This is a genomic window from Halomonas denitrificans (assembly GCA_019800895.1).
Taxonomy (GTDB): Bacteria; Pseudomonadota; Gammaproteobacteria; order Xanthomonadales; family Wenzhouxiangellaceae.
Genome location: JAHVKF010000003.1, coordinates 915,345 through 971,097, shown reverse-complemented (window position 1 = coordinate 971,097; position 55,753 = coordinate 915,345). Strand labels below are relative to the sequence as shown.

The 55,753-nt window shown below is 68.9% G+C and carries 56 protein-coding genes (2 of these 56 only partly in view); 10 read left to right on the top strand and 46 right to left on the bottom strand.

The window, feature by feature from the left end:
• The 10 genes from KUV67_12935 to KUV67_12890 form a co-directional block, all read right to left on the bottom strand.
• On the bottom strand, positions 1–201 hold the 5' end (the start) of the coding sequence (locus KUV67_12935; GenBank protein ID MBY6205790.1) for a DUF2520 domain-containing protein. The gene continues 699 nt to the left of window position 1, outside the view; only the first 201 of its 900 coding nucleotides appear in the window; its start codon is at positions 199–201; the stop codon falls past the left edge of the window.
• Positions 202–236: 35 nt separating this feature from the next.
• Entirely contained in the window at positions 237–962 is a 726-nt protein-coding gene (locus tag KUV67_12930) for a rhomboid family intramembrane serine protease (protein ID MBY6205789.1), read from the bottom strand.
• Positions 952–1,854, bottom strand: coding sequence for a 1-acyl-sn-glycerol-3-phosphate acyltransferase (locus KUV67_12925; GenBank protein ID MBY6205788.1), 903 nt, complete (start codon positions 1,852–1,854; stop codon positions 952–954). Before KUV67_12925 ends, KUV67_12930 begins: the two co-directional genes overlap by 11 nt.
• A 95-nt stretch (positions 1,855–1,949) precedes the next feature.
• Positions 1,950–2,321 carry a hypothetical protein gene (locus KUV67_12920; GenBank protein MBY6205787.1) on the bottom strand — a complete coding sequence of 124 codons (372 nt, stop codon included), beginning with the start codon at positions 2,319–2,321 and terminating at the stop codon, positions 1,950–1,952.
• Between the two features lie 12 nt (positions 2,322–2,333).
• Positions 2,334–2,654, bottom strand: coding sequence for a succinate dehydrogenase assembly factor 2 (locus KUV67_12915; protein ID MBY6205786.1), 321 nt, complete (start codon positions 2,652–2,654; stop codon positions 2,334–2,336).
• Positions 2,655–2,785: 131 nt separating this feature from the next.
• Positions 2,786–3,571 carry a succinate dehydrogenase iron-sulfur subunit gene (locus KUV67_12910; GenBank protein MBY6205785.1) on the bottom strand — a complete coding sequence of 262 codons (786 nt, stop codon included), beginning with the start codon at positions 3,569–3,571 and terminating at the stop codon, positions 2,786–2,788.
• A gap of 52 nt (positions 3,572–3,623) precedes the next feature.
• Positions 3,624–5,414 carry a succinate dehydrogenase flavoprotein subunit gene (sdhA, locus tag KUV67_12905; protein MBY6205784.1) on the bottom strand — a complete coding sequence of 597 codons (1,791 nt, stop codon included), beginning with the start codon at positions 5,412–5,414 and terminating at the stop codon, positions 3,624–3,626.
• Between the two features lie 26 nt (positions 5,415–5,440).
• Entirely contained in the window at positions 5,441–5,824 is a 384-nt protein-coding gene (sdhD, locus tag KUV67_12900) for a succinate dehydrogenase, hydrophobic membrane anchor protein (protein ID MBY6205783.1), read from the bottom strand.
• Positions 5,821–6,246, bottom strand: coding sequence for a succinate dehydrogenase, cytochrome b556 subunit (gene sdhC, locus KUV67_12895; GenBank protein MBY6205782.1), 426 nt, complete (start codon positions 6,244–6,246; stop codon positions 5,821–5,823). Before sdhC ends, sdhD begins: the two co-directional genes overlap by 4 nt.
• 123 nt (positions 6,247–6,369) lie before the next feature.
• The gene (locus KUV67_12890; protein MBY6205781.1) at positions 6,370–6,594 is read right to left on the bottom strand and encodes a DUF1674 domain-containing protein; all 225 of its coding nucleotides are present in this window, start codon (positions 6,592–6,594) and stop codon (positions 6,370–6,372) included.
• A gap of 88 nt (positions 6,595–6,682) precedes the next feature.
• On the opposite strand from KUV67_12890, the gene KUV67_12885 reads away from it, so the two are divergent.
• The gene (locus KUV67_12885) at positions 6,683–7,477 is read left to right on the top strand and encodes a hypothetical protein (protein ID MBY6205780.1); all 795 of its coding nucleotides are present in this window, start codon (positions 6,683–6,685) and stop codon (positions 7,475–7,477) included.
• A gap of 163 nt (positions 7,478–7,640) precedes the next feature.
• Positions 7,641–8,615 carry a phosphate/phosphite/phosphonate ABC transporter substrate-binding protein gene (locus KUV67_12880; protein MBY6205779.1) on the top strand — a complete coding sequence of 325 codons (975 nt, stop codon included), beginning with the start codon at positions 7,641–7,643 and terminating at the stop codon, positions 8,613–8,615.
• Positions 8,616–8,716: 101 nt separating this feature from the next.
• On the opposite strand, the gene KUV67_12875 is transcribed toward KUV67_12880, so the two are convergent.
• The 13 genes from KUV67_12875 to KUV67_12815 all read right to left on the bottom strand — a co-directional run bounded on the left by KUV67_12875 (position 8,717) and on the right by KUV67_12815 (position 22,890).
• A complete protein-coding gene (locus KUV67_12875; protein ID MBY6205778.1) occupies positions 8,717–9,535 on the bottom strand; it encodes a class I SAM-dependent methyltransferase in 819 nt (272 codons plus the stop codon).
• Positions 9,536–9,846: 311 nt separating this feature from the next.
• Positions 9,847–10,404, bottom strand: a complete 558-nt coding sequence (pgsA, locus tag KUV67_12870) for a CDP-diacylglycerol--glycerol-3-phosphate 3-phosphatidyltransferase (GenBank protein ID MBY6205777.1) — start codon at positions 10,402–10,404, stop codon at positions 9,847–9,849.
• Positions 10,405–10,478: 74 nt separating this feature from the next.
• Positions 10,479–12,308 carry an excinuclease ABC subunit UvrC gene (gene uvrC / locus KUV67_12865; protein ID MBY6205776.1) on the bottom strand — a complete coding sequence of 610 codons (1,830 nt, stop codon included), beginning with the start codon at positions 12,306–12,308 and terminating at the stop codon, positions 10,479–10,481.
• Positions 12,305–12,802, bottom strand: a complete 498-nt coding sequence (locus KUV67_12860; GenBank protein MBY6205775.1) for a low molecular weight phosphotyrosine protein phosphatase — start codon at positions 12,800–12,802, stop codon at positions 12,305–12,307. Before KUV67_12860 ends, uvrC begins: the two co-directional genes overlap by 4 nt.
• Positions 12,799–13,566 carry a 3-deoxy-manno-octulosonate cytidylyltransferase gene (gene kdsB, locus KUV67_12855; protein MBY6205774.1) on the bottom strand — a complete coding sequence of 256 codons (768 nt, stop codon included), beginning with the start codon at positions 13,564–13,566 and terminating at the stop codon, positions 12,799–12,801. The genes KUV67_12860 and kdsB overlap by 4 nt, the downstream gene beginning before the upstream one ends.
• On the bottom strand, positions 13,559–14,533 hold the full coding sequence (gene lpxK / locus KUV67_12850; protein ID MBY6205773.1) for a tetraacyldisaccharide 4'-kinase: 975 nt from the start codon (positions 14,531–14,533) through the stop codon (positions 13,559–13,561). The genes kdsB and lpxK overlap by 8 nt, the downstream gene beginning before the upstream one ends.
• Entirely contained in the window at positions 14,530–16,326 is a 1,797-nt protein-coding gene (gene msbA, locus KUV67_12845) for a lipid A export permease/ATP-binding protein MsbA (protein MBY6205772.1), read from the bottom strand. The genes lpxK and msbA overlap by 4 nt, the downstream gene beginning before the upstream one ends.
• Positions 16,323–16,748 (bottom strand): biopolymer transporter ExbD, encoded by a 426-nt coding sequence (locus KUV67_12840; GenBank protein ID MBY6205771.1) that lies wholly within the window; start codon positions 16,746–16,748, stop codon positions 16,323–16,325. The genes msbA and KUV67_12840 overlap by 4 nt, the downstream gene beginning before the upstream one ends.
• A 31-nt stretch (positions 16,749–16,779) precedes the next feature.
• Positions 16,780–17,418 carry a MotA/TolQ/ExbB proton channel family protein gene (locus KUV67_12835; protein ID MBY6205770.1) on the bottom strand — a complete coding sequence of 213 codons (639 nt, stop codon included), beginning with the start codon at positions 17,416–17,418 and terminating at the stop codon, positions 16,780–16,782.
• A 35-nt stretch (positions 17,419–17,453) separates the two neighbouring features.
• The gene (locus KUV67_12830) at positions 17,454–19,991 is read right to left on the bottom strand and encodes a DNA internalization-related competence protein ComEC/Rec2 (GenBank protein MBY6205769.1); all 2,538 of its coding nucleotides are present in this window, start codon (positions 19,989–19,991) and stop codon (positions 17,454–17,456) included.
• Between the two features lie 20 nt (positions 19,992–20,011).
• Positions 20,012–20,695: a lipoprotein-releasing ABC transporter ATP-binding protein LolD gene (gene lolD / locus KUV67_12825; GenBank protein ID MBY6205768.1), complete on the bottom strand. Its 684-nt coding sequence runs from the start codon at positions 20,693–20,695 to the stop codon at positions 20,012–20,014.
• Complete coding sequence (locus tag KUV67_12820; GenBank protein MBY6205767.1) at positions 20,688–21,932, bottom strand: lipoprotein-releasing ABC transporter permease subunit; 1,245 nt, start codon at positions 21,930–21,932, stop codon at positions 20,688–20,690. The genes lolD and KUV67_12820 overlap by 8 nt, the downstream gene beginning before the upstream one ends.
• A gap of 55 nt (positions 21,933–21,987) precedes the next feature.
• Complete coding sequence (locus tag KUV67_12815) at positions 21,988–22,890, bottom strand: RluA family pseudouridine synthase (GenBank protein ID MBY6205766.1); 903 nt, start codon at positions 22,888–22,890, stop codon at positions 21,988–21,990.
• A 505-nt stretch (positions 22,891–23,395) separates the two neighbouring features.
• On the opposite strand from KUV67_12815, the gene KUV67_12810 reads away from it, so the two are divergent.
• Positions 23,396–26,104, top strand: coding sequence for an Rne/Rng family ribonuclease (locus KUV67_12810; GenBank protein ID MBY6205765.1), 2,709 nt, complete (start codon positions 23,396–23,398; stop codon positions 26,102–26,104).
• A gap of 218 nt (positions 26,105–26,322) precedes the next feature.
• On the opposite strand, the gene KUV67_12805 is transcribed toward KUV67_12810, so the two are convergent.
• From KUV67_12805 to alaS, 3 genes are all read right to left on the bottom strand, one after another.
• Positions 26,323–26,964 carry a response regulator gene (locus KUV67_12805; GenBank protein MBY6205764.1) on the bottom strand — a complete coding sequence of 214 codons (642 nt, stop codon included), beginning with the start codon at positions 26,962–26,964 and terminating at the stop codon, positions 26,323–26,325.
• 115 nt (positions 26,965–27,079) lie between these two features.
• Positions 27,080–27,751 (bottom strand): DUF1043 family protein, encoded by a 672-nt coding sequence (locus KUV67_12800; protein ID MBY6205763.1) that lies wholly within the window; start codon positions 27,749–27,751, stop codon positions 27,080–27,082.
• A gap of 72 nt (positions 27,752–27,823) precedes the next feature.
• Positions 27,824–30,439: an alanine--tRNA ligase gene (alaS, locus tag KUV67_12795; protein ID MBY6205762.1), complete on the bottom strand. Its 2,616-nt coding sequence runs from the start codon at positions 30,437–30,439 to the stop codon at positions 27,824–27,826.
• Between the two features lie 257 nt (positions 30,440–30,696).
• Between alaS and KUV67_12790 the strand changes: the two genes are divergently transcribed.
• Complete coding sequence (locus tag KUV67_12790; protein MBY6205761.1) at positions 30,697–31,662, top strand: GGDEF domain-containing protein; 966 nt, start codon at positions 30,697–30,699, stop codon at positions 31,660–31,662.
• Between the two features lie 12 nt (positions 31,663–31,674).
• On the opposite strand, the gene KUV67_12785 is transcribed toward KUV67_12790, so the two are convergent.
• The 4 genes from KUV67_12785 to KUV67_12770 form a co-directional block, all read right to left on the bottom strand.
• Complete coding sequence (locus KUV67_12785; GenBank protein MBY6205760.1) at positions 31,675–32,166, bottom strand: recombination regulator RecX; 492 nt, start codon at positions 32,164–32,166, stop codon at positions 31,675–31,677.
• Between the two features lie 5 nt (positions 32,167–32,171).
• The gene (gene recA, locus KUV67_12780; protein MBY6205759.1) at positions 32,172–33,239 is read right to left on the bottom strand and encodes a recombinase RecA; all 1,068 of its coding nucleotides are present in this window, start codon (positions 33,237–33,239) and stop codon (positions 32,172–32,174) included.
• Between the two features lie 183 nt (positions 33,240–33,422).
• Positions 33,423–33,974: an RNA 2',3'-cyclic phosphodiesterase gene (gene thpR, locus KUV67_12775; GenBank protein ID MBY6205758.1), complete on the bottom strand. Its 552-nt coding sequence runs from the start codon at positions 33,972–33,974 to the stop codon at positions 33,423–33,425.
• Positions 33,971–34,468, bottom strand: coding sequence for a nicotinamide-nucleotide amidohydrolase family protein (locus KUV67_12770; protein ID MBY6205757.1), 498 nt, complete (start codon positions 34,466–34,468; stop codon positions 33,971–33,973). Before KUV67_12770 ends, thpR begins: the two co-directional genes overlap by 4 nt.
• Positions 34,469–34,550: 82 nt before the next feature.
• On the opposite strand from KUV67_12770, the gene mutS reads away from it, so the two are divergent.
• Positions 34,551–37,175, top strand: coding sequence for a DNA mismatch repair protein MutS (gene mutS / locus KUV67_12765; GenBank protein ID MBY6205756.1), 2,625 nt, complete (start codon positions 34,551–34,553; stop codon positions 37,173–37,175).
• A 140-nt stretch (positions 37,176–37,315) separates the two neighbouring features.
• Here the strand turns inward: mutS and queE are convergent, their stop codons facing one another.
• The 12 genes from queE to KUV67_12705 form a co-directional block, all read right to left on the bottom strand.
• Positions 37,316–37,987 (bottom strand): 7-carboxy-7-deazaguanine synthase QueE, encoded by a 672-nt coding sequence (queE, locus tag KUV67_12760; GenBank protein MBY6205755.1) that lies wholly within the window; start codon positions 37,985–37,987, stop codon positions 37,316–37,318.
• Between the two features lie 122 nt (positions 37,988–38,109).
• Complete coding sequence (ybgF, locus tag KUV67_12755; protein ID MBY6205754.1) at positions 38,110–39,063, bottom strand: tol-pal system protein YbgF; 954 nt, start codon at positions 39,061–39,063, stop codon at positions 38,110–38,112.
• Between the two features lie 11 nt (positions 39,064–39,074).
• A complete protein-coding gene (gene pal, locus KUV67_12750) occupies positions 39,075–39,608 on the bottom strand; it encodes a peptidoglycan-associated lipoprotein Pal (GenBank protein MBY6205753.1) in 534 nt (177 codons plus the stop codon).
• A 214-nt stretch (positions 39,609–39,822) separates the two neighbouring features.
• Complete coding sequence (gene tolB / locus KUV67_12745) at positions 39,823–41,166, bottom strand: Tol-Pal system beta propeller repeat protein TolB (protein ID MBY6205752.1); 1,344 nt, start codon at positions 41,164–41,166, stop codon at positions 39,823–39,825.
• Positions 41,156–42,109, bottom strand: a complete 954-nt coding sequence (gene tolA, locus KUV67_12740) for a cell envelope integrity protein TolA (GenBank protein ID MBY6205751.1) — start codon at positions 42,107–42,109, stop codon at positions 41,156–41,158. The genes tolB and tolA overlap by 11 nt, the downstream gene beginning before the upstream one ends.
• Positions 42,106–42,534: an ExbD/TolR family protein gene (locus tag KUV67_12735; GenBank protein MBY6205750.1), complete on the bottom strand. Its 429-nt coding sequence runs from the start codon at positions 42,532–42,534 to the stop codon at positions 42,106–42,108. Before KUV67_12735 ends, tolA begins: the two co-directional genes overlap by 4 nt.
• A 1-nt stretch (position 42,535) precedes the next feature.
• Positions 42,536–43,210 (bottom strand): protein TolQ, encoded by a 675-nt coding sequence (gene tolQ / locus KUV67_12730; GenBank protein ID MBY6205749.1) that lies wholly within the window; start codon positions 43,208–43,210, stop codon positions 42,536–42,538.
• A gap of 162 nt (positions 43,211–43,372) precedes the next feature.
• Complete coding sequence (gene ybgC / locus KUV67_12725; GenBank protein ID MBY6205748.1) at positions 43,373–43,834, bottom strand: tol-pal system-associated acyl-CoA thioesterase; 462 nt, start codon at positions 43,832–43,834, stop codon at positions 43,373–43,375.
• Entirely contained in the window at positions 43,831–44,913 is a 1,083-nt protein-coding gene (ruvB, locus tag KUV67_12720) for a Holliday junction branch migration DNA helicase RuvB (GenBank protein ID MBY6205747.1), read from the bottom strand. The genes ybgC and ruvB overlap by 4 nt, the downstream gene beginning before the upstream one ends.
• A gap of 76 nt (positions 44,914–44,989) precedes the next feature.
• A complete protein-coding gene (gene ruvA, locus KUV67_12715; protein MBY6205746.1) occupies positions 44,990–45,586 on the bottom strand; it encodes a Holliday junction branch migration protein RuvA in 597 nt (198 codons plus the stop codon).
• Between the two features lie 52 nt (positions 45,587–45,638).
• Positions 45,639–46,127, bottom strand: a complete 489-nt coding sequence (ruvC, locus tag KUV67_12710) for a crossover junction endodeoxyribonuclease RuvC (protein MBY6205745.1) — start codon at positions 46,125–46,127, stop codon at positions 45,639–45,641.
• 61 nt (positions 46,128–46,188) lie between these two features.
• Entirely contained in the window at positions 46,189–46,929 is a 741-nt protein-coding gene (locus tag KUV67_12705; protein ID MBY6205744.1) for a YebC/PmpR family DNA-binding transcriptional regulator, read from the bottom strand.
• Positions 46,930–47,135: 206 nt separating this feature from the next.
• On the opposite strand from KUV67_12705, the gene KUV67_12700 reads away from it, so the two are divergent.
• Positions 47,136–48,182: a hypothetical protein gene (locus KUV67_12700; protein ID MBY6205743.1), complete on the top strand. Its 1,047-nt coding sequence runs from the start codon at positions 47,136–47,138 to the stop codon at positions 48,180–48,182.
• 56 nt (positions 48,183–48,238) lie between these two features.
• Here KUV67_12700 and KUV67_12695 read toward each other — a convergent pair whose 3' ends face one another.
• On the bottom strand, positions 48,239–48,436 hold the full coding sequence (locus KUV67_12695) for a hypothetical protein (GenBank protein ID MBY6205742.1): 198 nt from the start codon (positions 48,434–48,436) through the stop codon (positions 48,239–48,241).
• A gap of 109 nt (positions 48,437–48,545) precedes the next feature.
• On the opposite strand from KUV67_12695, the gene KUV67_12690 reads away from it, so the two are divergent.
• The gene (locus KUV67_12690; GenBank protein MBY6205741.1) at positions 48,546–50,699 is read left to right on the top strand and encodes an FAD-dependent oxidoreductase; all 2,154 of its coding nucleotides are present in this window, start codon (positions 48,546–48,548) and stop codon (positions 50,697–50,699) included.
• Between the two features lie 7 nt (positions 50,700–50,706).
• On the opposite strand, the gene KUV67_12685 is transcribed toward KUV67_12690, so the two are convergent.
• Entirely contained in the window at positions 50,707–51,303 is a 597-nt protein-coding gene (locus KUV67_12685; GenBank protein MBY6205740.1) for a lipocalin family protein, read from the bottom strand.
• A gap of 75 nt (positions 51,304–51,378) precedes the next feature.
• Here KUV67_12685 and KUV67_12680 point away from each other — a divergent pair, with 75 nt between their 5' ends.
• Genes KUV67_12680 through KUV67_12670 form a run of 3 tightly spaced genes read left to right on the top strand, consistent with a single transcriptional unit; the run spans position 51,379 to position 53,626 of the window.
• Positions 51,379–52,125, top strand: a complete 747-nt coding sequence (locus tag KUV67_12680) for a hypothetical protein (GenBank protein MBY6205739.1) — start codon at positions 51,379–51,381, stop codon at positions 52,123–52,125.
• Positions 52,122–52,811, top strand: a complete 690-nt coding sequence (locus KUV67_12675) for a DUF2064 domain-containing protein (GenBank protein ID MBY6205738.1) — start codon at positions 52,122–52,124, stop codon at positions 52,809–52,811. Before KUV67_12680 ends, KUV67_12675 begins: the two co-directional genes overlap by 4 nt.
• Entirely contained in the window at positions 52,808–53,626 is an 819-nt protein-coding gene (locus tag KUV67_12670; GenBank protein ID MBY6205737.1) for a sterol desaturase family protein, read from the top strand. Before KUV67_12675 ends, KUV67_12670 begins: the two co-directional genes overlap by 4 nt.
• Positions 53,627–53,945: 319 nt before the next feature.
• On the opposite strand, the gene KUV67_12665 is transcribed toward KUV67_12670, so the two are convergent.
• Positions 53,946–54,719 (bottom strand): NAD kinase, encoded by a 774-nt coding sequence (locus tag KUV67_12665; GenBank protein ID MBY6205736.1) that lies wholly within the window; start codon positions 54,717–54,719, stop codon positions 53,946–53,948.
• Positions 54,720–54,723: 4 nt separating this feature from the next.
• A protein-coding gene (locus tag KUV67_12660; GenBank protein MBY6205735.1) for an NAD-glutamate dehydrogenase crosses the window boundary here: on the bottom strand, positions 54,724–55,753 show its 3' portion. It continues 3,962 nt past the right edge of the window; only the last 1,030 of its 4,992 coding nucleotides appear in the window; its start codon lies off the right edge, out of view; the stop codon is at positions 54,724–54,726.

Genomic DNA, 55,753 nt, shown 5'->3' with positions numbered 1-55,753 from the left:
GCCGATCATCAGCCAGTCGCCCCGCTCCAGCGCTTCGAAGCGCTCGGTGGCGGTTCCCTCGCCGATCCAGTCGACCGCGGCACGGGCCCGCTCCGGTCGACGGTTGCAGACCTGCCCGACCGACCAGACTCCGGCCTCGCGGCCCAAGCGAGCGAGCGTCCGCGCCGTACGACCGGCGCCGAGCACGTGAAGCGTCGGCACCGACGGCCGGGCTCCGGCGGTTCGGCCCGATCCACTCACGAACGCGGACCCCACGGGTGCTCCTCGTCGGTCTCGGGCCGCATCCGCCAGGGCGCGGTCGCGTCGTCGTCGAAGCCGTCGGTCTGCTCGTCGTCCTCGTCTTCCCACGCGTAGCGCTTCATCGGCGGACGGTCCCAGCCGCGGAACAGGAGCGCGCAGAGCACCCCGAGAACGAGGCCCGAAGCATGCAGTTCCCAGCTCGTCCCCGCGCCCGAAGGCAGCACGCCCCAGAGCATCGATCCGTAAAGGAACCACACCATCAGCGCCGCCCCGACGGAGCGGAGATCGCGCCGGATCAGGCCCGACACGAAGACGAAGGCGAGCAGGCCGTAGATCAGACCGCTGGCACCGATGTGGGTGTTCGACCGGGCGAACAGCCAGGCCAGCGCGCTGGTGCCTACGAACAGCACCGGCAGCACCCGGATCGATGCGTTCGGAAACAGGTAGAGCATCAACGTACCGCCGATCAACAGGGGCACCGAATTGGCCATGAGGTGTGCAAGGTCGAAGTGCAGCAACGGTGTGGTGGCCAGGCCGATCAGACCGGCCCCGTCGCGCGGCCGGAGCCCGAATCGGATCAGGTTCAGGTCCAGTGCCTGATCGAACACGAACACGGACCAGACCACCACGAGAAAACCGAACACGAGCTTCAGCGCGAGGACGAAGTTGCCGGCGGCCCGGGGCGACGAAGTGTAATCGGGGTCGGGAATCTCAAGGCGCATCTTGCTTCCTCTCGTCGCGAGCGACGGCCGGACCCGGGTCTCCGGACCGACCTGACGCCGGCCCCAGCGCGGAGGCGATCGCGACGCGCGCCCGGTCGCTGAGCCGCTGGGTTGCCGGATCGGGAAGGGCTTCCTTGCGTCGACCCCTTCCCCCACCGCTGCCGCGGACGGCTCGGCCACGCGGCGCCACTCCGGGCTCGGGCTCGATCGGCGGATGGATGACCAGTCGGGCCCGGCCCGGTCTTACGCGGAAGCTGCCCGGCTCGAGGATGTCGCGCGTTCCCGTCACGGTCATCGGCAACACCGGGAGCCCCCGGTCGATCGCGACGCGGAACGCGCCCTTTCGAAATCGGAGCAACTCGCCGCTGCGGCTGCGGGTTCCCTCGGGAAAGAACAAAACGCCGGTGCCGTCCGGCAGGTCCGCCACGGCCCGATTGATCGCCGCGCGCGCCTGCTCCGGGTCGGAGCGATCGATGAAGATGTGGCCGATCGCCCTACAGCCCTGGGCGACGAACGGAATCCGGCCGATCTCCGCCTTCATCACCCAGCGCAGGTCGAGACCGCAGTACCCGTAGATCACCGGGATGTCGTACTGGCTCTGGTGATTGGCGACGACCACGTAGGAACGCCCCGGCTCGACGTTTTCCATACCCTCGATCTCGACCCGGACCGGCGTCAGTCGGGCGATCAGCCGGGCCCACAGCGCCGCGATCCGGAGATTGGCGAAGCGCTGTCCCCCGAACAGGCAAACGAGGATCGCGACCGGAGCGGCGATGATGGTGAACAGCACGACCGCCGGCAACAGGATCAGCCACATCCAGAGCGGATAGAGGCGATCCAGCCAGGTCGGGAAAAGCGGGGATTCCGCGTGGGTCGACGACGCTTCGGTCATGGCCGGATTCTAACCGCTGGTCGAAGGGGGCACGAGTCCCGCGCCCCGCGCGGTGGCGGAGCCCGAGCCTGCGTGGACGGGCCCGGCCGGGCGCCTCATGCCCCGCGCAGCACCACCTGCAGCCTACGCCAGGCGTCGGGATCGAGTTCATCGCGAAACAGGCCGAACACGCGCGAACCCCGGGCCGGATCGGTCACCCGGAACGCGCAGTAGAATCCGCTGGTGTAGAGCGGCTCGAAGCGCCCCTGCCAGCGGCCGGTCCGCGCTTCCGTGTCGACGACCACCAGGCCGGGCTGCGGATATCGGATCCGTAGCCGCTTCGAGCCGCCGTACAGCGCGCGAGCACCGAGAGCCAGCACGACAAGTCCGCTCGGCAGGGCCATCCAGGCCGCCAGGGACGATCGAACGACCGCGACAAGGGCGAGAAGCGTGGCCAGACCGACCAGCAGGCGCCGGAGCCTCGGCATCGGCCTCGCCGGTCAGGGCCGGCGCTCGACGACCCGCTGCACCTGTTCGGCCAGCGCGTCGTCGTCCGGGCGCCCCCGCCCCGTCACCCAGTCCCACAACCGGTCGTCCTCGGCGTCGAGCAGTTCGAGGAACCGGGCCCGTGACGAACGATCGGCGACCGGCCAGCACTGCTCGACCCATGCGGTCAGCAACGTGTCCAGCTCCCGCATGCCCCGCCGGCACCGCCAGCGCAGCTGCGATGCCGTCGGCTCGGTGTCCTCCGCGGCGCCGGTCACGTCAGCGGCCCCGCTGGAGCAGGAGAACGGAACGTGTAGAACGACCGGCAGGTGCAACGGACGCGTTCGCGAATCCGGAACCCCGGCCGCCGGAGCGCAGGAAGCGCAGCGGGCATGAGCATCCATGAGGATGCCGAGCACCGCCGGACGCTCTCAGCCATGCGCGCAGTCGGCCTCAGGCCTCACGATCAGACACCACGGCGTTCGAGCATGAGCTTCTTGATCTCCGCAATCGCCTTGGCGGGATTCAGCCCCTTGGGACAGGTCTTCGCGCAGTTCATGATCGTGTGACAGCGGTACAGCTTGAACGGATCTTCGAGGGCGTCCAGGCGCTCGCCGGTCGCCTCGTCACGCGAATCGGCCAGCCAACGATAGGCCTGGAGCAGGATCGCCGGCCCGAGGTAGCGATCGCCGTTCCACCAGTAGCTCGGGCAGGACGTCGAACAGCACGCGCACAGGATGCACTCGTAGAGTCCGTCGAGCTCGGCGCGATCCTCGCGGGACTGCAGGCGCTCCTTGTCGGGCGGCGGCGGACTCTGGGTCCGAATCCACGGCCGGATCGACGCGTACTGGGCGTAGAAGTGCGTCAGGTCCGGGACCAGGTCCTTGACCACGGGCATGTGCGGAAGCGGGTAGATCTTGACGTCTCCGCGAACCTCGTCGATGCCCTTGGTGCAAGCCAGCGTGTTCGTGCCGTCGATGTTGAACGCGCACGAGCCGCAGATCCCTTCGCGGCACGACCGCCGGAAGGTCAAGGTCGGGTCGTACTCGTTCTTGATCTTGATCAGCGCATCCAGCACCATCGGCCCGCACTTGTCGAGGTCGATCTCGTAGCGGTCGATACGCGGGTTGTCGCCCGAATCCGGATCCCAGCGATAGATGCGGAACGTCTTCGTGCGTTTCGCTCCGTCGGGCGCAGGAAAGTGCTTTCCGTCGCGGATCCGGGAATTCTTCGGAAGTCGGAATTGGGCCATGGGATCGGTTCCGTTTCGTTCGGTATCGCCGGCAGATCGCCGCCGGCTCGAGTCAGTAGGTGCGCTTCTTCGGCGGGATCACATCGACGTCGTCGGACAGCGTGTACATATGCACCGGCCGATAGTCGATCTTCGACTCGCCCTTGTCGTCCAGCCAGATCAGCGAGTGCTTCATCCAGTTCTCGTCGTCGCGATCCGGATGGTCTTCCTGGGCGTGGGCTCCCCGGCTCTCCTTGCGGTTCTCGGCCGAGGCGATCGTGCTGACCGCGTTGCCCAGCAGATTGCGAAGCTCCAGCGTTTCGACCAGGTCCGAGTTCCAGATCATCCCGCGGTCGCTGACCTTCACGTCGTCGAAGGACGCGTTGATCGCCCGGATCTTTTCCAGGCCCTCGGCCAGCGTCTTGTCGGTCCGGAACACCGCGGCGTCGTCCTGCATCGTGCGCTGCATGCGGTCGCGGATTTCCGCCGTGGACGAACTGCCGTCGGCGTGCCGGATTCTGTCGAACTCGCCGATGAGACCGTCGACGATGTCCTTGGACAGGGTCTTGTGCGGCTGGTCGGGCTTCATGGTCGCCGCGCAGCGCTTGGCCACGGCTCGCCCGAACACGATCAGGTCCAGCAGCGAGTTCGAGCCCAGTCGGTTCGCGCCGTGGACGGAAACGCATCCGGCTTCGCCGATCGCGAACAGGCCCGGGACGACCGCATCGGGGTCGCCGTCCTTCAGAGTGACCACTTCGCCGTGGTAGTTGGTCGGGATGCCGCCCATGTTGTAGTGCACCGTCGGGAGAACCGGAATCGGCTCCTTGGTCACGTCGACCCCGGCAAAGATGCGGGCGGTCTCCGCGATCCCAGGCAGGCGCTCGTTGATGACCTCCGGACCGAGATGCTGCAGGTTGAGGTGGATATGGTCCTTGTTCTCGCCGACGCCTCGACCTTCGCGGATCTCGATCGTCATGGACCGGGACACCACGTCGCGCGAGGCGAGGTCCTTGGCGTTCGGCGCGTAGCGCTCCATGAACCTTTCGCCCTCGGAATTGGTCAGGTAGCCCCCCTCGCCCCGGACGCCCTCGGTGATCAGGCAGCCCGCACCGTAGACCCCGGTGGGATGGAACTGGACGAACTCCATGTCCTGGAGCGGCAGCCCGGCTCGCAGCACCATGCCGTTGCCGTCACCGGTGCAGGTGTGCGCCGAGGTTGCCGACAGGTAGGCGCGGCCGTAGCCGCCGGTCGCGAGGATCACCGAGTGCGCGCGGAACACGTGGAGCTTGCCGGTGGCAAGGTCCCAGGCAAGCACGCCCCGGCAAGCGCCCTCTTCATCCATGATCAGGTCGATCGCGAAGTACTCGATGAAGAACTGCGCGTCATGCTTCAGGGACTGCTGGTACAACGTGTGCAGGATGGCGTGCCCCGTCCGGTCGGCCGCAGCGCAGGTCCGCTGCGCGGTGCCTTCGCCGAAGTGCGTCGTCATGCCGCCGAAGGGCCGCTGGTAGATCTTTCCTTCCTCGGTCCGCGAGAACGGCACGCCGAAGTGCTCCAGCTCGATCACGGAAGGAATGGCCTCGCGGCACATGTACTCGATCGCGTCCTGGTCGCCGAGCCAGTCCGACCCCTTGATGGTGTCGTACATGTGCCAGCGCCAGTCGTCTTCGCCCATGTTCCCCAGCGCGGCGCTCATGCCGCCCTGGGCCGCAACCGTGTGCGACCGGGTCGGAAACACCTTGGTCACGCAGGCCGTGTTCAACCCGGTCGCGGCCAGCCCCATGGTGGCCCTCAGGCCTGCACCGCCGGCGCCGACGACGACCACGTCGTACTCGTGCGTTTCGATCTCGTAGTTGGTAGACATCTGGTTTCGGGAAATCCTTGTTCGTATCAGCTGGCGAACGCGATGTTCAGCAGCGCGATGATCGACAACAGGCCGCCGACGATCGCGCCGATCGACACCGACAGGTGGAGCACCATTTCGGTTGGTCGGTGATGCACGTAGTCCTCGATGACGACCTGCAGTCCGAGCCGGCCGTGATAGAACGATGCGACGACGAACAGGATCGCCATCGCCGTGTTCCAGGGCGCGGCGAGCCACTCGCGGGCCGCTTCGAAATCGGAACCGGAGAGCACGGACAGCGCCCAGACGAGCCAGAGGGTCAGAGGCACCAGCAGAATCGCGCTGAAGCGCTGCGACCACCAGTGATCGACGCCCTCACCGGCGGCGCCATGGTTGTGCGCGTTGGCAAGCGGGTTTCGCAGGGACTTCATTGCACACCCCCGGGGGCTGCCGCCGCGGTCGCGATCATCGGCACCAGCCAGACGACCGCGGTCAGGACCAGGGCGGTCACGGCGACCGCGATCGCCGACGCCCGGGCCGGCCCGAGATCGAGCATCATGCCGGCGTCCCAGAACAGGTGGCGGATGCCGTTGAGCAGGTGATAGAACAGCGCAAGAGTCCATCCGACCAGCAACGCGATGGCGACCGGTGTCGCGAGCACGCCCTGCACCCGACCGAAGGCGTCCGGCCCTGCGGCCAGGGCAACCAGCCAGACGGTCACCAGCACCATGCCGGCGGAAAGGAGAAGCCCGGAAATCCGGTGGAGGATCGAGCCCGCCATGGTCCACTCCCAACGGTAGATCTGGAGGTGCGGTGAAAGCGGTCGTTGATCGTCGGAGGTGCGTGTGCTCATGCTGGCCTGCCGTGGTTGATATTTGGTTGGATGGTCACCGTTCCGGAACCGGCCGGTGACGCGAATCGCGAACGAGTGTACCGACGCCGGGGCGGAATCGTGGTGACGCGCCGGTCGTAGCGGTCAGAAGTCGATGCAACGACCGTTCTTTTCCCAGTCGCCGTAGCGCACCGGGTCCGGTCCCTTGCGCCCGCCGATCTCCGTCGGCCCAGGTTCGGGTTGTCCATGAGACACATCGCCGGCCGGGTGACCCGTTCGCTCCAAAGAGCCCTGAACGGATTCGCCCCCGGCAACGGAATCGTCGGCCCGCGGGCTCGCCCCGCCGACGTCGGCCTCCCCTGCCGGCATCGGTTCGCTTCGGTCGCGACGGCGTGAAACTCTTGCGTGATTGGACATGTCTGTATTCTAACTTCAACACGTGATTGGATGTCGTCAGATGCACCGCGAACGGAAGCCCAGCAGCAGCGATTCGATCGACCGATCGAGGGACCCCGAGCCCGCCCAGGCAGCCGGTGACCCGAGAGCGACGGACGCGCCCTTCGCGCTGCGCAGCATTGCGCTGGGCGGGGTCGATGCCGTCGACTTCGCGCAGGCCCAGTTCACCCTCGATGTCGACACGTTGAACCCCCGATTGTGGACACCCGCCGCGTGGTGCGACGCCAAGGGAAGGACGCTGACGCTGATGTTGCTCGCGATCGACGATGCGGGCGTGCAGATCGCCGTTCCCGATCGCCTGGCCGACGACGTGGTCCGGCGGCTTCGGATGTATCAGATCGGTCGCAATGTGACGATTTCCGACGCAGGTCCGATCGACTCGAGCCACGCCGACGGCTGGCCGCTGTCGTTCGACGCGACGCGTTCGCTGATTCCCGGGACTGCGAGCACCCCGCCGGACTGGGCGGCCTGGCTGGCCGAGGATATCCGGCACGGGATCGCGTGGATCCTGCCGGCGACGGCCGGCCGCTTCCTGCCCCAGATGCTGAAGCTCGAGGAGCTCGGCGGCCTGTCCTATCGCAAGGGTTGCTGGCCCGGCCAGGAAGTCGTCGCACGGGTGCGCTATCGGGGTCGCGTCACGCGGACCGTCGCCGCCTTCCGTGGTCCGGGCGATCCGCCAGAACCGGGAGCCACGGTCGCGGTCGAAGAGCTCGAAGGCACGGTGCTGTACGCGGTGGCCGATCCGGAGGCCCCGACCGAGCATACGGGCCTTGCCGTCGTGCCGTTCGCGGCCTGATCGGCCTGTCGTCGAGAGACGCCCCACAAGGACGTTCACCGAGGTTGAAATACATCACACTATGCTACTATCTGGTCCATAAATTGCATTTTCAATCAGCACGCTGGAGCCACCTGCTCGACTGAAAACTGCGAAAAAAGAATCTGCGCTGGGGTAGACACCAATGAACCATCCGACCAACGGAACGCTGCGCTCCGCGCCGGCCTCGACGACCGACGCGCCCATCGACTCCCGATTCCAAGCAACCGCGGATTCCGCGCCGAGCCCGCTTGCCCGGGCCTGGCTGCTGCTCTGCCTGCTCGTGCTGGCGCTGGCCGCCGGGCCTGCGGCGGCCCAGGAGGACGGTAGCGCCGCCAACACCGACGAAAGCGGAGGCGCCGAGGACGTGACCGTGCAGGAAATGACAGGACCGATCGAGATCCTGGTCAACCCCGTCTACCTGCCCGACCAGGCCGAGCTGGTCTACCAGCCGCTGGTCGACTACCTCCGGGCCGAAACGGGTCTGGATCTCCGGCTGACCACGGTACGCAATTTCCACCGCTACTGGCTGGAGGCCCGCCGCAACGACGCGGCCCCGCTCGTGCTGGAAGATGCCCACATGGCGGCATTCCGAAGGAACAACTTCGGCTACGTGCCGCTGGTCACGACTTCTCGCCCGGTCTCTTTCTCCTTGCTGGCCAGCAACGCAAGCATGGAACCGACTCTGGCGGAGTTCGTCGGCAAGCGCGTTTCGACGCTGCCGTCGCCGAGCCTCGGGTTCCTGATCCTGACCGACTGGTACGAGAACCCGCTGCAACAGCCGGTGGTGCTGTCCAACGCGACCTCCTGGCTGGATGCGGTGGAAATCGTGTTTTCGATGGAGGCCGATGCGGCCATCGTGCCGCAGTCGATCGCCGAAAAGTATCCGAACCTGATCACGATCGCGACCTCGGAAGAGATTCCCGGCCTGACGCTCTCGGCCGCCCCCTCGGTTCCCGAGAGCGTTCGCGATGCGGTAACGCAGGCGATGATCTCGCTGCACGAGAATTCGGACTACCATGCCGCGCTGTTCGAGCTCGACGTCGACCAGTTCGTCGAAGCCGATCCGGCCGACTATCGCGACCTCGACGCCTGGCTCGACAACATCTTCTCGCTGTAGAAGCGCAGCGCCGGATCTCGATCAAGAGAACGGAACACGACAGACGCAAGACGGCGGCCCGATCGGCCGCCGTTTGCAATTCCTGCCGCGATGACCTGCCGTCAGCGGCGGGCGACGAGATAGGCGATCCAGCCCGCGTCCGCATCGCCCTGTTCGCTGGCGGTGTAGATGCCGTCGCCCTCTCCGGTCTCTTCGTCGGTCCCTTCCCAGTACACCTCGGCGGAAGAGAATCCGGCCTCCAGCAGCAACTCGCGGACCTCCGGCAGCGTCCAGAGCCGCCAGTGGTACACGAAGGCGTCGTGAAGTTCCGAGCCGTCGGGAAACTCGAAATGGATCCGGCAGGTCATGTGCTGGTCGATCGGGTTGAATGCGGCCTGGTCCCAGACGTAGGTGAACTCGTCGTGCTCCGTGCGCTCCTCGAGTTCCTGGTGGGCCTCGTAGCCGCCGAAGGCGTCGAGAAAGAGGATGCCGTCGTCGGTCAGCGCCGCGCGTGCGCGCTCGAAGTAGGTCCGGAGCCGCTCGCGGGTCGTGAACAGGTAGTAGCTGAAGTTCATCGCCAGTACCGCATCGACCGGCGGCGTATCGACTTCGAGCACGTCGGCCTCGACCAGTTCGATGCGCGCGCGCTGCGCGTCGTCGAGTCTCGCCAGGTGGCGAGCCCTCCCCCAGTCGAGCGTCGGCCGGTCGAGGTCGACACCGATCGCCCGGTGATCCTCCCCCTGGCCGACCCAGTAGGCCGACGTGTTCGCCGTACCGCAGAAGTCCTCCCGGATGACCTTCAGCGGCCGCCCGGTCAGCGTCTCGAAGGTCTCGGAGACGAACTCCATCTCCGATTCCGGGTCCTGCACGCTGGCTTCGTACAGCGCGTGCCGATCGGCCTGCTCCGCCATCGTCCGCCTGCTCTTCTTCGCTTTCGCCATGTCTGTGCCTTATCGGATTGCGGGAACAACAGCGCCGATCAATTCGACAAATTGCTGCTCGAGAATTCGTCGCGAGCGGCCCCGGGCCGCCCCGGATCGGGGCCCGGGGAAGGCTTCACGCAGGAGCCCGCGGCGCACTCCAGGTTCGTGAGGAACCCGAGTACCGCCGAGCCGCCACGTTCCTACGATGCCGTCACAAACCGAGCGTCCGTGAGCGCGTTCGTGTCGGTGGCCGCCGGAACGCAGGAGTCCGGAGCGCACTGCAGGTGCGTGAGGAACCCGAGTACCGCCGGACGCCGACACGAACGCGCTCACGGGCGCTCGGACGTGATGGCCGGCCATGCCGATCGGAGGTAGATCACCATCGACCAGATCGTCAACACCGCCGCGATCACCAGCAGCACACGGCCAATGTCCATCACCGGCAGGCCGAGCAGCGGCTCGCCGTACAGGAGAAATCCGATCGCGACCATCTGGAAGATCGTCTTGGACTTTCCGACGCCGGAGACCTTCACCTTCGCCCGCTGGCCGATTTCCGCCATCCACTCGCGGAGCGCGGAAATCGTGATCTCCCGACCGAGGATGATGGCCGCTCCGAGCGCCAGCAGGGTTTCCGGATGGCGCTGAACGATGAGGACCAGCGCCACGGCCACCAGCAACTTGTCGGCCACCGGATCGAGGAAGGCTCCGAAGGGACTGGTCAGGCGGTAGCGACGCGCGATCCAGCCGTCGGCCCAGTCGGTGATGCCGGCGGCGATGAACAGTCCGACAACGACTTCGTTCGACCAGCCCTGCGGGAGGTAGAAGAACAGGACCAGCACCGGGATCACCACGATGCGAAGCAGTGTCAGGACGGTGGGAAGGTTCAGGGTCAAGGTCGCGGCCGCCGGATCGAACGTCAGGACTCGTATGGTACGCGCTTCAAGCGCGCAGATGCCGTGGATCAGCCGCGCAGGTGGCGATAGATCGATTCGGCCAGCTGTGCGTTGATGCCGTCGACCCGCATCAGTTCCTCCACGCCGGCGGCCCGAACGCCCTTCAACCCGCCGAAGTGATTGAGCAATTGCTGGCGGCGCTTCGGTCCGATGCCGGGAATCGCTTCCAGCGGCGAAGCCTGGGCCCGTTTCTGACGGCGCCGGCGATGGCCCTTGACCGCGAAGCGGTGCGCCTCGTCGCGAATCCGCTGGGCAAGCAGCGATGCGGGGTGATGCGGCCCGGGCGCCACTTCGCGGCCGGCCAGCACCCAGGTCTCGTAGCCCGAGCGACGTGCGGGCCCCTTGGCGATACCGACCACGGGTACCGCGTCCAGGCCCAGGTCGGCCAGGACCGCCCTGGCCCGGTCCGACTGACCGCGCCCACCGTCGATCAGGACCAGTTCGGGAATGCGGTCGGGCTCGTCGTCCAGGACCCTGCGGTAGCGGCGGGTCAGGACCTGGTCCATGGCCGCGTAGTCGTCGCCGGGCGTGATGCCCTCGATGTTGAAGGACCGGTAGAGCTTCTTCTGCAGCCCCTGGTCCGTATGGACCACGCAGGACGCCACGGTCTCGGTCCCGGAAATGTGGCTGATGTCGAAGCACTCGATGCGTGCGGGCGGCTGGTCGAGCTGCAGCAGATCGGCCAGCGCGGCCAGCTCTCGTCCGACCTGGTCGCGCTCGTTGCGGCGCCGGCGAAGCGCATCACGCGCGTTCGACTCGGCCAGCTGCAGCCATTGCCGTCGTTCGCCGCGCACCCGGTGGGCGATCCGCAGCGGACGTTCCCGGCGCGTGCGCAGCGCTTCGGTCAGCACGTCCACGCCTTCGGGCAGCGCCGAGACAAGGATCTCGGCCGGCGGCTGGCGCTCGGCGTAGTACTGGCCCAGAAACGCGGCCATGATCTCCGGCTCGTGCGCCTCGGCATCGATATTGCCCGGAAAGAAGGTCTTGCCGCCGACGTTGCGCCCTCCACGGAATTCGACCACCTGCACGGCCACCGTACCGCCCTCGGCGGCAAGCCCGATCACGTCGAGCTCCTCGGCCCCGTCGGTGACGAACTGGCTGGACTGGATCTTCCGGATCGCCTGGATCCGGTCGCGCAGCAAGGCGGCCGTCTCGAAATCCAGTTCCTGCGAGGCCTGCTGCATGCGTTCGCCGAGATGCCCGACGACACTCTCGTTCTCGCCCTTCAGGAACGCTCGCGCCGCCTGGACGTCGGCGGCGTAGTCCTCGTCGGAGATCAAACCGACGCAAGGCGCGGTGCAGCGCTTGATCTGGTACTGGAGGCACGGCCGCGAACGGTTGCGGAAGACGCTGTCGCGGCACTGGCGGACGCCGAACAGGCGATAGACCTGGTTCAGCGCCTCGCGCACGGCGCCTGCGCTCGAGAACGGTCCGAAATACTCGCCCGGTCGAGACCGCCCGCCCCGGTAGAAGCCGATCCGCGGATGCTTCTGGTGGCTGGTCAACCGGATCCAGGGATAGCTCTTGTCGTCGCGCAGATTGATGTTGTAGCGCGGCCGCAGGGCCTTGATCCATTCGTTCTCCAGCAGCAGCGCCTCGGCCTCGGTCCGCGTGATGCTGACCTCGATCGACCGGATCTTCGACACCATTAGCCCGATGCGCGCGCCCTTGTCCCGGCGGTCGAAGTAGCTCGAGACGCGCTTGCGCAGGTTGCGGGCCTTGCCGACATAGAGCGGCCGCCCCTGCCCGTCCCGCATCAGGTAGACGCCCGGTGCCTGGGCGAGGTCGCGCGCGACCGCCCGGCCGTCGAAGTCCGCGCCCTCCGACCGCTTGCTCATTCCGTCCCGGCGTCTCCGCGATGGCCGCCCGCCTCCGCGTCCCGAAGTTCCGACACCAGCGCGAGTGCGGCCGCCTCGAGCATGTCGATCACCCGCACGAAGCCTTCGTCGCCGCCGTAGTACGGGTCCGGCACCTCATCGACGCCGTAGTCCGGCACCAGGTCCATCACCAGGCGCAGCTCGGCGCGCGCATCGGCGGGCCGAAGGCGCTGCAACGCAGCGTGGTTCGCGCGATCCATGACGTAGATCCGGTGGAAGGCATGAAAATCCTCGACGGCGACCTGGCGGGCGACGTCGTCGGCGATGTCGATGCCGGCGTCCAGCGCCGCGCGAACGGCGCGCGGATCGGGAGCGCGTCCGACGTGGTAGTCGTGGGTGCCCGCCGATTCGCTGACGAACTCGATGCCGGCCTCGCGCAGGGTCCGGTCGAACACGCCCTTGGCGGTCGGGCTGCGACAGATGTTGCCCATGCAGACGTAGAGGATCCTGATCATGACGGTCGCTTCCGTTCCGGTCGATCGCGGCGGAACCGCGCGCGCATCGCGTCCAGGTCTTCGGGCGTGTCCACGCCCGGCGGCATCGCTTCCACCCCTTCGGCGACCACGATTCGCCACCCGGCGGCGAGCGCCCGGAGCTGCTCCAGGGACTCGAGCTCGGCCAGCGGACTGGCCGGCAGCGTGTTCCAGCGTTTCAGGGCACCTGCCCGATAGGCGTAGAGCCCGACGTGACGCCGGCCCCGCGGGCCCGGGTCCCCTCCGTCGCGCACGGCCGGAATCGGCGCGCGGCTGAAGTACAGCGCATTGCCCCCGGCATCGGCGACCAGCTTCACGATGTTGGGGTCGCGCCACTCCGCGGGACCCGCCAGCGGCGTCCACAGGGTCGCCATCTCCGCGTCGGTCCTCTCCTGCAGCAGATCGGCCAGCTGGCGGATGCAGGCGGGCGGAACGGCCGGCTCGTCGCCCTGCACGTTGACCACGATCGCATCCTGGCCCAGGCGCAAGCGCTCGACGGCCTCGGCCAGGCGCGCGGTGCCCGAGTCATGGTCCGCGGCGGTACGCGCCACGGCGAACCCGGCGGCCTCGACGGCCTCGGCGATCTCGTCGTTGTCGGTGGCGACATGAACGCTTGCGGCGCCGGACCGGCTCGCGCGTTCGGCGACGCGCACGACCAGCGGCTTGCCGCCCAGGTCGGCGAGGGCCTTGCGAGGCAGGCGGGTCGACTCCAGCCGCGACGGAATCAGGACATGAAACTCACTCATGGAAAAATTCTCGCACATGCGCACGCACCATCTCGCGCAACGAGTCCGGAAGGCGAGCTTCGACCCGTGCCACGAACAGGTCTCGCCTCGACTCGCCGTCCAGACGCGCGGCATCCTTCGCGGTGACGACGATCGGCCCCGGCAGGCCGGCCAGCCAGGATCTGTCGATCGCCTGGTGGTCGGCCAGGCGATGCCGACGCGGCCTGTAGCCCATCGCGGTCAGCGATTCGAAGAACCTCTCCGGGTCGGCGATCCCGGCCACCGCGTCGATGTCGCCGCGAGGCGGCGGCTCGGCCGGGGCACCGGAGACCCGGCCCCAGCCGCTCGGCACCAATTCGAAGCGCGGAAACGCGTCCGGTAGGTCCGCCACGACCGGCGCCTTGACCAGCACCGCGTCTACGTCCCGGAGTCTCGAAAGCGGCTGGCGCAGCGGCCCGGCGGGCAGCAGCGCGCCGTTGCCGAAGCCCCGCCGGCCGTCGATCACGCACAGCTCGAAGCTGCGCGGCAGGGCCGTGTGCTGGAGACCATCGTCGCTGATCACGACGTCGCACCCGCGTTCCACTGCGGCGGCCAGGGCACTCGCACGGTCCCGGCAGACCCAGACCGGCGCGCCGGTCGAACGGTGAATCGCCAGCGCCTCGTCGCCGGTGGTCACCGCGCGCGCTTCGGCCGTGACTTCGAGCGGGCGGGAAGGCTCCTCGCCGCCGTAGCCGCGGGAAATCACGCCGACCGCCACACCCTCGTCGCGCAGCATCCGCACCAGCGCCTCGACCACCGGCGTCTTGCCGCTACCGCCGGCGGTGAGGTTGCCGACCACGATGACCGGAATCGGCGGCACGGCCTCCGGGCGCTCGAGCCGTTGGGCCGTCCAGGCGCCGTACAGCCCGGCCAGCGGGCGCAAGAGCACCGGAGGACGCCGGCGTCGATACCACCAGCGATCGGCCAGCCGTTCGACCGCTCGCCTCATGCCGGATCGGTGTCCGGCGCCGGGGGCGCGGGCCCGTCACCGTCGGCGTCGTCGCGGAACTGGGCGTGGTACAGGTGCTGGTACAGCCCGTCCGGGCGAGCCAGCAGGTCCTCGTGTCGTCCCCGCTCCACGATTCGCCCCTTGTCCATCACGACCACCTGGTCCGCACGCTCGACGGTGGTCAGGCGGTGGGCGATGACCAGCGTCGTTCGGTCGGCCATCAGGCGCTTCATGCCGCGCTGGACCGCCTGCTCGGACTCCGCGTCCAGGGCCGACGTCGCCTCGTCGAGAATCAGGATCGGCGCATTCTTCAGCAGCGCCCGGGCGATCGCGATGCGCTGCTTCTGGCCGCCGGAAAGCTGCACCCCGGCCGCGCCGATCCGCGTATCGAGTCCGTTCGGCAACTGCTCGATGAACTCCATGGCGTGCGCCTGGCGTGCCGCCTCCTCGACATCGTCGCGCGAGGCATCGGCGAGCTGGCCGTAGCGGATGTTGCCCTCGATGCTGTCGTCGAACAGCACCGTCTGCTGGCCGACCAGGGCAATCTGGCGGCGCAGCGCGTCGAGATCGTAGTCGGCCAGGTCCCGGCCGTCGAGCAGGATGCGTCCGGCGCTGGGCGCGTGGAACCGCGGCAGCAGCCGAGCCAGCGTGGTCTTGCCCGAACCCGAGCGGCCGACCAGCGCGGTGACCGTCCCCCGCTCCAGTTCGAGGTCGATGCCCCGCAGCACGCGCCGTTCGTGGCCGGGGTAGCTGAAGCCGACGCGCTCGAAGCGCACCTCGCCGCGAACGCGCTCCGGGGTCTCGTCGCCGCCGTCGGGCTCGGGCCGTCTGTCCAGCACGTCGTAGATGGACTCGGCCGCAGCGATGCCCTTCTGGATCAGGACGTGCATGTTGGTCAGGCGCTTCAACGGCGGGATCGTCGCCACCATCGCGGCGAGAACCGACATGAAGATCCCGGCCGACACGTCGTTGCGCATGAACTGGCTGGCCGCGACCAGCAGCAGGACGACCACGGCACCGCCGGCGGCGAGCTGGATCAGCGACGAGGAGACCAGCTGGGTCGCCCGCAGCTTCAGGTGCAGGCGGCGATTCGATTCGTTGACCGCGGCGAAGTCCCCGGCTTCGCGCTGCTGCCCACCGAACACGCGGATGATCTCCTGACCCTTGACCGCCTGCTCGGTCCGGTGCGTGACCACGCCCATCGAGTCCTGGATGCGCCACGCGATCTTCCTGAAGCGGCGGCTGACGACGAAGACCACGAACGCGATCGCCGGAAGCAGCAGCAGCATGGTCAACGTCAGACGCCAGGACTGGAGCAGCATCACGGTCAGCAGGCCGATCACGGTCAACAGGTCGCGCACGCTGCCCAGCAGCGCCGTGGTGGCCGCCTGCGCGACCTGCTCCGTGTTGTAGGTGAGGCGCGAGATCATGGCCCCGCTGCCTTCTCGGTCGAACTCGGTCAGCGGGAGGTCCAGGTAGCGGCCGAACAGGTCACGACGCAGGTCCGCGATCAACCGTCGGCCGAGCCATTCCATGCCGTAGCCGCCGCCGAAGTTGCCGACCACGCGAACGACCACGGCCAGCATGACCAGACCGGGAAGCCACAGCGAAAACTCCGGCGCGCTGTTGCCCAGCGTGTCGTCGATCAGCGGCCGGAGAAGATAGACGAAGAGGGCCTGGCCGGCCGCATCCAGCGACACGGCGACCAGCGACGCGACCACGACCCACGGATGGCCTCGGAGAAAGCCGAGCAGTCGACGGTAGATCGTCGCCGCCGCCCCGGGTGCGCTCACGGCCCTGAACCGTCCTCTTCGACGGTCGCGATGCTCAGCCTGGAAATGCCCTGCGCCGCGGCGGCGTCGAGCGCGCGCACGACCAGCTCATGGCGCGCGCCGGCGTCGGCGCGGATCACCAGCGCGGCCTCGGGATCGGCCTCGAAGGCCTGGCGCAGGGCGAGCTCGAGGGTCGGTTTGCGCGAATCGGCCAGCATCTGTTCGCCGAGAAAGTAGTCGCCGGTTTCGGTGATGACCAGGTCGATCCGCTCCGGAACGGTTTCCTGGCGCGCGGTCGACGCCTCCGGCAGCACGACCCGCAGCAGGGCCTGGCGCTCGAAGGTGGCCGAGACCATGAAGAAGATCAGCAGGAGAAAGACCACGTCGATCAGGGAGGTCAGGTTGATCTCCGGCTCTTCGTCCTGTTCGGTCTGCAACTGCATCGCAACGCTCCTGTGCCGTTCGGTGCGGGCCTCAGCCCCAACCGAGTTCCGACCGCCGCAGCTCGCGGTTGCCGTGCTCGATCGAGTTGATCAGTTCCAGCGCCTGCTGCTCCATGCCGACCACGTAGGCGCGGACCTTGCCACGGTAGTAGCGGTAGAAGAAATAGGTCGGAATCGCCACGGTCAGCCCCGCCGCGGTGGTGATCAGGGCCTGCGAGATGCCTCCGGCCAGCGGTGCCGGGTCGCCGACGCCGGCTTCCATGATCGCCGCGAACACCTTGATCATCCCGATCACCGTGCCGAGCAGGCCCAGCAGCGGCGTGATGCCGGCAATGGTGCCCAGCGTGTTCAGGAATCGCTCGAGGTCGTGGACCACGTGCCGGCCGGTATCCTCGACGGCCTCCTTGACGACTTCGCGCGCGCGGTCCCTGTTGTCCAGCGCAGCGGCCAGCACGCGGCCCAGCGGCGACGACTGGCGAAGCGCTTCGATGTGCTTGCGGTCCAGCTCCCGCTGGCGCGCCCAGGCCGATACCTTCTCGACCACGCCGGCCGGAAGCACCTTGCGGCGGCGCAGCGTCCAGGCGCGCTCGATGATGATCGCCAGCGAAAGCACCGAGCACAGCACGATGGGCGACATCAACCAGCCGCCTGCGAGGACGATTTCGAGCATGTGAGGGTACCTTGGCCTATCGGTGAACGGATCGGTTAACGCAACGACGAACGGGTCGTTGAACGCCTTGAAGATTCGCGCGACGGAACGGCTCCCGGCGGACCGGCCCGACCATTCCATCGGCCGGTCGGGGGCCGTGCGCGGGTGCCGACGCCCTGCGTGCTGGCTGCATCATAACCAAGTCCCGCCGGCGATGCCCGCCGAGCGGAAGGTCGGGGGCACGCGGCCGTGCGCTGCCAGGCCCGCCGCCGGCGATCGCGCTCGACCTCCAGCGTCATCGGCCGCCCCGGCCGGAACGCGATCCGGATCGCTCCACAGTCCGCGGTGGTCAACAGCGGGATGCCGCGGCGGGCCAGGACGCCGGTCAGACCCGCGTGCGGCCGACCGTATCGATCGGTGGGCTCCAGCGAAGCGAGGGCGACCTGAGGGCCGATCTCGTGCCACCACGCGGGGTCGGCGGCGTCCCGGTGACCCTGGCTCGGCACAAGGACCGCATCCAGCGGTCCGGTCCGGCCGCGCAATCGGGCCACGCCGGCCTTCCGCTGCCGTCCTGTCAGCAGCACCCGTCCGGCGCTCGAGGCCACCAGCAGCACGCAGTCGTCGTCGCCGCCGAGATCGGGCAGCGCGGCGCTGGGATGGATCCAGCGGAACTGCACGCCGTCGACCGACCACGACCGACCGGCCACGCAGCGCTCGGCGACCTCCGGGTGGCGGCCGATGAACCGTGCCGACGGCCACTGGCGTCGCGCATCGGCAAGGCCGCCGGCCAGGCCGCGGGACGCGCCCGGGACCACGACCCGGTGCACCGGCCCGGCCCCGAGCGACCGCAGGGCCGGCACCAGGGTGCCGCGGACCCGACTCCAACCGCCTTGCCCGTCCCTACCGCCCTCCTCGCCCGGTCCGACCCCGAACAGAAGCGTCGACGTCCGGGTATGCACGGCGACCGCCAGCCCGTCGCCGACGTCGAGCACGACCACACCGAAACCGCCTTCGGGCATCGCCGCCGGCCTGGCCACCAGCAACGGCAGGAGCAGGAACGCTCCGAGCGCTCGCGCCGGCCAGCGCCGGGGCGCAAGCAGCCACAGCGCGCCCACGAATCCCAGCGAGATGGCCAGCGCTCCCGGCAGCCAGTCGATCGTGCCTGCCGGCAGCGCGGCGCCGGCCCGATCGATCACGGCCAGCGCCGCCTCCATTGCGCGACCGGCCAGCCGCGCAAGTGCGTCCGCCGGCACACCGACGCCGTAGGCGCCGACCGAGAGCAGGCCGAGCGGCAGCACCAGGGCACCGATCAGCGGGATCACGACGAGGTTGGCCGGAAGTGCGGCGGGCACCCATTGCTGGAACAGGCCGAGGTTCAACGGCAGCAAGCCGAGACCGAGGACGAGCTGGGCCCGGATCAGGCCGAGCAGGCCGCGCCCCGCCGACCCGGACCGGCCGGCGAAGGCCCAGATCAGGACCGCGACCGCCGCGAAGGACAGCCAGAAACCCAGCGACAGCGGTGCCAGCGGATCGAGGGCCAGGACGGCGGCCAGCGCGCAGAGCAGCGCATGACCCGGCACGAGCGGGCGACGCAGCAAGATCGCACCCAGGCCGATGCAGAGCATCAGCAGCGCGCGCTGGGTCGGCAGCGAGAATCCGGACAGCAGGCCGTAGACCAGCGCGGCCAGGAGGCCGCCGGCCAGCGCGTAGCGGCGTCGATCGGGCCAGAACCACCGGGCCCACCGGGGCGTGAACAGCACGCCGGCGAGCAGCGCGGCAACGCCGGCCACAAGGCTGACGTGCAGGCCGGAGATCGCCAGCAGGTGCGCCGTGCCGGTGGAACGCAGCTGCTCCGACAGGTCGGCGGTGATGCCGGATCGATCGCCGACCGTCAGCGCCCGGATGAGGGCCGCGGACCGCAGGTCCGGGATCACCGCCTGCAGCCAGTCCGATGCGTCCTGGCGCAGGCGGTCCGGCAGCGACCCCGGGCCGGCCGCGGCCAGCCGGGTCGCCTGGTCGACCCGGCCCAGTGCATCGATCCGCTGCGCGAACAGGGCCTGTCGCCGGTCGTAGCCCCCGGGATTCAGGGGCCCGCCCGGAGGGTCCAGCCGCGCCTGGATGTGCCAGGTCTCTCCCGGTCGGGGCCAGCCTCCCGGCCGGTACCACGCCAGTTCGACCCGGCGCAGGCCCGCCGCACCGTCGTCGACGCGCAGCGGAAACCGGATGACGTCCCCGCGCGATTCCGGCAGGGCCTCGACGCGGCCGACCAGTTCGACGAGTTCCTGCGCGCGTTCGGCCGGCCACGAGCGGGCGGCCTGCAGCCCCGCCTGGAGATGGAACCACGCGAATCCGGACGCCAGGGCCAGGGCGGCCAGCAGGCATGCGCGTCGGCTGCCGGTCCGTCGATGGATCGAACGAGGCCACGGGTCCGACGATCGTTCGCCAGCTCGGCGGGAAACCGGCGGCCGAGGACGTGCGCGTCCGGCGTGCCAGGCGGCGATGGCCAGGCCACCGGCAAGAATGCCGAAGGTCCACGCCGGAAGCGCGGCGGCGACCAGCACCCCCGCGGAGAAGCCTGCCAGGCTCCATGCCAACGCCCGCCCCGGCTCCCCCATCAGTCCACGGCGCGCAACCTGCCTTCGGTCATCTCCAGCCGACGATCCATTCGACCGGCCAGGCCCCGGTCGTGGGTGACCACGATGAAGCTCGTGCCCAGTTCCTGGTTGAGCTCGAGCATCAGGGCGTAGACGTTGGCCGCCGTTCTCTCGTCGAGGTTTCCGGTCGGCTCGTCGCCGAGCACGCAGGCAGGCCGATGGACCAGGGCCCGCGCCACCGCGGCCCGCTGGCGCTCACCGCCGGACAGCTCGCCGGGCTTGTGGCCAAGGCGCTGGCCGAGGCCGACCCGCTCCAGCAGCTCCGCCGCCTCGCGTCGGGCATCGTCCGCCGATCGGCCGCCGATCATCAGCGGCAGCGCCACGTTCTCCTCCGCGGTGAATTCGGGCAGCAGGTGATGGAACTGGTAGACGAAGCCCAGGTGTCGATTCCGGATCCGGCCTCGCTCTCGCTCTCCGGCCGCGGCCATGTCGTGACCGGCGACCTCCACCCGGCCGGTCGTGGGATCGTCCAGGCCGCCGAGGATCTGCAGGAGCGTCGACTTGCCGACGCCGGAAGCGCCGACGATCGCGACCTGCTCACCAGCCCGGATCTCCAGGTCGACGCCGCGCAGCACCTCGAGCCGGCTTTCGCCCTGACGGAAGCTGCGGGTCACTTCGCTGCAACGGATGACGAGATCACTCATAGCGCAGCGCCTCCGCCGGCCGGGTCCGTCCCGCGCGCCACGCGGGATACAGGGTCGAGACCAGGGACAGGCCCAGTGCCAGCAGCGCGAACTCGACGACGTCGGAGACGTGCAGGTCCGACGGCAGATCGGAAATGTAGTAGATGTCGGCGGAAAGGAACTCGGTATTGAGCAGCGACTCGAGGCCGGCGACGATGCTCTCTACGTTCAGCGCCAGCAACGTGCCGCCGACGGTGCCGAGCAGGGTGCCGATGACGCCGATCATCATGCCCTGGACCACGAACACGACCATCACCCCGGCCGGACTCAGCCCCATGGTCTTGAGGATCGCGATATCGGCCTGCTTGTCGGTCACCAGCATGACCAGCGTGGAAATGATGTTGAACGCGGCGACCACGATGATCAGCGACAGGATGATGAACATCACGGTCTTCTCCATCTGGACCGCCCGGAACCAGTTGGCGTGCTGCTGGGTCCAGTCGCGGACGCGGTAGAACCCGGGCAGTTCGTCGGCCAGTTCCAGGGCAATCGAGCGGGCCCGGAACAGGTCCTCGAAGGCCAGCCGCACCCCGCTGATGTCGTCGCCCATGCGGAACAGGGCCTGGGCATCGCGCCAGTGGACCACTGCGAGCCCCGCATCGAACTCGTGGACACCGGCTTCGAACACCCCGGCGACGGTGAAGCGCCGCACCTGGGGCACCACGCCGGCGGCGGTGGCGCGGATCTCCGGGGCGAAGATCGTGACCGGATCGCCCGGCCCCACGCCGAGCTTTGCGGCGAGTTCGACGCCGAGCAGCACCTGCCAACGGGCGTCGCCGAGATCGTCGAGCCGGCCGACGACCAACTGCTCGGCCAGCTCCGACACATCGGGCTCCAGGCCCGGGTCGATGCCGCGGACCAGGGCGCCTTCGACGCCCCGCCCCTTCAGCAGCGTCATCGATTCGACGAACGGCGCGGCGCCGACCACACCGGGATGTTCGCGGGCGCGTTCGACCAGCGGCTCCCAGTCGCCGAAGGCACGGTCCCAGGTCGATACGGTGGCGTGAGACACCATGCCGAGAATCCGTTCGCGCAGCTCCTTCTCGAAACCGTTCATCACGGAAATCACGGTGATCAGGATCGCGACGCCGACGGCGATCCCCGCCATAGAGATCATCGAGATGAACGAGATGAAGTGGTTGCGTCGCTTCGCACGCAGGTAGCGCAGGCCGATCGCGACGGTCAGGGGTTGGAACACGGGGGGGTGACTCCGGTCGTGGATGGATTTCGGTACGGGACTCGGCCCAGCATTCTCAAGCGCCGCGAAGACCGTCGATGACCGCGGTCAACTCGTCGGGCAGCGGCGAAGAGAATACCTGGTCTTCCGGCCATGGCAGGCGCAGGAACGCCGCATGCAGGAACAGGCGCTCGAGCCCGGGCGTGGACCGGCCGGGGTTGTAGCGCTCGTCGCCGGCGACCGGGGCACCCCCTTCCAGCGCGTGCACGCGGATCTGGTGCGTCCGGCCCGACTCGATCGTCGCCTCGACGAAGTCGTGCCGACGGAACCGTTCCAGCCGCTTGAACACGGTCTTCGCCGGCTGCCCGTCCGGATCGGCGATCACCCGGTGCTGGCCGCTTCCGTCCCGGATCTTCTTCAGCGGCGCATCGATCACCGTGACCTCGTCGCGCAGGTGCCCGTCGAGCAGGGCCAGGTAGCGCTTCTCGACGGTCTGACGCTTGAACACCCGCTGGAGTTCACTCGCCGGCTGACGACCGAGCGCGAAGACCATCAGGCCGCTGGTCTCGCGGTCGAGGCGGTGGACGGGAACGGCCCGGTCGTCGATCGCGGCGACCAGGTCGTTCAGGCCCCAGGCCAGTCCGCTGCCGCCCTGGGAGGCGATGCCCGACGGCTTGTCGAGGACCAGGAACTCCTCCTGGCGATGCAGGATCGACCGGCGCGCCTGGTCGATGCGCTCGGCCGGCAGCGACGCGGCGGGTGCCTGGTCGCGCACCGGCGGCACGCGGACCCGGTCGCCCGCGGCCAGCTTGCGCATCGGCTTGGCGCGGCCGCCGTTGACCCGTACCTGGCCGGTGCGAATCAGTCGGTAGACCAGCGCTCGAGGGACGTTCCCGAGTTCGCGCATCAGGAAATTGTCGAGCCGCTGGCCGGATCGATCGGACCCGATCTCGACCTCGCGGACGGTGGCCGACGCCATCTGTTTCTCCTTCGCCTTGTCGCGTGGGTGCCGCTGCACGGTCCGGGTTGGCCCGGCGCGTTCGCGAAATTGCCCGAGCCGCGAACGGCAGCGTATACTAGAAGGGTTGAGCGGAGGCCCCTTCGGCACGAGACCGACTGCGCCGGCCGCTCGACCGGTCAACGCGGCCATGATAGCAGCGCGGGTTCCGGGCCCCGGGTCCGGTAATCGCGCCGCTGCAGGCGCTCGAATCGCCCTCCGCACGAGGGCCCGGGCACGCGCCGACACCGGATCGATGCCGTGCGCCCCGGCGCACGGTCAGCGCGGCGGAACGCCGCGTGGAACAAGCTGAACACCCGTCGCCGTCGACCGCGGTTCGCCGCCGGTCCGGCACGACCGACAACCCGACGCCCCCGGCCACAAAACCAAGACCAGAAAGGCCGGGTCCGTGCGCGCGAGATGCGCGCAAGGTGGATCCTGGCGGCCGCTGGCCGGCCGGGCGCGTCCACGAGGACATGAACACACAATGAAACGCATGTTGATCAACGCGACTCAGCCCGAAGAGTTGCGTGTCGCCATCGCAGATGGCCAGAACCTCATCGACCTCGATATCGAGGTTCCCGCCCAGGAACAGAAGAAGTCGAACATCTACAAGGGACGGATCACCCGCGTCGAGCCCAGCCTCGAGGCCTGCTTCGTTGAGTTCGGCTCCGAGCGCCACGGCTTCCTGCCGCTGAAGGAAATCTCTCGCGACTACTTCTCCGAGGCCGCCCAGAAGGCCCTCGACAACGGCGAGCGGGTCGACATCAAGGACGCCGTGCAGGGTGGACAGGAAGTCATCGTCCAGGTCGAGAAGGAGGAGCGCGGAACCAAGGGCGCAGCCTTGACGACCTTCATCAGCCTGGCCGGCCGTTACCTGGTGCTGATGCCCAACAACCCCCGCGCCGGCGGCGTGTCGCGCCAGGTCACCGGCGAAGACCGCAAGCACGTGATCGACGCGCTGAAGCAGCTCGAAGTACCCGACGATTTCGGCCTCATCGTCCGCACGGCCGGGGTCGGCCGCGACGCCGAGGACCTGCAATGGGATCTCAACTACCTCATGCAGCTGTGGGAAGCGGTCCGCGATGCGGCGCTGTCGCGCAAGGCGCCGTTCCTGATCTACCAGGAAAGCAACGTGATCATCCGCGCCCTGCGCGATCACCTGCGCGACGATATCGGCGAGATCCTGATCGACGCCGAGTCGGTCTTCGAGGACGCGCGCGAGTTTCTCCAGCAGGTCATGCCGCACAACCTGCGCAAGCTCAAGCGGTACAGCGACGCCACGCCCCTCTTCTCGCGGTTCCAGATCGAGAGCAAGATCGAATCGGCATTCGCCCGCGAGGTCCGGCTGCCGTCCGGGGGCGCCGTGGTCATCGACCACACGGAGGCGCTGCTGTCGATCGACATCAACTCGGCCCGCGCGACCAAGGGCGCCGATATCGAGGAAACTGCGCTGCAGACGAACCTCGAAGCCGCCGAGGAGATCGCCCGGCAGCTTCGCATCCGCGACCTCGGCGGCCTGATCGTCATCGACTTCATCGACATGAGCGGCCGGGATGCGCAGCGCCAGGTCGAGACCAAGCTCCGCGAAGCGATGCGCACCGACAAGGCGCGCGTCCAGATCGGCCGGATCTCGCGCTTCGGCCTGCTGGAAATGTCGCGCCAGCGTCTGCGGCCGTCGCTGGGTGAAAGCAGCCACATCACCTGCCCGCGCTGCGACGGCTACGGCTCGATCCGCTCGATCGAATCGCTGGCGCTGGCGATCCTGCGCCTGTCCGAAGAAGAGGCGATGAAGGAGAACACGGGCCGGGTCATCATCCAGGCACCTGTCGCGGTCGCCAACTTCCTGCTCAACGAAAAGCGCAAGGCGATCGCCAACATCGAATCGCGCACCGGTACGCCGGTCACGCTGGTCGCCAACCCGCTGATGGACACGCCTCGCTTCGACATCCAGCGACTGAAATCGAACGAAGACGTCGAGGAACCCAGCTACGCTCTCCCGGCCGGCGACGAAGCCGAACTGGTGGTCACGGAACAGGAGAAGAAGCAGGCGACGGTCAAGCGCGAAGAACCCGCGGTCAGCACCATGCGCCCCTCGCAGCCGGCGCCGCAGCGAGCGGAACCGGCCGCGCCGGCATCCGCCGAGCCGCCGAAGCGGATCGGGTTCTGGGAAGCGATCGGTCTGTGGTGGTCCGGCATGTTTTCCGGCCGTCGAGCACCGGCCGACGAACAAGCCCGCCCGACCTCCGGACCGGAATCGACGGCGAAAGCGGGTGCCGACGGCAAGAAGGACGACCGGCCGAGCCGTGGCCGCAAACCCGCCTCCAGCGGCGGCGGCAAGAAGCGGACCCGGAAGTCCGGCTCCGCCCGCACGGGCGCGAAGCCGCACGGCAAGCGCGGCAGCGACGGCGCGTCCGACGAGCCTGCGCAGGACAAGTCGGGGGGCGAGCCGGATGCCGGCGGCAAACCCGACGACACCGGTCCGAAGAAAAAGAAGAAGAAGCGCCGGCGTCGCGGCGGCAAGAAGCGGCGCAACAAGTACGGTACCGGCGGCAAGGACGGCGCGGGCAACGACAACGCGCAGAACGCGGGCGGCGACAAGCCGGCCGATCCGCCTGCCGACAAGCCGTCCGACAAGTCATCCGACAACCAGAGCGGCAACCGGAGCGACAACCGGGGCGGCGGTCAGGACAGCAAGCCGTCCGGGCAGCAGGGCCAGGGCTCCTCGAGCCAGGCCCACGGCGAGCACGGTCACGCCAACGCGCAGACGGCCTCGAAGCCCCGCCCGCAGGCTGATTCCAAGCCGGAGTCGAAATCCGAGTCCAGGCCCGAGCCGAAGCCCGAGCCGAAGCCCGAGCCGAAGCCCGAGCCGAGGCCCGAGCCGAGGCCCGAGCCGAGGCCCGAGCCGAAGCCCGAGTCGAAGCCCGAGTCGAAGCCCGAGTCGAAGCCCGAGCCGAAGCCCGAGCCGAAGCCCGAGTCGAAGCCCGAGTCGAAGCCCGAGTCGAAGCCCGAGTCGAAGCCCGAGCCCAAGCCCGAGCCCAAGCCCGAGCCGAAGCCCGAGCCCAAGCCCGAGCCGAAGCCTCAGGCGAAGGCCGGCGACGCCCGCGGAGACGACCGGCCGCAGGCACAGCCCGCCGGCGAGCAGCCCGGGCTGTTCACGCTGAAGGACGACAAGTCCGGCGGCAAGAAGGACTGACCTGCCCCGATGACGGCCGCGCCCGGCGCGGCCGTCTCCGGGGCCTCACCCCGAGCATTCGATTCCTGAACGCTCGGTGCTCCCCGAACGCTCATCCGCGACGGTGCTCCCGGGCGGATTCCTCGCGCTGCAGTCGCTCCACCGCGCGTCGTCGAACGGCGACGGACTGCCGTCGAAGCCGGAAGACACCGGCTCCGGGCTTCTCCTGATGTGCGGCGTCAGGTCGCGGCGTCGATCAGGTCGTGTCGGATCGCTTCGCGCAGCAGCGCGACCTCACTGTCGACCCCGAGCTTGTCGTAGATCCTGTACTTGTGGGTCGCGACGGTCTTCGGGCTGACGTTGATCAGGCGGGCGATGTCGTTGACCCGCCGACCTTCGGCCAGCATCAGGGCCACTTCCATCTCGCGCGGCGTCAGGGTCTGGAACGGCGAGCGAGGTGCACCGGGAAGTAGCGCCATCGCAAGTTCGGCCGCGACTTCGTTGCCGATGTGTCGCTCGCCGCAGTGCACGGTGCGGATCGCACGGACCAGTTCGTTCGCGCTGCAGGCCTTGGTCAGGAACCCGGCCACGCCCATGTCCATGAGCCGGGCCGGGTACGGAGCCTGCGCATGGGCAGTCAGCGCGAGGATGCGAACTTCCGGCAGCTGACGCAGGATCCGGCAGCTGGTCTCGAACCCCGACAGGCCCGGTAGACTAATATCCATCAGGATCACGTCGGGCACGAGATCGCGGCACAACCGCAGTGCCTCCTCCCCCGACTCGGCTTCGCCGATGATCTCGATTCCCGGCGCGTCGTCGAGAATGCCGCGCAGGCCCAAGCGGACCAGATGATGGTCCTCCACGATCAACAGCTTGATCATCGAAACTCCCCAGGTTGCCAACAGGTACCAACAGCACGGTGCCCTACACACCGCGTGTGATTACTTTACCGAAACCGGGGGTCGAATGCGAACTTCGTCGCGCGGCCGGCGATGGTCAGGACTTCGACGGCGGCTTGCGGGTCGCTGGAGTGGAATTCGACGGCTGGGGCGACGCACCCTTCGAGGACCGGTCGCCACGGCCCGATCGGCTCGCCGAGGGCGCAGTCGGAGACGGCGAAGAAGGGGGCGATGTCGAAGCGGGTCGGGGATCGCCGGCGCGCTTCGTTTCGCCCCGGCTCGGGCCCCGGTTCGCGGAGCCCGGAGGCGGGGACTCGCCCGACCCTCCACCGTCGCCTGTCCGGCCTGCCGGCGATCGGGATTCATCGGAGCGCTTCGCCTCGCCGGGCGATCGCGAGTCGCGCGCCGAACCCGTTCCGCCCCGCGCGTCCTTGCCGGACTGCGGCGTGCGGCTGCCCAGCCGCTTCAGGCGGACCTCCTGGTCGCTCACGCGGGGCATGCGGTCGCGCAGGCTCTCGTCATCGACCAGGGTTTCGGCGCCCTTGCTGAGGTGGTCGAAGACGTCCTTGTAGCTGTCGGTCAGCTTGTTGATCAGGTCGGCGGTCTCGACGAAGTGGGTCGTGACCTTTTCGCGGAATTCCTCGTGCTCCTGCTTCAGTGCCGCCACCGACGTGCCGCCGCCGCGCTTGCGGTCGATCAGCCAGACAACCAGTGCGCCGAGCGCGAAGCCGATGATCGCGGCAATCGTTGCGCCGATCCAGAAGTCCATGTCGTCCTCCGTGCTTGCCCTGTGCCGTTGCGTCGATGACGCAGGTTAACAGGTCGAACGTTCGGTGGATGTTCAGCCGAGTCGTTCGGCGACCCAGTCGAAGACCGAGGCGAGCGCCGCCGGAAGTGCGTCTGGATCGCTCCCGCCCGCCTGCGCGAAATCCGGCCGTCCGCCGCCTTTGCCGCCGACCTGCCCGGCCACGTGATTGACCAGTTCACCGGCCTTGATGCGGTCGGTCAGGTCGCCGGTCACGCCCGCGACCAGTCGCACCCCCTGCCCCGCTTCCGCGGCGAGAACGATGACCGCCGTGCCCAGCTTGTTCTTCAGCTGATCGACGGTGTCGCGGAGGCTGTTCGGGTCCACGCCGTCGAGCCGCTCGGCCAGCACCCGGGCGCCGCCGATCTCGCGTGCCTGGCTGCCGAGATCGGCGCCTCGCGCGGCGGCCAGCTTGTGCTTGGCGGCATCCAGCGCCTTTTCCAGTTCCCGGCCGCGCTCGAGCAGCCCGTCGATCCGCTCGGCGAGCTGGTCCGGGCGAGTCTTCAGGCGTCCGGCGAGGTCCCTCAGGGACCGGTCGGCCTGCTGCATCCAGCGCACGGCCGCCTGGCCGGCAACCGCCTCGATCCGGCGCACGCCGGACGAAATGCCGGCTTCGTTGATGATCTTGAACGCGCCGATGTCGCCGACCCGGTCGACGTGCGTGCCGCCGCACAGCTCGGTCGAGAACTCGCCGAACTGCAGAACCCGCACGCGATCCCCGTACTTGTCGCCGAAGAACGCCAATGCTCCGGCCTGGATGGCCTCGTCGTAGTCCATCAACTCGGCCGTCGAGGCCACATTGGACTGGATCTGGGCATTGACCCGTTCCTCGATCGCCTCGATCTGCTCGGGCGCCACGGGATCGGGATGGGAGAAGTCGAAGCGCAGGCGATCGGGAGCCACCAGCGAACCCTTCTGCTGGACGTGGTCGCCGAGTATCTCGCGCAGCGCAGCATGCATCAGGTGGGTTGCCGAGTGATGGCGAACCACGTCGCCGCGACGGGCATCGTCGATCCGCGCGGACACGGTCTGACCGGCGTTCAGGGTTCCGGCCTCGAGCCGCCCTTCGTGGCCGTGGTAGACCCCGGCGAGCTTGCGCGTGTCCGTGACCCGGAAGGTCATGCCCTCGAAGGACAGGGAACCGGTGTCGCCGACCTGTCCACCCCCCTCGGCATAGAACGGCGTGCGGTCGAGCACGACCAGCGCCGTCTCTCCTTCCTCGAGGATGTCGCGCTTCTTGCCGTCGACAAGGATCGCCACGACCTTCGCGTCTTCGATCGCGACGCGGTCGTAACCGAGAAACTCGGTCGGCGGCAGTTCGGCAATGAGCTCGGTGGAGACGCCATCGCGCGCCGCGAACTGGCCGGAGGATCGCGCCCGCTCGCGCTGCGCGTCCATTGCCGCTTCGAAACCGCCTTCATCGACCGTCAGGTCGCGCTCGCGGGCGATGTCGCGGGTCAGGTCCAGCGGAAACCCGTAGGTGTCGTAGAGCTTGAAGGCGACGTCACCGGGAATCTCGCGACCGTCCAGGTCGGACAGCACCCCTTCGAGCAGCTTCATGCCCTGGTCCAGCGTCTCCCCGAAGCGCTGCTCCTCCCGGGCCAGGGTTTCGGTAATCGTGACCCGCCGCTCGACCAGCTCGGGGTAGGCGTCGCCCATCGCTTCGACCAGCGGCTCGACCATCGATGCGAAGAATGGCTTGTCGCACCCCAGCTTGTACCCGTGCCGGATGGCTCGCCGGATGATCCGGCGCAGCACGTAGCCGCGACCGTCGTTGGCCGGCAGTACGCCGTCGGCGACGAGAAAGGCGCAGGCCCGGATGTGATCGGCGATCACCTTCAGCGATGCGGATTCCAGGTCGTCGGCACCGGTCGTTTCCGCCGCCGCCCGGATCAAGTGCTGGAACAGGTCGATCTCGTAGTTGGAATGCACGCCCTGCAGCACCGCGGCGAGCCGTTCCAGCCCCATGCCCGTGTCCACGCAGGGCTGCGGCAGCGGCGTCATCGTGCCGTCCGCGGCCCGATCGAACTGCATGAACACGAGGTTCCAGATCTCGATGTAGCGGTCGCCGTCTTCGTCCGGTGTGCCGGGCGGGCCGCCGGGAACGTCCGGCCCGTGGTCGTAGAAGATTTCCGTGCAGGGGCCGCAGGGACCCGTGTCCCCCATGGCCCAGAAGTTGTCCTTCGCGCCGATCCGCGACAGGCGCTCGGGGTCGACACCGATGTCCTCGAGCCATAGTTCGGCCGCCTCGTCGTCGTCCTCGAACACGGTCACCCAGAGCCTTTCCGCAGGCAGACCGCAGTTCTCGGTCAGGAAGGTCCACGCATAACGGATCGCATCGCGCTTGAAATAATCGCCGAAGCTGAAATTGCCCAGCATTTCGAAGAACGTATGGTGGCGCGCGGTGTAGCCGACGTTCTCGAGGTCGTTGTGCTTGCCTCCGGCGCGCACGCAGCGCTGGGCGGTCGTGGCCCGCGCGTAGTCGCGCTTCTCGGCGCCGAGGAACACGTCCTTGAACGGCACCATGCCGGCGTTGGTGAACAACAGGGTCGGATCGTTGCCCGGCACCAGCGAACCGGAGCGGACAATGCGATGATCGCGGCGCTCGAAGAACTCGAGGAAGCCCTGGCGGATTTCAGCAGTGGTTTTCATCGGTGCGCCCTGGACGCGTCATGCTTTCGGCAATCCGGTAGTTTAAGGGTTTGGTCGCCCGGGGTGGCACTCCCCGCGCCGCCGTCCCGGACCGACTGCGTCACGCCGACCCTGCCGATGGCCCGAGGATTGCATGAACATCTGGCAAACAACCACGAACCGGACTGCGGAGCCCAGCGATGAACCTCCCTGACGTCCCACGAAGCCCGAATGCCGGAGTCGAAGCGGAGCCGCTCCTCCGGCGCCTTACGGACCGCATGCGAGCCGACCTTCGCCTCGCAGTGATCACGCTCTATGCGGCCAGCACCGTGGTGACCATCGCGCCCTTCGCCGTCTATCGGCTGGCCTCCGGCCAGATCCTGGTGGGCCTCGCGGACGCCTGCATCGTCCTGGTGTTCTGCATTCTGGCTGCGCTCGCCTGGCGACCGAACTGGACCCGAGCCGTCGCGAATCTGCTGGCCGTGGTCGCCGCCGCTGCGGTCATCGCGGTTGTCCATTTTCTCGGGCTCAGCTACATGTGGGCGTTCTCCTGCCTGGTCGGCAACTTCCTGATGGCCGATCGATATGCCGCCCTGGGCATCAATTCGGTCATGGTGATCGTCATCGCCTTCGAGCCCGGGCTGTTCGTCACGGATACGGACCGGGCGACCTTTGCCGCGGTCGCGGGAATGATCAGCCTGCTGAGCATCATCTTCGCATCCCGGGTCGATCAGCAGCGCAGCCAGCTCACCGAACTGGCCGAACGCGACGGACTGACGGGTGCGCTGAACCGACGGTCGCTCGACCACGACCTGCGAAGCCTGCAGGCGCAGCGGGATGGACGATCGGGGACGCATTGCCTGGTCCTGATCGACCTCGACGATTTCAAGCACCTCAACGACCGGTTCGGACACGAGGCCGGCGACCGAGTCCTGCAGGACCTGACACGCTACGTGGAGCGGAGCACCCGGTCCTCCGATCGTTTCTATCGGTATGGCGGCGAGGAGTTCGTCCTGCTGCTGCCGAACACGACGCTGGACGATGCAAGGCAGGTCGTGACGAAATTGAGTCGTGGTTTCTCCGATCGGGTCCGGTCGCCCGGTGGCGCGGCAACGTTCTCGGCCGGCATCACGCCCTTGCGGTCGGACGACACCGTGGAAACGTGGCTCCATCGAGCCGACCGCTGCCTGCTCGCGGCCAAGCACCTGGGCAAGAATCGGGTGGAAATCGACCCGGCCCCCTAACCGTCCTGCTGTTCAGCGGTCGAACAGGTCCCGGAAATGCTCGTGGGCGAAACCCCGGCGCGACAGCGCTTGCTGGCGCCGCGAGGCATCCTTGAGATCGCTCGGGGGCTCAGCACCGTACCTGACCTCGTACCAACGCCCGGCCACCTCCCGCCAGTCCGGCGCCTCGGCGTCCAGCGCCCGACCGGCATCGGCGCGATCGATGCCCCGCTCGGCCAGCTCCGCACGGATGCGCAGCGGGCCGTAGCCCTTGCCGACCCGCTGCCGAACGAAGCTTTCCGCAAACCGCTGATCGGACTGCAGTCCGTCGGACTCCAGGGCGTCGACGACGGGCTGGACTGCGTCATCGGGCCAGCCCTTCTGGACGAGCTTGCGGACCAGCTCCCGGCGGGAATGCTCCCGCCTCGCCAGCAGCCGCACGGCGGCCTCGCGGAGCGCGACCTCGTCGACGGGGTCGTCTTCCCCGTCCGATCCGGTCGGCGCCCCGTCGCGTCCGAACGCCACGACCTTCAGCCGGCCGCTTTCTCGGCTTCGCCGCGCTCGGCTTCCGCCCCCTCGGCTTCGGCGGCCCCGTCCCGGGCCTCGGCCTTCGGCAGGAGGATGTCGCGTAGCTGCCGCTCGATGTCGGCCGCGATCTCCGGGTTGTCCTTCATGAACTGCCGGGCGTTGTCCTTGCCCTGCCCGATCCGGTCGTCGCCATAGCTGTACCATGCACCCGACTTGTTGATGATCTTGTGCTCGACGCCCAGCTCGATCAGCTCGCCCTCGCGGGAAATGCCCTGGCCGTAGAGGATTTCGAACACGGCCTGGCGGAACGGCGGCGCCATCTTGTTCTTGACCACCTTCACGCGGGTCTCGTTGCCGATGACCTCATCGCCGCGCTTCAGTGCACCGATCCGGCGGATGTCGAGGCGGACCGAGCTGTAGAACTTCAGCGCGTTTCCACCGGTCGTGGTTTCCGGCGAGCCGAACATCACGCCGATCTTCATCCGGATCTGGTTGATGAAGATCACGGTGCAGTTGGTGCGCTTGATGTTGCCGGTCAGCTTGCGCAGCGCCTGGCTCATCAGCCGGGCCTGGAGGCCGACGTGCGAATCGCCCATCTCGCCCTCGATTTCGGCCTTCGGCGTCAGCGCCGCGACCGAGTCGACGACGACGATGTCGACCGCACCGGAGCGGACCAGCATGTCGGTGATCTCCAGCGCCTGTTCGCCGGTATCGGGCTGGGAGACCAGCAGGTCGTCCACATCCACGCCCAGCTTGGCCGCGTAGCTCGGGTCCAGCGCGTGCTCGGCGTCGACGAACGCCGCCGTGCCGCCGGCCTTCTGCGCTTCGGCCACCGCATGCAGCGTCAGCGTCGTCTTGCCCGAGGATTCGGGGCCGTAGATCTCGATCACCCGGCCTCGCGGCAGGCCGCCGACGCCCAGCGCGACGTCCAGCGCCAGCGAACCGGTCGACACCACCGGCACGTCCCGGGCCCCGGTGTCGTCGCCCATGCGCATGATGGCGCCCTTGCCGTACTGCTTTTCGATCTGGCTGAGGGCTGCCGATAGTGCTCGTTTTCGATTGTCGTCCACGGTAAGTCTCGCTGTGTATTTGTTCAGTAGTTTACCCGCTTTGCGAGTATCGCACAGACACCCGTCGCCGCGCGCGGCCGGCGAGCGGATCGCGGCGATTTCCTACCTCGATCCGCGCTCGTTTCCTACGCCCGGACGGGTTCGTTCGGATCCCCGATGTCCGGGTATCGGTGGTCATGGGCCTCATTCTAGGGGCCAGCTTCTCAAAACCTGATAAGGCCGGCCCCGGATCGATTCGACCAGCACGAAATCGCGGACCCGCCAGGCGATCGGCGCAGGCGCCGGGCCGTCCGGAGCGGCCTCGATCCGTCGGCGCAGCGTCACATGGGGCCGCCAGCTGCGGCGCTCGACGTCCAGACCGCAGTCCCGGGCGCCGGCAGCCAGGTCCTCGACCAGCCGGTTGCCCGCCTCGACCGCTGGCCCGCCCAACCAGGCCACCCGCGCTCGATCGAAGGTCCCGTAGCGGTCCAGGACGAGCGTGAACGGTCGATGCGTGGCGGCGACGGTTCCGGCCAGGGTCTCCAGCGCGTCGATCCGGTCGGCCGGCACATCGCCGAGAAACACCAGCGTCAGGTGCAGGTTCGCGTCCGGCACCCGGCGCCCCGACCCGGCGTCGAGGCGGTTGCCGTGCTGGACCAGTACGGACCGGAGCGAGGGGTCGGGCCACAGGGCGAAGAACAGACGCCGGCACGGCAGTTCGGCGGAGCTCGCAGAGCCGGAGCCCCGCGACGTCACAACCGTTCGAGCAGGCCGTCCAGCGCCCGGGCAACGGTCTGCCGGCGCACCGCCTCGCGGTCGCCCTCGAAGCGCAGCGTCTCGGTCTCGGGCTCGTCGTCCGGCCCGACCCATGCGAAGCAGACCGTGCCGACCGGCTTGTCCGGCCTGCCCCCGTCGGGGCCGGCAATTCCGCTGACCGCGATCGCGTAGTCGGCATGGGCGGCGTCGCGCGCGCCCCGGACCATCTCGGCGACCACCATCTCGCTGACCGCCCCAAAGCGGTCCAGGGTGACCGGCCGCACGCCCAGTTCCTCGGTCTTGGCCCGGTTGGAATAGGTCACCAGGCCGCGGTCGAACCAGGCGGAGCTGCCGGCCAGGTCGGTGCAGACCTTGGCGATCCAGCCGCCGGTGCACGACTCCGCCGTGGCCAGGACGCGGCCGTGCGCAGCAAGGGCCGCAGCCAGCGCCTCGGCGCGCCGGAGCAGCGATTCGTCGTCTACCGGGTGATCCATGACGGTATGATGCCTGACCGCGTGTCGAGGCTGCAGACACGCGACCCGCTGACCCACCACGACCCGGTTCAAGACTCCCCCGATGGCCAACCGCGATCCGTCCACGCACACCCCGCTGATGCAGCAGTACCTGCGGATCAAGGCCGATTATCCGGACATCCTGCTGTTCTTCCGGATGGGCGATTTCTACGAGCTGTTCTACGACGACGCACGCCGATCGGCCGAGCTGCTCGACATCACCCTGACCGCACGAGGCCAGTCCGCGGGACAGCCGATTCCGATGGCCGGCGTGCCGGTGCACGCCGTGGAGTCCTACCTGGCGCGCCTGCTGCGCAAGGGCGAGTCGGTCGCGATCTGCGAGCAGGTGGGCGATCCGGACGCCGCCAAGGGCCCGGTCGAGCGCAAGGTGGTCCGGGTCGTGACGCCCGGCACGCTGACCGACGAATCGCTGCTCGAGGCCCGCGACAGCCGGCTGCTGTGCGCGGTCTGCGGCGGTCCGTCGGGCTTCGGACTGGCCTGGATGGACCTCGCCGGCGGCCGCATCGCCTGCGCGCGGGCCGCCGGAATCGAAGCGCTCGGTGCGGAGCTCGAGCGCCTGCGCCCGGCCGAGTTGCTCGTGCCGGAATCGGGCTTCGACCGCTCCTGGATCTCGATCGAGACCTGCCGGACGCCGCGGGCCGACTGGACCTTCGATGGCGAGGCCGGCGCACGCGCGCTGATCCGCCAGTTCGGCGTCAAGGACCTTTCCGGCTTCGGCATCGACGGCGCCGGGGACGACCCGGGCCCGGAGATCGGGGCGGCCGGCGCCCTGCTGGACTATGCGCGCGCCATGCTGGCGGGCGAACTGCCGCCCTTGACCGGCCTGCGGCGCGAAAGCGCGGACGCTCACCTGCAGATGGACGCGGCCACCCGACGCCATCTCGAAATCGACCGGCATCCCGACGGCCGCAGCGAACATACGCTGGTCGGCCTGGTCGACCGGGCAGCGACACCGATGGGCAGCCGCAAGCTGCGGCGCTGGATCACCCATCCGCTGCAGGACCGGTCCGTGCTCGCCGCGCGTCACGCGGCGGTGGCGGCCCTGATCGAACACCAGGTCCACCCCCGTCTCGCCGAGACGCTGGCGGGCATCGGCGACCTCGAGCGCATCCTGACCCGGATCGGGCTCGGCAGCGCCCGGCCGCGCGACCTGACCACGCTGCGCGGCGGCCTGGAGCGGCTGCCCCGCCTGACCGAGCGCCTCGCCGACGTCGATGACCCGTTGCTCGGCGACATCGCCGCGCAACTCCCCGAGCGGGCCGACCTGGTCGACCTGCTCGACCGCGCCCTGGTCGAAGAACCGCCGGTGCTGATCCGCGACGGCGGCGTCATTCGCGACGGCTACGACGCCGAACTCGACGAACTGCGCAGCCTCAGCGGCAACGCCGACGACTTTCTCCAGACCTACGAGCAGCGCGAGCGCGAGCGCACCGGCATCGGCACCCTGAAGGTCGGCTACAACCGGGTCCACGGCTTCTACATCGAGGTGTCGAAGGCCCAGTCGGACGCGGTACCGACCGAGTACACGCGGCGCCAGACGCTGAAGAACGCCGAGCGGTACGTCACCGAGGAACTCAAGGCCCACGAGGACAAGGTGCTGTCGGCGCGCGAGCGTTCGCTGGCGCGCGAAAAGGCCCTGTACGCCGCCCTGGTCGAACAGCTGGCCGGCGAGCACGCCCCGCTCGCCTCGATCGCCGATGCGCTGGCACGGCTCGACGTGCTGGTGACCTTCGCCGAACGCGCCGAGTCGCTGGACTGGGCGCGGCCGGTCCTCGACGACGCGCCGGGATTGGATATCGAGCAGGGCCGCCACCCGGTCGTCGAACCGTTCCAGGACGACCCCTTCGTCCCCAACGACTGCTGCCTGGATCCGGAACGTCGCATGCTGGTGGTCACGGGCCCGAACATGGGCGGCAAGTCCACCTACATGCGCCAGGTCGCGCTGATCGTCCTGCTCGCGCACGCGGGCAGCTTCGTGCCGGCGGCGCGGATGCGCTGCGGTCCGATCGACCGGATCTTCTCGCGCATCGGCGCCGGCGACGACCTGACCCGCGGTCGGTCGACGTTCATGGTGGAAATGGTGGAGACCGCCAACATCCTGAACAACGCGACCGACCGGTCCCTGGTCCTGATGGACGAGATCGGCCGAGGCACGTCCACCTTCGACGGCCTGGCGCTGGCCTGGTCCGTGGCGACCGAACTGGCGATGCAGCTGCGCGCGTTCACCCTGTTCGCCACCCATTACTTCGAACTCACCCGCCTGGCCGGCGACCACGAAGGGATCGTCAACGTGCACCTGGACGCCCGCGAGCACAAGGACCGCGTGATCTTCCTGCACGCCGTGCGCGAAGGCCCGGCCAGCCAGAGCTACGGGCTGCAGGTCGCGCGCCTGGCCGGCGTGCCGCCGGCGGTGGTCGCGCGCGCCCGCGGTCACCTCGACCAGCTGGAGAAGAAGGCCCGCGCCGCGGACAGCCCGCAGCTGGGCCTGTTCGACGCGCCGGCACCACCGACCCCCGACCCGGCGCAGGAACCCGACCCCGCGACCGCGCCCCACCCGGTCATCGACGCGCTGGAGGCCCTCGACCCCGACGCGCTGTCGCCGCGTGAGGCGTTGGACGCGTTGTACGAATTGCGGGGGCTGCTGGACGAAAAGAACGGGGATCGTTGAGGGACGAGGGGAAAGGGGTCAGGGGTTAGTCGAGGGACCAGGGGGAAGGGACTAGGGGCTAGTGAAACCAATGCCCGTTCCACCGGCCCGCGCTACGACCACCACTAGTCCCTGACCCCTTTCCCCTGGTCCCTCCCGCCCTAGACCCCCGGCGTCTCCCCCCACAACACCTTGTGCAACTGCACCTGGAGCCGAGCGTCCAGGCCGCTTTCGAGCAGCCAGTCGGCGAGCGTGGCCGGGGGTAGCCCTTCCCAGACGGGCGAGAACCAGACCGTCCAGCGTTCGAGCTCGTGTTCCCGCACCCAGGCCACGGCCTGGTCGAAATCGGCCCGGTCGGCGACCACGAACTTGATCTCGTCGTGCGCCTGCAGGTGATCGAGGTTCGTCCAGTCGTTTCGCGCGGCTTCGCCGGAGCCCGGCAGCTTCAGGTCCAGGATCTTGACGACGCGTGGATCGACATCGGCCACCGGCAGCGCACCGCTGGTCTCCAGCGAGACGCGATGGCCGGCGTCGCACAGGCGGGCCAGCAGGGTCAGGCAGGTCCGTTGCGCCAGGGGCTCGCCGCCGGTCACGCAGACGTGGCGGCAGCCGTTGCGCTCGACCCGGTCGAGCACCGCCTCGACGGTCCACCACTCGCCGCCGTGGAAGGCGTAGGCCGTGTCGCACCAACTGCACCGCAGCGGACAGCCGGTCAGGCGCACGAAGGTGGTCGGCCATCCCGACGATGCGGATTCGCCCTGCAGCGAGCGGAAGATCTCGGTGATCTTGAGCTCGGTGGCCGAGCGATGGGGAGCGGCGGTCGGGGAGGACATGGGAGGGGGAAAGGGGCGTGGGACCGGGGATCAGGAGCCAGGGACTAGGGGCCAGGGACTGGTAAACGGGTCCGGACGACCGACCCACTAGCCCCTTTCCCCGGATCCCTCGCCCCTGCCGTTCAAAGCCTTCCTTCCAGCCGCATGGTGCGCAGCCGGTTCTCGGCCAGGCGTGCGTAGTTCGTTCCCGGATACTGCTCGACGACCTGCTGCAGCGCGGCCCGGGCCTCGGGCCAGTGGCCGAGCTCGTAGTGACTGAACCCGGTCTTGAGCAGCGCGTCGGGCTGCTTGCCGCTGCCGGGGTAGCGATCGAGCAGGTTGCGGAACTGGGCCAGGGCCGTCTCGAAGTCGCGGGTGACGTAGTAGACCTCGCCGAGCCAGTACAGCGCGTTCGGCGCATAGCTCGACTGCGGATGGTCGCGGAGGAAGCGGTCGAAGCCCTCGGCAGCATCGGCGTAGCGCGTCTCGCGCAGCGCCAGGAACGCCTGGTCGTAGGCCTGCTGCTCGACTTCGGTCGGCGGCTCGAGTTCACGCGCTCCGCCCGAGGACTGCGCTTCGAGCGTGGCAATCTGCGCTTCCGCCTCGATGGGCTCGCGCACGGCCGGCAGGTCGGACGGCGGCGGAGGCGCCTCGATCGACGGCTGATCGGCCACCGTCGACGGCGCCGCGGCCCCGGTTGCGGTCCCCGCCCCTCGTTCCGTCCGATCGTCGGCCGGACCGGCCGGCGTCGCGCGGGCGTCGATCGCCGACGATTCCCGCCCCGGACCACCGGTTGCCGGACCGCCGGTGCCGCTCGCGGCGAGTTCACCGATGCGCCGGTCCAGGTCCAGGTACTGGTCCCGCTGGCGGCGCTTCAGGTTCTCGATTTCCTGGGCCTGAGTCTCGACCAGGCCGCGGAGTTCACGCAGTTCCTCGCGCATCTGCTGCAGCTCGAGAATGTAGCGCGAGGCAAGGGAATCGTCCTGCGCCGGCGAGGTCGCCGGCGCCAGGAACAGGCTCGCCGCGATCGCGGTCATCGCGACGATCGCGACCGCGGGGGCCGGCTTCGTGAATGCGGGTCGGGCGCTCGTCGTCATCAGCGTCCTCATCAGCGAGCCGTGTAGACGATCTCCACCCGGCGGTTGCGTTCCCAGCAAGCGTCGCTGGTCTGACGGCAGACCGGGCGCTCCTCGCCGTAGCTGACGACTTCGACCTGGTTGCCGGCCACGCCTTCGGCGCGCATCAGGTCGAGCACGGAGTTGCCGCGGCGCTCGCCGAGGCCCAGGTTGTACTCGCGCGAACCGCGCTCGTCGGCGTGGCCTTCGAGCAGCACACGGGCCGAAGAATTGGCGCGCAGGTAAGCGGCATGGGCCCGGATGATCGGGAGGTACTGCGGCTGGACGTCCGAGCGATCGAACTCGAAGTAGATCTCGCGCTGGCTCAGCAGGCTGTCGGGGTTGTCCAGGTTGCGCGAATCGGCGTAGTCGGCGGGATCGACGCGATCGACTTCGACCGGATCGGTCGGCATCGTGGTCTGGTCGCCCGGATCGGTTTCCGGCGGCGTTTCACGGGTTTCGCGGGAGCAGGCGGCGAGCACCAGGCTCAGCGCGACGATCATCATCAGGCGGACTGCGGTGTTCATGATTCCTCCAGGAATACAGGTCAGGGACGGGTGGTTCGATTTATTCGACTGCGTTTCTTATGGAGCTCGGTCATGCACTCCCCCAGGGACATGCATTCCGGCCCGCGTCTTGGACCATCGTTCTTCGAAATCGTCATCGGACCGGGCGCGAAATTTCCGGCGCGCGCCGCTCCGCCGGTCGTGCCCGGTCAGCGGACATCGTCCATCGGACCGGTCATCGAATCCGCGGTGACCAGGCCGGTTCGCGCACGTCACCGTCGGCCAGCACCAGGCGCTGCCGGAAGCGGCCGTCGACGGAGACCGCGGCGAGCACGCCTCGCTCGCCTTCTCGCGTCGCGTAGAGCACCATGCTGCCGTTCGGCGCGAAGCTCGGCGACTCGTCCATACGTCCCGGGGATAATACACGCAATCTCCCGGATTCGCGATCGAGAACGGCGATCCGGAAGGTCGATCCGTCGCCGTGGACCATGGCCAGCGCACCGGTTTCCGGGTCGACGGAAACGCGCGAGTTGTAGCGGCCCTCGACGGTCACCCGCTCGACGTCGCGCCCGTCCCGCCGGACCCGGTAGATCTGCGGCCGTCCGGCCCGGTCCGAGGTGAAGAACAGGTGCCGGCCGTCCCGCGACCAGGCGGGCTCCGTGTTGATCGAGTAGTGCTGGGTCAGCTGCTCGCTGCGGCCGGTCTCCAGGTCGCGGACCCAGATTTCCGGGCTGCCGCTGCGCGACAGGCTCATCGCCAGGTAGCGGCCGTCCGGCGAGAACGCCGGCGCCCCGTTGATCCCGCGTTCGGACGAGACGATTTCGCGCTGGCCGGTGAAGATGTCCTGCACGATCACGTTGGAGCGGCCCGTCGCGAACGACACGTAGGCGATCCGGCGTCCGTCCGGCGCCCAGCTCGGCGACAGGATCGGCTGGCTGTGGCGAACGATGGTCTGGGGGTTGTAGCCGTCGGAGTCGGCGACGATCAGCTCGAACTGCTCGTCGTCGGTGCCCGTGTCGGCGACCTTGACGTAGGCGATGCGGCTGGCGAAGGCGCCGGGCACGCCGATCAGTTCCTCGTAGATGGCATCGGCGATCTGGTGCGCGCGCAGGCGGTACTCGCCGGGCCCGGCCGCGATCGCGCGCGAGAACAGCGTGCGGCCGGAGGTGGTGGCGACCAGGTGGTACTCGATCTCCTCGCCCTGCCCGTCCGCGGCCGGAACGATCCGGCCCATCGCCACGTAGTCGACGCGCAGCAGGTTCCAGGTGTTGACCCGAACCTCCGCCGGCCGCGTCGGCCGATCAATCATGTCCTCGACCGCCATCGTCTCGAACAGGCCCGAGCGCCGGAGGTCCGCGGCGATCACCTCGTGCATCGGCGTCTCCGGCGGCAGCACGCCCGGTCCCTGCGCGAACGGCACGACGGCGATCGGCAGCGCGCCCTCGACGCCGTCGACGATCTCGATCTGCAGCTGGGCACGGACGGGCGCGGCGCCCAGGGCCAGGACCAGCGCAAGGACCAGGGCTGCCCCCAGGGCGAGTCGCGACACTCCGCGCGTGGTGTGCGGATCAGCCGTCATAACGGAACACGAATTCGATTTCACGTTGGAAAACCTCCTCATACCCACGATAGGGCAGCTGCTCGGTGCGTTCGACAGCGGCCAGGATCGACCGCCGGGTCAGTTCGTCGGCATTGCACGGCGTCACGATCGCCTGGTCGATGATCTCGCCGCCGGGAATCTGGATGACTCGGACCGTGCAGCGCAGGCCCGGTTCCGTGGTCGGCGGCCGCCGCCAGTTGCGGGTGATGAGTTCCTGCAAGGTGGCGTAGTACTCGTCGGCCAGGGTGGCCCGGCGCTCGGCGGCCTGGGCCTGCTCGCGGGCCAGGCGGAGACGTTCGGCCTCCTCCTCGGCCGCCTGGCGCCGGCGCTCGGCCTCGCGCTGCTCGGCGAGCTCGGCAAGCCGGCGCTCCTCTTCCTCGCGGCGCTGCTGTACGGCCTCGCGCTGCCGGCGCAGTTCCTCGAGCTCGCGCAGGCGCTCCGCTTCGGCTTCGCGACGCTGGCGCTCGGCGGCCTCCTGCTGCTCGCGCTCACGGCGCTCCGCCTCGGCCTGGCGTTCGCGCGCCAGCTGCGCCTCGCGCTGCTGTTCGAGCAGGCGCTGGCGCTCGGCTTCGGCGGCTTCGCGCTCCTGCTCGCGCTGCTGCCGTTCCTCCAGCTCCCGCTGCCGGCGCTGTTCCTCGGCCCGGCGCTGCTCAAGCAGCCGTTGCGCGTCCTCGGCCTGCTGCCGGGCCTGCTGTTCGGCTTCGCGCTGGCGGTCCTCCTGCTCCCGGCGTTCGATCACCGGTGCGGCATCGACGAGCACGAAGGCCGGGGTCGGCCGAACCGGCTCGCGAGCGCTCCAGCTCAGGCTGCCCAGCCACAGCAGCGCAAGCGCGCCGACGTGGACCAGCACGGCCAGGCCGAGCGCGCGCGCGGCTTCGCGGGCGGGCGACGGCGCCTCGGTTGGGATGCGGGGCCTGTTCACTGGTCGGGCGGATCACCCATGAAACCGATCGACGCGACGCCGGCCTGCTGCAGCACGACCATGGTCTCGTAGATGTAGCGGTAGTCGGTCTGCTGGTCGCCGCCGACCAGGACCTGCACGTCGGGGTTGCGCCCGGTGATGATGCGGACCCGCTCGGTCAACGTCTGCGGATCGACCAGCTCCGGCGCATCGCCGGTGTTCAGGTACAGGTTGCCGTCGCGGTCGATCGTCACCAGCAGCGGCTCCTCGATGTCGCCCAGCGACTCGGCGTTGCCCTGCGGCAGTTCGACCTCGACGCCGAGGTTCAGAAGCGGCGCGGTGATCATGAAGATGATCAGCAGGACCAGCATCACGTCGATGTACGGCACGACGTTGATCTCGGCCATCGGCCGGCGGCGCCGGCGCAGCGGCGAATCGGCCTCCATCTCAGCCCTCCTTCAGGCGGCGAGCCTGGCGGTGGAGGATGCCGGCGAACTCTTCCTTGAAGTTGTCCATGCGGACTTCCAGGCGGTAGACCTGGTTGGAATAGCGGTTGTAGGCGATCACTGCCGGAATGGCCGCGACCAGCCCCATCGCGGTGGCGATCAGCGCCTCGGCGATGCCCGGCGCGACCATCGCGATCGTGGCCTGCTGCACGCCGGCCAGCGCGAAGAACGCGTGCATGATGCCCCAGACCGTGCCGAACAGGCCGATGTAGGGGCTGGTCGAACCGACCGTGGCGAGGAAGCTCAGGTGGTGCTCCATGCGGTCGACCTCACGGGTCAGCGCGACCCGCATCGCGCGGTGCGCGCCGTCGCCCATGGCGCCGGGCGAAACCGAGCGCTCTTCGCGCAGCCGCGAGAACTCGCGGAATCCGGCCTCGAAGATCGACTCCATCCCCTCGCGCACCTTATGCTCGCCGGCGATCCGGTCGTAGAGCTGGCCGAGATCGGCGCCGGACCAGAACCGCTCCTCGAACTCCTTCGAGCGTTTCTCGATGCGCTTGAGCATGCCGCGCTTGACGAAGATGATCATCCACGAGACGACCGATGCGGCCAGCAACACGGCCATGACCAGCTGCACTACCAGCGTGGCCTCGAGGATCAGGCTCCAGACGTTCATGTCGGTTGTCATTCGAACTCTCTGTCGGGGATGGGAAGAATCAGGGCGTAGTCTGTTGGAGTCGGGCTTCAGGTCACGTTAAGGATTCTCTTCGAGGGGCGAGAGACGAGGGGAAAGGGACGAGTGAACCACCGAACAACGCACTCGTGCCTGGTCCCGCCCCTAGTCCCTTGTACCTCGCTCCGCAGGCGTCATCGCACCGGCCGCCGCGAGGATCCGTTCGCGCACCTCGGCCGGGGTGCGCTTCGGCGCGAAGCGTTCCGCATCCAGGCACGCTGCCTGCACGGTGGCGGTCAGCAGCAGCTCGCCGTCGCGCTCGATCCGTTGTTCGAAGTCCATTCTCAGGCGGCCGATGGCTATGACGGCAACGGTCACCGAGAGTTCATCTTCGAGTCGCGCCGGCTTGCGGAAATCGATCGCCATCTTCGTGATCGCGAACACCACCCCGTGCCGTTCACGGAGCGGCACCTGGTGGACGCCGATCGACGCCAGCCAGTCCGAGCGCGCACGCTCCAGGAACTGCAGGTAGCGGGCGTGGTAGACCACGCCGCCGGCGTCGGTGTCTTCCCAGTAGACGCGGTAGCGGAACGAAGGGTTACGGGCGGCCGGATCCGGGCCGGTCATGTGGACGAATCCGGCTCGGAGTCGAACAGGTCCGGGCCGCTGCGCCCGGACGGCGGCTTCAGTCCGAGGTGGCGCCAGGTCCGGTCCGTGGCCATCCGGCCGCGCGCGGTGCGGACCAGGAAGCCCTGCTGGATCAGGAACGGCTCGATCACGTCCTCGATCGTGCCGCGTTCTTCCGACAGCGCCGCGGCCAGCGACTCGACGCCGACCGGGCCGCCGTTGAAGTGCTCGACCAGGATCTGCAGCAAGCGCCGGTCGAGCTGGTCGAAGCCCTCGGCGTCGACCTGCATCATCTCCAGCGCGTCGCCGGCCTCCTCGCCGCCGATCCGGCCCTCGGCGCGCACCTCGGCGTAGTCGCGCACGCGGCGCAGCAGGCGATTGGCGATCCGCGGCGTGCCGCGCGAGCGCCGGGCGATCTCGGCGGCTCCCTTCGCGTCGCACTCGATGTCGAGGATCCCGGCCGAGCGAGTGACGATCTTCGCCAGGTCGTCGACGTCGTAGAACTCGAGCCGCTCGACGATCCCGAAGCGATCGCGCAGCGGCGAGGTCAGCAGCCCGGCCCGGGTGGTCGCGCCGACCAGCGTGAAGCGCGGCAGGTCGAGCTGGATCGAGCGCGCCGCCGGCCCCTCGCCGATGATGATGTCGATCCGGTAGTCCTCCATCGCCGGATAGAGCACTTCTTCGACGACCGGCGACAGGCGGTGGATCTCGTCGACGAACAGCACGTCGCCGGGCTCGAGATTGGTCAGCATCGCGGCCAGGTCGCCGGCCCGCTCGAGGACAGGTCCCGAGGTCTGGCGCAGCTGCGTGCCCATTTCCGCGGCAATCACGTTGGCCAGCGTCGTCTTGCCCAGCCCCGGCGGGCCGAAGATGAGCACGTGGTCCAGCGCTTCGGCCCGGTTGCGGGCCGACTCGAGATAGATGCCGAGGCGGTCCTTCATGGCCTTCTGACCGACGTACTCGTCGAGCCGCGCGGGGCGCAGGCTGGCCTCGACGCGCGCCTCGTCGCCCTCGACCTCGGCGCCGATCAGGCGCGCACGGTCGTCGTCGTTGCCGGCGAGTGGATCGAATTCGCTCATCGAGGGCTGGGAGTCCGTGGGGCGAACGAAGCTTGCCGGAATGGTAGCGGAAATCGCGCGTCGGGTCGGAGCGCGGCTACTTCGCCATCCGGTTCTTCAGGGCCTGGCGGATGAGCGCGCCGGCGCTGGAGGACTCGCCGTCGACGCCCTTGACCATCTTCAGCGCCTCGGTGGCGGAATAGCCCAGGGCGATCAGGCCCGCCCGCGCCTCGCTGGCGACGTCCGGCGTGGACGAGCCGGTGCCGCCGAGGCCCGTGGCCTCCAGGCCGAGATCGTCGAGGCGCGACTTCATCTCCAACACCAGCCGTTCGGCGGTCTTCTTGCCGATCCCCGGGAGCCTGGTCAGGGCCTTGCTGTCGCCGGATTCGACCATCAGCGCGAAGTCCGCGGCCGACACGCTCGACAGGATGGCCAGCGCCAGCTTCGGACCGACACCGGAGATCTTCAGCAACGTGCGGAAGAGCTCCCGGTCGGACGCCGCCGCGAAGCCGAACAGCAGGTGCGCATCCTCGCGGATCACCGTGTGGATGACGAGCTTGCAGGCCTCGCCGATCGCCGGCAGCGAGCCGAACACGGTCATCGGGCACTCGACCTCGTAGCCGACGCCGTGGCAGTCGATCACCACGATCGGCGGCTGCTGCTCGACCAGGGTTCCGGAAAGCCTGGCAATCATCGACCGTCTCCGATGGTGGGGCTGCTACGCGTGGATGCCGACCGTCGAACACTCATCGCAACCGCACCCCGGCCGGCAGGCGGGCCGCGGTCTCGGCCGTGTGGTGGTGGCACAACGCCACGGCCAGCGCGTCGGCGGCATCGGCCCCGAAGGGCTCGTTCGTCTTCAGCAGCATCCGGACCATGTGCTGGACCTGCTCCTTGTCGGCGCCGCCGCGCCCGACCAGCGCCTGCTTGATCAGCCGCGGCGCGTACTCGTGCACCGCGAGCCCGCATTGCACCGCGGCGCAGATCGCCGCGCCCCGCGCCTGGCCGAGCTTGATCGCCGACTGCGGGTTGCGGCTCATGAACGCGGTCTCGATCGCGACCACCTCGGGCCGGTGCGCTTCGATGGCGTCGCGGATGCCGTCGAACAGGGCCGACAGCCGGCCGGGCATGTCCGCGCCGCCGAGCTTGAGGTCGAGGGCCGCGACCAGCCGGTGGCCGTCGATGACGCCCAGGCCGGTGACCCGCGAGCCCGGATCGATGCCGAGGATCCGCATCAGCGGCCCCGGGTCGCGGGGCGGGAACGCAGGGCAGCGCGGCTCGCGGGCAACGGGGCCATCAGTCGTCGTAGGCCTCGGACGGGATCTCGGCGTTGTGCCAGACGTTCTGGGTGTCGTCGATGTCCTCGAGCACGTCGAGGAAGGTGACCAGCTTCCGGCCGCTCTCGGCGTCCTGGGGCACCGTGGTGCTGGCGCGCATGGTCACTTCGGCCTCGTCCGGCTCCAGGCCGGCGGCCTTGATCGCGCCGAGCACCTCGGAGAACTGCTCGGGCGTGGTCAGCACCTCGACGCTGTCGTCGTCGGCGGTCTCGATGTCCTCGGCGCCGGCCTCCAGGGCCGCCTCCATGATCCGGTCCTCGTCAGCGCCGGGCCCGAAGCTGATCACGCCCTTCTTGTCGAACAGGTAGGCGACCGAGCCTTCGGTGCCGAGGTTGCCGCCGTGCTTGTTGAACGCGTGGCGCACCGCGGCCACGGTCCGGTTCCGGTTGTCGGTCACCGTGTCGACCATCACCGCCACGCCGCCCGGCGCGTAGCCTTCGTAGCGGATTTCCTCGTAGTCGACGCCTTCGAGCTCACCGGTGGCCTTCTTGATCGCGCGCTCGATGTTGTCCTTGGGCACGTTGGCCGCGTTGGCCTTGTCCCAGGCCAGGCGCAGCCGCGGATTGGCATCGGGGTCGCCACCGCCTTCGCGCGCCGCGACGGTGATTTCGCGCACCAGGCGCGTGAAGATCTTGCCCCGCTTGGCGTCCTGCGCCTTCTTGCGGTGCTGGATGTTGGCCCACTTGGAATGACCTGCCATGGAACGCGTTTTCCTGCCGATGGAACAAGCCGCGAAGTTTACCACGCATGCCCGCCCCGCCCTCGCCCGCCCCGGTCGTGCCCGGGTCGAAGATCGCGCGCCGGGCGCCGCGCTGACGGCGGTTCAGCTTCGAGTCAGCCATAGCCGCTAGAATGACGATCTGAATGACGTTGTAATCCCCGAAACCGACTTCCGGAGACCGACCCATGCGCCGATTCACCCTGCCTGCCGTACCCGCGCTGCTGGCCGCGCTGCTGGCCTCGACCACCGCGCCGGCCCAGACCGGCGAGCTGAACCTGCTGACCGACCTGGGGACACCGTTCCCGCCGGGCTGCCTGTCGATCGATATCCCCGAGCAGCCGGACGACCCGGACAGTCTGCTGGTCGACAGCGACATCAACGTGCCCTCGGCCTTGAGCAACGTAAACGACGCAACCGTGAACGTGCAGATCTGGCGCGTCGCCTGTGCCGACGACGGCTACTCGGTCGTGCTCGTCCGCATGGCCCAGCTGGCGGGCGACCCGGTCGTGATTCCGCAGGTGTATGCCGAAGCCGGCGATGTCGATCGGCCGTTCCACGAGGCCAACCTGCTCCTCATTCCGGCGGCGGGGAACGTCGGCGCGACCGGCGGGATCATCACGAATGCGGGCACTACGTGGATGCTTGCGGTGGAGCCCACGTCGATCGACGGCCAGACGACGTTTCTGCCCGAGGATTACAACGAGCAGTTCACCGTCGAGTTCACCTGGGAGGCCTATTCCGGTTCCGAAGACGTCAATTTCCCGGTGCTGCTCGACCGCTTCGAACCCAGCCTCGACCCGCCCCAGTTCGACGAGCCGGTCCTCAACGGCCGCTTCACCGGCCAGTGGGTAGCCGAGGGCCGCGAGCGCCAGGGCCTGGTGCTGCAGGTCGCCGAAACCGGCGACGCCAACTTCCTGTTCGCGATCTTCTTCACCTACCTCGACGGCGCGCCCCTGTGGGTGACCGGCAACACCACCGCGATCCAGTTCCAGCCCGGTCCGATCTCGGTCGACGCGTTCCGCTTCGACGGCGGCACCTTCTTCGCCGACCCGAACCAGGCGCCGGGCAACGCCATCGACCAGACCCTGATCGGCGACTTCACGATCTCGGTGATCGACTGCAACACGATCCAGCTCGACTACGACTTCACCGACATCGGCGAGGGCAGCGGCACGCTGGTACTGACCCGCCTGGTCCGCGTGGCCGGCTACGACTGCAATCCCTGGGAGTAGCGCCCAGCGCAACGCTCCGGTAATCCTTCCACGCGGCCCGGCCTTCCGGGCCGCGTTCATTTCGAGGCCCTGCGCTTGACGCCGGCCGGCGCCAGCGCGAACACCAGCAGGGCGATCGCGTAGGCCGCTCCGGAGACCGGGTCCCGCGCCAGCACGACCTCCCCGATCGACGCCGCACTCGTCGCCATGCCGGCGCCGAAGACCATGAGAAAGTCGCCCAGTGCGGCGAGGGTGATCGATGGAAGCCTTCGCATGCGCCCTCCCGGCGACCGGATGAAAGCCCTTCGGACGGGGCCCGGTCCCTGTCAGTGGCTATGATGCTGCACTGCCGCCCGCCCCTGCACCTCTTCCGGAGCTTCGCCGATGAGCAAGACCACCACCCGAATCCTCCTGCTGGCCGGGCTTGTCGCCGCCGTCGGCGCTTTCTTCTGGTTCGATCTCGGCCAGTACTTCAGCCTGGCCGAGCTCCGCGAACGTCGCGACGAGTTGCTGACCTACATCGACCGCAATTTCCTCGTCGCCCTGGCGATCTTCATCGGCACCTACATCGTGATGGCGGCGCTGTCCCTCCCGGGGGCCGCGATCCTGACCCTGGCCGGCGGGGCGCTGTTCGGCCTGCTGGCGGGCACCGTCGCGGTCTCCATCGCATCGACGATCGGCGCCACGCTGGTCTTCCTCGCCGCCCGCTTCCTGTTCCGCGAGTCGGTCCAGAAGCGCTTCGGCAAGCGCCTGAAGCGGATCAACGAAGGCGTCGAGCGCGACGGCGCGTTCTACCTGCTGGCACTGCGGCTGGTGCCGATCTTCCCCTTCTGGGTCATCAACCTGGTCATGGCCCTGACCCCGATCCGGACCTGGACCTACGCCTGGGTCAGCCTGGTCGGCATGTTTCCGGCCACGGTGGTCTACGTCAACGCCGGCACCCAGCTCGCCCAGGTCGACTCGATCGGCGACGTGCTGTCGCCGGGCCTGATCGGCGCCTTCGTCCTGCTCGGCCTGCTGCCGCTGATCACACGCTGGATCCTGCGCTTCCTGAAGCACCGCAAGGTCTATGCCGGCCACGACAGGCCGAAGTCCTTCGACTACAACCTGGTCGTGATCGGCGCCGGTTCGGCCGGGCTGGTCTCGTCGCTGATCGGCAGCACGGTCAAGGCGAAGGTCGCGCTGATCGAGAAGCACAGGATGGGCGGCGACTGCCTGAACACGGGCTGCGTGCCGTCGAAGGCGCTGCTGCGTACCGCCCGGCTGGTGCAGGAAGCGCAAGACAGCGAGCGCTACGGCATCCGGTCCATGTCCGTCGACCTCGACTGGAAACAGGTCATGGAGCGCGTGCACTCGGTGATCGCGAAGATCGAGCCGCACGACTCGCCCGAGCGCTATCGCGGCATGGGCGTGGACGTGATGCTTGCCGAGGCCCGGCTCGTTTCGCCGTGGGCGGTCGAGGTGACCGACGACGACGGCACACGGACGATCACCGGACGGAGCATCGTGCTGGCCACCGGCGCCGAGCCGCTGGTGCCGCCGATCGACGGTCTCGATTCGGTGCCCATGATCACCAGCGACACGCTCTGGAGCCTCGACGAACAGCCACGCAGGCTGGTCGTGCTCGGTGGCGGTCCGATCGGCTGCGAGCTGGGCCAGGCCTTCGCCCGTCTCGGCTCGGAGGTGACGATCGTCGAAATGGGCGAACGCCTGCTCCAGAAGGAAGACGTCGAAGCCTCCGAAGCGCTGACGCGGCGCCTGGAGCGCGAGGGCGTGACCGTGGCCACGGGGCACCGGGCGGTGCGATTCGAGGCGGTCGGGGACGGCGGAATCGCGATCTGCGACCGGGACGGCGAAGAGGTCCGCTTCGAGTTCGACCGCGTGCTGGTGGCGCTCGGACGCAAGGCCCGAACCCGGGGCTTCGGGCTCGAAGAGCTCGGTGTGCGGATCGACGACGACGGCACGATCGGTACCGACGACTTCCTGCGGACCAATTTCCCGAACATCCATGTCTGCGGCGACGCGGCCGGACCGTACCAGTTCACCCACGTGGCCTCGCACCAGGCCTGGTTCGCCGCGGTCAACGGCCTGATCGCGCCGTTCTGGTCGTTCCGCGCCGACTACCGGGTGATCCCGTGGGCGACGTTCACGGAGCCGGAAGTCGCACGTGTCGGCCTGAACGAACAGGACGCCGCCGAGCAGGAGATCGACGTGGAGATCACGACCTACGGCCTCGACGACCTGGACCGGGCGATCGCCGAGTCGGCCGACCACGGCTTCGTCAAGGTGCTGACCGAACCGGGCAAGGACAGGATCCTCGGCGCGACGATCGTCGGCGCGCATGCCAGCGAGCTGCTCGCGGAGTTCGTGCTCGCGATGAAGCACGGGCTCGGCCTCGAGAAGATCCTCGGCACGATCCACGTCTACCCGACCCTGAACGAGGCCAACAAGTTCGCCGCCGGCGAGTGGAAGAAGGCGCGCAAGCCCGAGCGCCTGCTGAAACTCGCCGAGCGCTTCTTCGCCTGGCGGCGCGGCTGACGCGGCCTCAGTCGTCGGGCGACTGGAAACCCGGCCGGCCGACCTGGGCGGGGAACTGCGGCACCTTCTGCAGTGCTTCGGGCGAGTAACCGTTGCGCGCGAACACGTCGAGCAAGCGCTGGTAGACCGCGTCGTCGATGCGCGGCTCGCGGGCCATGATCCAGGCGTACTCGCGGCTGGGATGCCCGACGGCGACGTGCCGGTAGTCCGTGTCGACGGCGAGAATCACGTAATCGAAGGTGAACGGCCAGAAGAAGCGGACCTTCCAGCGCGCGTTGCCGCTGCCCTCGACGACCCGGGCCACGCCTTCCATCGATTCCTCCTCCGCACCGAAGTCGTCGCGGTAGAAATACAGGTCGTCCAGCCGGCCGTCGTCGCGCCGGCGGTACACGGCGCGCGAGGCGACGTTGCCGCGCTCGGCGAAGTACGGGATATTGGCGATGACGTACCACTCGCCGAGGTAGCGCTCGAGTTCGACCGGCGCGGCGGTCTCGAGCGGAGGCCGGTCGCCGCGCCCGGAGAACAGGAGCGCGCAGCCGGCGGCGGTCAGCACGACGATGGCGACGAGGAGCCAGCGGATCGAGGGAGCAGTGATGATTTGCATGCGCCCCACTGTGCACCGTCGCGGTGAATCCCCGGTCAGGACACCGGCACGCAGGGCTGCGACGCCCGATCGACTATGCTCGCGTCCCTGGCCCCGCTTCGAACGACTCACGCCATCGACCGCCTGCCCTCGAATTCGCTGAGCGTCATCGTCCCGGTCGGGCCCGGCGACCGGGCGTGGCGGACGCTGCTGCACGCGCTCGGCGCGCTCGCGACGCCGCACGAGATCGTGCTCAGCGCCTGCGAAGCCGCGCCGGACGACCTCGACGCCTTCGCCCCACCGTTCGGAATCCGCTGGCTGCACGCAGAAGCGGGCCGGCCGATCCAGTTGAATCGCGGCGTGCAGGCCGCCCGCAGCGACCAGCTCTGGCTGCTCCACGCCGATGCGATGCCGTCGGCCGCTGCGTTGGCCGAGGCGGCCCCGCCGGTCGAACGCGGCGTCCTGGCCTGGTATCCCCTCCGCTTCGACCCGCCGCGGCCGCCCTGGGTCCGCCTGAACGCGATCGGCGCCAACCTGCGCTCGCGCTGGCTGCACCTCCCCTTCGGTGACCAGGGCTGGCGCCTGACCCGCGCGACCATCGACACGGTCGGCGGCTTCGACCCCGCCTGGACGCGCGGCGAGGACCTGGAGTTCGCGGTGCGCGCGCGCCGGCACGGGGTCCGGTTCCGGCGCTTCCGCACGCCCCTGGCCACCTCGCCGCGTCGCTACGCGGACCGGGGCTGGGCCGCGACGACCTTCGAACACCTGCGCCTGACCCGATCGATGTGGCGTCGGGCGCGACAAGGTGAGCCCGGCGGACGGACAAGGGGCGAAACCCGATGAACGCGTCTTCGCCGGTCGTCGCGGTCTTCGTCAAGACGCCGGGCCGCTCGCCGATCAAGACCCGGCTGGCCCGCGGGCTGGGGACGGCGCCCGTCGAGTCGATCTACCGGGCTTCGCTGGCCTGCGTGGCCGAAGCGGTCGATGCCGCGGAGCTCGCACGCCGCTGGGCGGTCGCCGAAGCCGACTGCGTCGACCGAACGCCGTGGACCGATGCACCCTGCATCGCGCAACCGTCCGGCGATCTCGGTGCGCGCATGGCCGGGGTCTATCGCGCGCTGCGCCGGGATCACCCGGCCGTGCTGCTGGTCGGCGCCGACCTGCCCCAGCTCGACCCGGCGCTGCTCTCGCGGGCCGTCGACTGGCTGACTTCGCCCGAGCGGCACGCGATCGGCCCGGCCCGCGACGGCGGCTTCTGGCTCTACGGCAGCTCGGCCCGGGACCCCACCGCAGGCTGGCCCGGCCTTCCCTACAGCCGGGCGGAGACCGCCGAGCGGTTCCGCGCCGCGATCGACGCCCCGCCCACATCCTGGCTGGAACTTCCGCAGCGCACGGACCTGGACGAGAGCGCCGACATCGCATCGGTGGTCGAGGAACTCGACGCGCTGGATGCACCGACGCCTGCGCAGCAACGGATGCGCGAATGCCTGGAGCGCCTGGCCCGGCTCGGCAAGGACGGCGCCGCATGACCGATCCGCTCGACGACGGCCTGATCCGCCTGCTCGCCTTTTTCGTCGTCGGCGGCCTGCTGCTCGCCCTGCAGTGGCGCTTCGCGCTCCGTGGCGACGGCCGGCCGGCGAAACGACAGGCGGTCAATCTCGCCTTCGGGGTCATCGACACGCTCGTGCTGCGCTTCGCCTTCCCGGTCCTGGCGGTGGCCTGGGCCGCGCAGGTCCATGCCGACGGTGGCGGGCTCTTCGGCGCGCTCGCCTGGCACCCGATCATCGAGTTCGCGATCGCGATTCTCGCGCTGGATCTCGTCATCTACTGGCAGCACCGCCTGATGCACCGCATCCCGCTGCTCTGGCGCATGCACCGCGTCCACCACGCCGACCGCGCCTTCGACGTCACGACTGCAGTGCGCTTCCACCCGCTGGAAATCGCCCTGTCGATGGGCCTGAAGCTCGGCGTCATCACCGCACTCGGCCCCAGCGCCCTGGCCGTCCTGACCTTCGAACTGATGCTCAGCCTCGGCAGCCTCTGGACCCATACCGACATCGCCCTGCCCCGGCCGATCGACCGCGCCACCCGCTGGCTGCTGGTGACGCCAAGCATGCACCGCATCCACCACAGCCCGGACAAGACCGAGACCGACACCAACTACGGCTTCCACCTCTCGATCTGGGACCGCCTCTTCCGCAGCTACCGCGCCGAGCCCAAGCACCCGGAAAAAGCCATGCCGATCGGCCTGGACGAGTACATGAACGATCGAGACCAGGGGCTGATCGCCCTCCTCGCGAACCCGTTCCGCTCGGCGCGCAAAGCGACGCCCCCCGAGCCCTAGCGACGATCGCGGGCAGTGCCCATTCGATCATCGAACCGGGCCCGGCGACGCGTCCGAGGGGAGCGCAGTCGTCACAGCGCTACGGCGAGCATCGACGGCCGAGCAATGCGCCTTTCAAGAAGGCCTTTGGGAAGAAGCCAGGCCGCTCCCTTGGGGTGCTGCGCGTCGCGAGGCGTGTTCGGGTGCGGGAGCCGGACCGGTCGGCGACCGAGCGCCCCGCAGTCGTAGCAGCGCTACGGCGAGGACGCGCGACCGAGTCGAACGGTTCGGATGCCGTGCACGGGCGCGCCACAGTAGCGCAGCACCCCAAGGGAGCGGCCTACAAGAACTGTTCGTTGAGTATCCGCTCGTCCAGCGAATGCTCCGGATCGAACAGCAGCACGTGCTCCGCGTGCTTGTCCTCGGTGACTTCGACCCGCGCGACATCGCGCACTTCGTCGTAGTCGGCGGTGGCGCTGACCGGCCGGCGCTCGGCATTCAGGATCTCGAACTCCACCGTGGCCGCCGCCGGCAGCACCGCGCCGCGCCAGCGGCGGGGCCGGAACGGACTGATCGGGGTCAGGACGACGGCCTCGGTGCCCAGCGGCAGGATCGGTCCGTGCGCGGACAGGTTGTAGGCGGTCGAGCCGGCCGCCGTGGCCACCAGCACGCCGTCGGCGACCAGGCGATCGACCCGTACCGTGCCGTTGACCCGGATCCGCACGTGGGCGGCCTGGCTGGTCTGGCGAAGCAGCGCGACCTCGTTGATCGCGAGCCCGCTGCGGGTCCGGCCGTCCTGCGTGGTCACGTGCATCCGGAGCGGCTTGAGGGTGAAGCTGGCCGCGTCCCGGATCCGCGCCTCGAGGTCCTCTTCGCTGAAGCGGTTCATCAGGAAGCCCACCTCGCCGAAATGCAGGCCGAAGACCGGAATCCGGTGATCGCTGTTCTCGTGCAGCGTGTGCAGCATGAACCCGTCGCCGCCGAGCGCGACGAGCACGTCGGCCTCGGCCACCGGCACGTTGCCGTGGCGCTCGATCATCCGCTCGGCCGCCTCGCGAGCGGCCGGGCGAGCACTGCTCAGGAAGGCGATCCGCAGCGGGCCGTCGTCGAACATCGACTCAGCCGGTGGCGCTGAGCAGCTGGCCGAGGCCGTGGATGGCGACCTGCATCGTGGCGTAGTCCTGGCCCGAGGTGGCACGCATCTCGTCGAGCATCACGCGGGTTCGCTCGACGCTGTCGGCATGCTGGGCGAACCAGGCCTTGATCGGGTCTTCGGCGTCGCGATGTTCGGTCAGGATGCGACGGGTCAGGACGCGGTGATAACCGAACAGCTGATCGCGCAGGTTGCCGCGGGCGTGCGCGTGCCACTGCTTTTCGACCGACAGGTCCTCGACGCTGTCGCGCAGCCAGCGCAGGCACAGCTCGTCGAACAGGCGGAAGTAGATCCGGCCGACCTGCCTGACTTCGAGATCGAGGTTGCGTGCCTCGTCGACGATATCCAGCGACGAGTACATCCAGCCCAGCGCCGCGCAGCGCTGCGCGAAGTCGGCATCGAAGCCCTCGGTCTCGTACTCGGCCACGCGCGTGCGCATGGCGTCGAGCTCTTCCTCGGTCAGGATGTCGGCCAGCGCGTTGCGGAAGTCCTTCATGCCGGGCGCGAAGCGGTTGACCTTGCTCGAGATATCGATCGCGAAGCCGCCCGGAAGCGTGATCAGGCGGCGAGTCGACTGGCGGAGCAGGTTCCAGAGCTCGAGGTAGACCCGGTTCTGGGCCTCCGCATCGACCGCATTGTCCAGCGTTTCCAGCTTGCGCCAGACGGCGCGCGCGTCGAAGATCTCGCGCGCGACCGTGAACGCCTTGGCCACCGTGGCCGACGACGCACCGGTGTCCTCCTTGATCCGCATCGCGAAGTACGCGCCCATCCGGTTGATGAGGTTGTTGGTTACCCGGGTCGCGATGATTTCGCGCTTCAGGCGGTGCTCGGTCATCAGGTCGGCGTGCGCTTCGCGCAGCGGCCGGGGGAAGTAGTCCTCCAGCTCGCGCGACAGGTAGGGATCCTCGGGCACCTCCGAGTCGACCAGGTCCTGGTACAGCGTGATCTTGCTGAAGGAGAACAGCACCGCCAGCTCCGGCCGGGTCAGCCCCTGG

What these genes read in the sequence shown, in the direction of transcription:
- KUV67_12930 (MBY6205789.1), bottom strand. Translation starts at nt 962, where the DNA reads ATGCGCCTTGAGATTCCCGACCCCGATTACACTTCGTCGCCCCGGGCC.
- KUV67_12925 (MBY6205788.1), bottom strand. Translation starts at nt 1,854, where the DNA reads ATGACCGAAGCGTCGTCGACCCACGCGGAATCCCCGCTTTTCCCGACC.
- KUV67_12920 (MBY6205787.1), bottom strand. Translation starts at nt 2,321, where the DNA reads ATGCCGAGGCTCCGGCGCCTGCTGGTCGGTCTGGCCACGCTTCTCGCC.
- KUV67_12910 (MBY6205785.1), bottom strand. Translation starts at nt 3,571, where the DNA reads ATGGCCCAATTCCGACTTCCGAAGAATTCCCGGATCCGCGACGGAAAG.
- sdhA (MBY6205784.1), bottom strand. Translation starts at nt 5,414, where the DNA reads ATGTCTACCAACTACGAGATCGAAACGCACGAGTACGACGTGGTCGTC.
- sdhD (MBY6205783.1), bottom strand. Translation starts at nt 5,824, where the DNA reads ATGAAGTCCCTGCGAAACCCGCTTGCCAACGCGCACAACCATGGCGCC.
- sdhC (MBY6205782.1), bottom strand. Translation starts at nt 6,246, where the DNA reads ATGAGCACACGCACCTCCGACGATCAACGACCGCTTTCACCGCACCTC.
- KUV67_12890 (MBY6205781.1), bottom strand. Translation starts at nt 6,594, where the DNA reads ATGCCGGCAGGGGAGGCCGACGTCGGCGGGGCGAGCCCGCGGGCCGAC.
- KUV67_12885 (MBY6205780.1), top strand. Translation starts at nt 6,683, where the DNA reads ATGCACCGCGAACGGAAGCCCAGCAGCAGCGATTCGATCGACCGATCG.
- KUV67_12880 (MBY6205779.1), top strand. Translation starts at nt 7,641, where the DNA reads ATGAACCATCCGACCAACGGAACGCTGCGCTCCGCGCCGGCCTCGACG.
- KUV67_12875 (MBY6205778.1), bottom strand. Translation starts at nt 9,535, where the DNA reads ATGGCGAAAGCGAAGAAGAGCAGGCGGACGATGGCGGAGCAGGCCGAT.
- uvrC (MBY6205776.1), bottom strand. Translation starts at nt 12,308, where the DNA reads ATGAGCAAGCGGTCGGAGGGCGCGGACTTCGACGGCCGGGCGGTCGCG.
- KUV67_12860 (MBY6205775.1), bottom strand. Translation starts at nt 12,802, where the DNA reads ATGATCAGGATCCTCTACGTCTGCATGGGCAACATCTGTCGCAGCCCG.
- kdsB (MBY6205774.1), bottom strand. Translation starts at nt 13,566, where the DNA reads ATGAGTGAGTTTCATGTCCTGATTCCGTCGCGGCTGGAGTCGACCCGC.
- lpxK (MBY6205773.1), bottom strand. Translation starts at nt 14,533, where the DNA reads ATGAGGCGAGCGGTCGAACGGCTGGCCGATCGCTGGTGGTATCGACGC.
- KUV67_12840 (MBY6205771.1), bottom strand. Translation starts at nt 16,748, where the DNA reads ATGCAGTTGCAGACCGAACAGGACGAAGAGCCGGAGATCAACCTGACC.
- KUV67_12835 (MBY6205770.1), bottom strand. Translation starts at nt 17,418, where the DNA reads ATGCTCGAAATCGTCCTCGCAGGCGGCTGGTTGATGTCGCCCATCGTG.
- lolD (MBY6205768.1), bottom strand. Translation starts at nt 20,695, where the DNA reads ATGAGTGATCTCGTCATCCGTTGCAGCGAAGTGACCCGCAGCTTCCGT.
- KUV67_12815 (MBY6205766.1), bottom strand. Translation starts at nt 22,890, where the DNA reads ATGGCGTCGGCCACCGTCCGCGAGGTCGAGATCGGGTCCGATCGATCC.
- KUV67_12810 (MBY6205765.1), top strand. Translation starts at nt 23,396, where the DNA reads ATGAAACGCATGTTGATCAACGCGACTCAGCCCGAAGAGTTGCGTGTC.
- KUV67_12805 (MBY6205764.1), bottom strand. Translation starts at nt 26,964, where the DNA reads ATGATCAAGCTGTTGATCGTGGAGGACCATCATCTGGTCCGCTTGGGC.
- KUV67_12800 (MBY6205763.1), bottom strand. Translation starts at nt 27,751, where the DNA reads ATGGACTTCTGGATCGGCGCAACGATTGCCGCGATCATCGGCTTCGCG.
- alaS (MBY6205762.1), bottom strand. Translation starts at nt 30,439, where the DNA reads ATGAAAACCACTGCTGAAATCCGCCAGGGCTTCCTCGAGTTCTTCGAG.
- KUV67_12790 (MBY6205761.1), top strand. Translation starts at nt 30,697, where the DNA reads ATGCGAGCCGACCTTCGCCTCGCAGTGATCACGCTCTATGCGGCCAGC.
- KUV67_12770 (MBY6205757.1), bottom strand. Translation starts at nt 34,468, where the DNA reads ATGGATCACCCGGTAGACGACGAATCGCTGCTCCGGCGCGCCGAGGCG.
- mutS (MBY6205756.1), top strand. Translation starts at nt 34,551, where the DNA reads ATGGCCAACCGCGATCCGTCCACGCACACCCCGCTGATGCAGCAGTAC.
- queE (MBY6205755.1), bottom strand. Translation starts at nt 37,987, where the DNA reads ATGTCCTCCCCGACCGCCGCTCCCCATCGCTCGGCCACCGAGCTCAAG.
- ybgF (MBY6205754.1), bottom strand. Translation starts at nt 39,063, where the DNA reads ATGACGACGAGCGCCCGACCCGCATTCACGAAGCCGGCCCCCGCGGTC.
- pal (MBY6205753.1), bottom strand. Translation starts at nt 39,608, where the DNA reads ATGAACACCGCAGTCCGCCTGATGATGATCGTCGCGCTGAGCCTGGTG.
- tolB (MBY6205752.1), bottom strand. Translation starts at nt 41,166, where the DNA reads ATGACGGCTGATCCGCACACCACGCGCGGAGTGTCGCGACTCGCCCTG.
- KUV67_12735 (MBY6205750.1), bottom strand. Translation starts at nt 42,534, where the DNA reads ATGGAGGCCGATTCGCCGCTGCGCCGGCGCCGCCGGCCGATGGCCGAG.
- tolQ (MBY6205749.1), bottom strand. Translation starts at nt 43,210, where the DNA reads ATGAACGTCTGGAGCCTGATCCTCGAGGCCACGCTGGTAGTGCAGCTG.
- ybgC (MBY6205748.1), bottom strand. Translation starts at nt 43,834, where the DNA reads ATGACCGGCCCGGATCCGGCCGCCCGTAACCCTTCGTTCCGCTACCGC.
- ruvB (MBY6205747.1), bottom strand. Translation starts at nt 44,913, where the DNA reads ATGAGCGAATTCGATCCACTCGCCGGCAACGACGACGACCGTGCGCGC.
- ruvA (MBY6205746.1), bottom strand. Translation starts at nt 45,586, where the DNA reads ATGATTGCCAGGCTTTCCGGAACCCTGGTCGAGCAGCAGCCGCCGATC.
- ruvC (MBY6205745.1), bottom strand. Translation starts at nt 46,127, where the DNA reads ATGCGGATCCTCGGCATCGATCCGGGCTCGCGGGTCACCGGCCTGGGC.
- KUV67_12705 (MBY6205744.1), bottom strand. Translation starts at nt 46,929, where the DNA reads ATGGCAGGTCATTCCAAGTGGGCCAACATCCAGCACCGCAAGAAGGCG.
- KUV67_12700 (MBY6205743.1), top strand. Translation starts at nt 47,136, where the DNA reads ATGCGCCGATTCACCCTGCCTGCCGTACCCGCGCTGCTGGCCGCGCTG.
- KUV67_12695 (MBY6205742.1), bottom strand. Translation starts at nt 48,436, where the DNA reads ATGCGAAGGCTTCCATCGATCACCCTCGCCGCACTGGGCGACTTTCTC.
- KUV67_12690 (MBY6205741.1), top strand. Translation starts at nt 48,546, where the DNA reads ATGAGCAAGACCACCACCCGAATCCTCCTGCTGGCCGGGCTTGTCGCC.
- KUV67_12685 (MBY6205740.1), bottom strand. Translation starts at nt 51,303, where the DNA reads ATGCAAATCATCACTGCTCCCTCGATCCGCTGGCTCCTCGTCGCCATC.
- KUV67_12680 (MBY6205739.1), top strand. Translation starts at nt 51,379, where the DNA reads ATGCTCGCGTCCCTGGCCCCGCTTCGAACGACTCACGCCATCGACCGC.
- KUV67_12675 (MBY6205738.1), top strand. Translation starts at nt 52,122, where the DNA reads ATGAACGCGTCTTCGCCGGTCGTCGCGGTCTTCGTCAAGACGCCGGGC.
- KUV67_12670 (MBY6205737.1), top strand. Translation starts at nt 52,808, where the DNA reads ATGACCGATCCGCTCGACGACGGCCTGATCCGCCTGCTCGCCTTTTTC.
- KUV67_12665 (MBY6205736.1), bottom strand. Translation starts at nt 54,719, where the DNA reads ATGTTCGACGACGGCCCGCTGCGGATCGCCTTCCTGAGCAGTGCTCGC.